General features: G+C 70.0%; 47 protein-coding genes, 1 tRNA gene and 2 pseudogenes (2 of these 50 running past the window's edge). 27 read left to right on the forward strand and 23 right to left on the reverse strand.

Features of this window, described 5'->3' with window-relative positions; genetic code table 11:
• The 4 genes in view from RV983_RS18585 to RV983_RS18600 are tightly spaced (at most 57 nt apart) and all read right to left on the reverse strand, a layout consistent with a single transcriptional unit that may run on beyond the window.
• Positions 1–1,205, reverse strand: partial view of an FtsW/RodA/SpoVE family cell cycle protein gene (locus RV983_RS18585; RefSeq protein ID WP_475986882.1) — the 5' portion only. 184 nt of this gene lie to the left of the window's left edge; only the first 1,205 of its 1,389 coding nucleotides appear in the window; it begins with the start codon at positions 1,203–1,205; its stop codon lies off the left edge, out of view.
• A gap of 28 nt (positions 1,206–1,233) precedes the next feature.
• Positions 1,234–2,817, reverse strand: a complete 1,584-nt coding sequence (locus RV983_RS18590) for a PP2C family protein-serine/threonine phosphatase (RefSeq protein WP_475990369.1) — start codon at positions 2,815–2,817, stop codon at positions 1,234–1,236.
• Between the two features lie 57 nt (positions 2,818–2,874).
• A complete protein-coding gene (locus RV983_RS18595; RefSeq protein WP_475986883.1) occupies positions 2,875–3,396 on the reverse strand; it encodes an FHA domain-containing protein FhaB/FipA in 522 nt (173 codons plus the stop codon).
• A 10-nt stretch (positions 3,397–3,406) separates the two neighbouring features.
• Positions 3,407–4,264 (reverse strand): FhaA domain-containing protein, encoded by an 858-nt coding sequence (locus RV983_RS18600; RefSeq protein WP_475986884.1) that lies wholly within the window; start codon positions 4,262–4,264, stop codon positions 3,407–3,409.
• Between the two features lie 363 nt (positions 4,265–4,627).
• Here RV983_RS18600 and RV983_RS18605 point away from each other — a divergent pair.
• A tRNA-Leu gene (locus tag RV983_RS18605) sits at positions 4,628–4,711 on the forward strand.
• 139 nt (positions 4,712–4,850) lie between these two features.
• On the opposite strand, the gene RV983_RS18610 is transcribed toward RV983_RS18605, so the two are convergent.
• The 6 genes and pseudogenes from RV983_RS18610 to RV983_RS18635 form a co-directional block, all read right to left on the reverse strand.
• A complete protein-coding gene (locus tag RV983_RS18610; RefSeq protein WP_475986885.1) occupies positions 4,851–6,131 on the reverse strand; it encodes a hypothetical protein in 1,281 nt (426 codons plus the stop codon).
• 148 nt (positions 6,132–6,279) lie between these two features.
• Positions 6,280–9,879, reverse strand: a complete 3,600-nt coding sequence (dnaE, locus tag RV983_RS18615) for a DNA polymerase III subunit alpha (protein ID WP_475990370.1) — start codon at positions 9,877–9,879, stop codon at positions 6,280–6,282.
• 476 nt (positions 9,880–10,355) lie between these two features.
• Positions 10,356–12,773: a PA14 domain-containing protein gene (locus RV983_RS18620; RefSeq protein WP_475986886.1), complete on the reverse strand. Its 2,418-nt coding sequence runs from the start codon at positions 12,771–12,773 to the stop codon at positions 10,356–10,358.
• Positions 12,774–13,279: 506 nt separating this feature from the next.
• Complete coding sequence (locus RV983_RS18625) at positions 13,280–13,840, reverse strand: SUKH-4 family immunity protein (protein WP_475986887.1); 561 nt, start codon at positions 13,838–13,840, stop codon at positions 13,280–13,282.
• A gap of 200 nt (positions 13,841–14,040) precedes the next feature.
• Positions 14,041–14,514 (reverse strand): annotated as a pseudogene (locus tag RV983_RS18630) (transposase); the annotation flags it as partial.
• 41 nt (positions 14,515–14,555) lie between these two features.
• Positions 14,556–16,310, reverse strand: coding sequence for a hypothetical protein (locus RV983_RS18635; RefSeq protein WP_475986888.1), 1,755 nt, complete (start codon positions 16,308–16,310; stop codon positions 14,556–14,558).
• 595 nt (positions 16,311–16,905) lie between these two features.
• Here RV983_RS18635 and RV983_RS18640 point away from each other — a divergent pair.
• The 5 genes and pseudogenes from RV983_RS18640 to RV983_RS18660 all read left to right on the forward strand — a co-directional run bounded on the left by RV983_RS18640 (position 16,906) and on the right by RV983_RS18660 (position 24,758).
• On the forward strand, positions 16,906–19,368 hold the full coding sequence (locus RV983_RS18640; protein WP_475986889.1) for a PA14 domain-containing protein: 2,463 nt from the start codon (positions 16,906–16,908) through the stop codon (positions 19,366–19,368).
• A 119-nt stretch (positions 19,369–19,487) separates the two neighbouring features.
• Positions 19,488–20,078: a TetR/AcrR family transcriptional regulator gene (locus RV983_RS18645; protein WP_475986890.1), complete on the forward strand. Its 591-nt coding sequence runs from the start codon at positions 19,488–19,490 to the stop codon at positions 20,076–20,078.
• 252 nt (positions 20,079–20,330) lie between these two features.
• Positions 20,331–20,528, forward strand: a pseudogene (locus RV983_RS18650) (IS1634 family transposase); the annotation flags it as partial.
• A gap of 117 nt (positions 20,529–20,645) precedes the next feature.
• The gene (locus tag RV983_RS18655) at positions 20,646–21,239 is read left to right on the forward strand and encodes an aldo/keto reductase (protein WP_475986891.1); all 594 of its coding nucleotides are present in this window, start codon (positions 20,646–20,648) and stop codon (positions 21,237–21,239) included.
• Positions 21,240–21,971: 732 nt separating this feature from the next.
• Positions 21,972–24,758: a helix-turn-helix transcriptional regulator gene (locus tag RV983_RS18660; RefSeq protein WP_475986892.1), complete on the forward strand. Its 2,787-nt coding sequence runs from the start codon at positions 21,972–21,974 to the stop codon at positions 24,756–24,758.
• A 33-nt stretch (positions 24,759–24,791) separates the two neighbouring features.
• Here RV983_RS18660 and RV983_RS18665 read toward each other — a convergent pair whose 3' ends face one another.
• Positions 24,792–25,619, reverse strand: coding sequence for an SDR family NAD(P)-dependent oxidoreductase (locus RV983_RS18665; RefSeq protein WP_475986893.1), 828 nt, complete (start codon positions 25,617–25,619; stop codon positions 24,792–24,794).
• 621 nt (positions 25,620–26,240) lie between these two features.
• Here RV983_RS18665 and RV983_RS18670 point away from each other — a divergent pair.
• The 5 genes from RV983_RS18670 (at position 26,241) to RV983_RS18690 (ending at position 32,907) form a co-directional block, all read left to right on the forward strand.
• A complete protein-coding gene (locus RV983_RS18670) occupies positions 26,241–27,062 on the forward strand; it encodes an alpha/beta hydrolase (RefSeq protein WP_475986894.1) in 822 nt (273 codons plus the stop codon).
• A 243-nt stretch (positions 27,063–27,305) separates the two neighbouring features.
• Positions 27,306–28,157, forward strand: a complete 852-nt coding sequence (locus RV983_RS18675) for an alpha/beta fold hydrolase (protein WP_475986895.1) — start codon at positions 27,306–27,308, stop codon at positions 28,155–28,157.
• 135 nt (positions 28,158–28,292) lie between these two features.
• On the forward strand, positions 28,293–29,048 hold the full coding sequence (locus tag RV983_RS18680) for an IclR family transcriptional regulator (RefSeq protein ID WP_475986896.1): 756 nt from the start codon (positions 28,293–28,295) through the stop codon (positions 29,046–29,048).
• A gap of 1,151 nt (positions 29,049–30,199) precedes the next feature.
• Positions 30,200–31,288, forward strand: coding sequence for a PP2C family protein-serine/threonine phosphatase (locus RV983_RS18685; RefSeq protein ID WP_475986897.1), 1,089 nt, complete (start codon positions 30,200–30,202; stop codon positions 31,286–31,288).
• A 62-nt stretch (positions 31,289–31,350) separates the two neighbouring features.
• Positions 31,351–32,907: a SpoIIE family protein phosphatase gene (locus RV983_RS18690; protein ID WP_475986898.1), complete on the forward strand. Its 1,557-nt coding sequence runs from the start codon at positions 31,351–31,353 to the stop codon at positions 32,905–32,907.
• A 198-nt stretch (positions 32,908–33,105) separates the two neighbouring features.
• On the opposite strand, the gene RV983_RS18695 is transcribed toward RV983_RS18690, so the two are convergent.
• The gene (locus RV983_RS18695; protein ID WP_475986899.1) at positions 33,106–33,687 is read right to left on the reverse strand and encodes a TetR/AcrR family transcriptional regulator; all 582 of its coding nucleotides are present in this window, start codon (positions 33,685–33,687) and stop codon (positions 33,106–33,108) included.
• Positions 33,688–33,826: 139 nt separating this feature from the next.
• Here RV983_RS18695 and RV983_RS18700 point away from each other — a divergent pair, with 139 nt between their 5' ends.
• From RV983_RS18700 to RV983_RS18735, 8 genes are all read left to right on the forward strand, one after another.
• Positions 33,827–34,675 carry an alpha/beta fold hydrolase gene (locus tag RV983_RS18700; RefSeq protein ID WP_475986900.1) on the forward strand — a complete coding sequence of 283 codons (849 nt, stop codon included), beginning with the start codon at positions 33,827–33,829 and terminating at the stop codon, positions 34,673–34,675.
• Between the two features lie 673 nt (positions 34,676–35,348).
• Positions 35,349–36,746, forward strand: coding sequence for a carboxylesterase/lipase family protein (locus RV983_RS18705; protein ID WP_475986901.1), 1,398 nt, complete (start codon positions 35,349–35,351; stop codon positions 36,744–36,746).
• Between the two features lie 122 nt (positions 36,747–36,868).
• Positions 36,869–37,327 carry an acyl-CoA thioesterase gene (locus tag RV983_RS18710; protein WP_475986902.1) on the forward strand — a complete coding sequence of 153 codons (459 nt, stop codon included), beginning with the start codon at positions 36,869–36,871 and terminating at the stop codon, positions 37,325–37,327.
• Between the two features lie 397 nt (positions 37,328–37,724).
• Positions 37,725–38,102, forward strand: a complete 378-nt coding sequence (locus RV983_RS18715) for a hypothetical protein (RefSeq protein ID WP_475986903.1) — start codon at positions 37,725–37,727, stop codon at positions 38,100–38,102.
• Positions 38,103–38,110: 8 nt separating this feature from the next.
• Positions 38,111–38,245 (forward strand): hypothetical protein, encoded by a 135-nt coding sequence (locus RV983_RS18720; RefSeq protein WP_475986904.1) that lies wholly within the window; start codon positions 38,111–38,113, stop codon positions 38,243–38,245.
• A 29-nt stretch (positions 38,246–38,274) separates the two neighbouring features.
• Positions 38,275–38,517, forward strand: a complete 243-nt coding sequence (locus RV983_RS18725; RefSeq protein WP_475986905.1) for a helix-turn-helix domain-containing protein — start codon at positions 38,275–38,277, stop codon at positions 38,515–38,517.
• 89 nt (positions 38,518–38,606) lie between these two features.
• Positions 38,607–39,275 (forward strand): TetR/AcrR family transcriptional regulator, encoded by a 669-nt coding sequence (locus tag RV983_RS18730; RefSeq protein WP_475986906.1) that lies wholly within the window; start codon positions 38,607–38,609, stop codon positions 39,273–39,275.
• 131 nt (positions 39,276–39,406) lie between these two features.
• Positions 39,407–39,982 carry a TerD family protein gene (locus RV983_RS18735; protein WP_475986907.1) on the forward strand — a complete coding sequence of 192 codons (576 nt, stop codon included), beginning with the start codon at positions 39,407–39,409 and terminating at the stop codon, positions 39,980–39,982.
• Between the two features lie 130 nt (positions 39,983–40,112).
• Here RV983_RS18735 and RV983_RS18740 read toward each other — a convergent pair whose 3' ends face one another.
• On the reverse strand, positions 40,113–40,730 hold the full coding sequence (locus tag RV983_RS18740; RefSeq protein ID WP_475990371.1) for an FMN-dependent NADH-azoreductase: 618 nt from the start codon (positions 40,728–40,730) through the stop codon (positions 40,113–40,115).
• Between the two features lie 129 nt (positions 40,731–40,859).
• Between RV983_RS18740 and RV983_RS18745 the strand changes: the two genes are divergently transcribed.
• Complete coding sequence (locus RV983_RS18745; protein ID WP_475986908.1) at positions 40,860–41,246, forward strand: winged helix-turn-helix transcriptional regulator; 387 nt, start codon at positions 40,860–40,862, stop codon at positions 41,244–41,246.
• A gap of 38 nt (positions 41,247–41,284) precedes the next feature.
• Here the strand turns inward: RV983_RS18745 and RV983_RS18750 are convergent, their stop codons facing one another.
• Complete coding sequence (locus RV983_RS18750) at positions 41,285–43,774, reverse strand: ATP-binding SpoIIE family protein phosphatase (RefSeq protein WP_475986909.1); 2,490 nt, start codon at positions 43,772–43,774, stop codon at positions 41,285–41,287.
• A gap of 119 nt (positions 43,775–43,893) precedes the next feature.
• On the opposite strand from RV983_RS18750, the gene RV983_RS18755 reads away from it, so the two are divergent.
• The 3 genes from RV983_RS18755 (at position 43,894) to RV983_RS18765 (ending at position 46,804) form a co-directional block, all read left to right on the forward strand.
• Positions 43,894–45,366: a DUF2252 domain-containing protein gene (locus RV983_RS18755; RefSeq protein ID WP_475986910.1), complete on the forward strand. Its 1,473-nt coding sequence runs from the start codon at positions 43,894–43,896 to the stop codon at positions 45,364–45,366.
• Between the two features lie 243 nt (positions 45,367–45,609).
• On the forward strand, positions 45,610–46,422 hold the full coding sequence (locus tag RV983_RS18760; protein WP_475986911.1) for a hypothetical protein: 813 nt from the start codon (positions 45,610–45,612) through the stop codon (positions 46,420–46,422).
• 49 nt (positions 46,423–46,471) lie between these two features.
• Entirely contained in the window at positions 46,472–46,804 is a 333-nt protein-coding gene (locus RV983_RS18765; protein ID WP_475986912.1) for a rhodanese-like domain-containing protein, read from the forward strand.
• 33 nt (positions 46,805–46,837) lie between these two features.
• Here the strand turns inward: RV983_RS18765 and RV983_RS18770 are convergent, their stop codons facing one another.
• The 5 genes from RV983_RS18770 to paaA are packed head-to-tail and all read right to left on the reverse strand — an operon-like array spanning position 46,838 to position 50,422.
• Entirely contained in the window at positions 46,838–47,917 is a 1,080-nt protein-coding gene (locus RV983_RS18770) for a 2Fe-2S iron-sulfur cluster-binding protein (protein WP_475986913.1), read from the reverse strand.
• The gene (gene paaD / locus RV983_RS18775; protein WP_475986914.1) at positions 47,918–48,421 is read right to left on the reverse strand and encodes a 1,2-phenylacetyl-CoA epoxidase subunit PaaD; all 504 of its coding nucleotides are present in this window, start codon (positions 48,419–48,421) and stop codon (positions 47,918–47,920) included. It lies immediately after the preceding gene.
• The gene (gene paaC / locus RV983_RS18780) at positions 48,415–49,131 is read right to left on the reverse strand and encodes a 1,2-phenylacetyl-CoA epoxidase subunit PaaC (RefSeq protein WP_475986915.1); all 717 of its coding nucleotides are present in this window, start codon (positions 49,129–49,131) and stop codon (positions 48,415–48,417) included. The genes paaD and paaC overlap by 7 nt, the downstream gene beginning before the upstream one ends.
• Positions 49,128–49,421 (reverse strand): 1,2-phenylacetyl-CoA epoxidase subunit PaaB, encoded by a 294-nt coding sequence (gene paaB / locus RV983_RS18785; RefSeq protein WP_475986916.1) that lies wholly within the window; start codon positions 49,419–49,421, stop codon positions 49,128–49,130. The genes paaC and paaB overlap by 4 nt, the downstream gene beginning before the upstream one ends.
• Positions 49,418–50,422, reverse strand: a complete 1,005-nt coding sequence (gene paaA / locus RV983_RS18790; protein WP_475986917.1) for a 1,2-phenylacetyl-CoA epoxidase subunit PaaA — start codon at positions 50,420–50,422, stop codon at positions 49,418–49,420. Before paaA ends, paaB begins: the two co-directional genes overlap by 4 nt.
• 262 nt (positions 50,423–50,684) lie before the next feature.
• Here paaA and RV983_RS18795 point away from each other — a divergent pair, with 262 nt between their 5' ends.
• Positions 50,685–51,377 carry a DUF5819 family protein gene (locus tag RV983_RS18795; protein ID WP_475986918.1) on the forward strand — a complete coding sequence of 231 codons (693 nt, stop codon included), beginning with the start codon at positions 50,685–50,687 and terminating at the stop codon, positions 51,375–51,377.
• Positions 51,377–52,729, forward strand: a complete 1,353-nt coding sequence (locus tag RV983_RS18800; protein WP_475990372.1) for an HTTM domain-containing protein — start codon at positions 51,377–51,379, stop codon at positions 52,727–52,729. Before RV983_RS18795 ends, RV983_RS18800 begins: the two co-directional genes overlap by 1 nt.
• Here RV983_RS18800 and RV983_RS18805 read toward each other — a convergent pair.
• From RV983_RS18805 to RV983_RS18815, 3 genes are all read right to left on the reverse strand, one after another.
• Entirely contained in the window at positions 52,710–53,507 is a 798-nt protein-coding gene (locus RV983_RS18805) for a TrmH family RNA methyltransferase (protein ID WP_475986919.1), read from the reverse strand. The two genes, RV983_RS18800 and RV983_RS18805, sit on opposite strands and share 20 nt — an antisense overlap.
• Positions 53,508–53,529: 22 nt before the next feature.
• Positions 53,530–54,447 carry a pyridoxamine 5'-phosphate oxidase family protein gene (locus RV983_RS18810; RefSeq protein WP_475986920.1) on the reverse strand — a complete coding sequence of 306 codons (918 nt, stop codon included), beginning with the start codon at positions 54,445–54,447 and terminating at the stop codon, positions 53,530–53,532.
• 64 nt (positions 54,448–54,511) lie between these two features.
• Positions 54,512–54,973 carry a VOC family protein gene (locus tag RV983_RS18815; protein WP_475986921.1) on the reverse strand — a complete coding sequence of 154 codons (462 nt, stop codon included), beginning with the start codon at positions 54,971–54,973 and terminating at the stop codon, positions 54,512–54,514.
• A gap of 121 nt (positions 54,974–55,094) precedes the next feature.
• Between RV983_RS18815 and RV983_RS18820 the strand changes: the two genes are divergently transcribed.
• Positions 55,095–55,658, forward strand: coding sequence for a CGNR zinc finger domain-containing protein (locus RV983_RS18820; protein WP_475986922.1), 564 nt, complete (start codon positions 55,095–55,097; stop codon positions 55,656–55,658).
• Positions 55,659–55,697: 39 nt separating this feature from the next.
• On the opposite strand, the gene paaN is transcribed toward RV983_RS18820, so the two are convergent.
• Positions 55,698–57,374 (reverse strand): phenylacetic acid degradation protein PaaN, encoded by a 1,677-nt coding sequence (paaN, locus tag RV983_RS18825; protein ID WP_475986923.1) that lies wholly within the window; start codon positions 57,372–57,374, stop codon positions 55,698–55,700.
• 134 nt (positions 57,375–57,508) lie between these two features.
• Between paaN and RV983_RS18830 the strand changes: the two genes are divergently transcribed.
• A protein-coding gene (locus RV983_RS18830) for a 3-hydroxyacyl-CoA dehydrogenase (protein WP_475986924.1) crosses the window boundary here: on the forward strand, positions 57,509–57,671 show its 5' portion. 1,373 nt of this gene lie beyond the right edge of the window; 163 of the gene's 1,536 nt are visible here — the first part of the coding sequence; its start codon is at positions 57,509–57,511; the stop codon falls past the right edge of the window.

Consider the following 57,671-nt stretch of genomic DNA (forward strand, 5'->3'; position numbering starts at 1 on the left):
ACACCACCGGCCACGACGAACACCTGGAGCGCGAAGGCGCCGGACAGGCCGATCGCCAGCAGCTTGCCGAAGGGGTCGCGGGCGGCCAGCGCGGTGCGGGCGCCGCGCTCCACCAGGAGTGCGTAGAGCAGCAGTATGGCCATCAGTCCGGCCAGGCCCAGTTCCTCGCCGACGGTGGCGAAGATGTAGTCGCTCTTGGCGGCGAAGCCGATGAGCCGGGAGTACCCCTGGCCGAGGCCGGAGCCGAAGAGGCCGCCGGAGCCGAAGGCCCACATGGCCTGGGCGGGCTGGCTGGGCCCCTGTCCGGCCTCGATGGTGCGGAACGGGTTGAGCCAGTCCTCGACACGGCCGTGGACGTGCGGCTCGAAGCTGCCGACGACCACCGCGCCGCCCACGGACAGCAGCAGGCCGAACACGATCCAGCTGGTGCGCTCCGTGGCGACGTAGAGCATGATCACGAAGAGGCCGAAGAAGAGCAGCGAGGTGCCCAGGTCGGTCTCGAAGACCAGGATGAGGATGCTGAGGGCCCAGATCACCAGAATCGGGCCGAGGTCGCGGCCGCGGGGCAGGTACATGCCCATGAAGCGGCGGCTGGCGAGCGCGAGCGCGTCCCGCTTGACCATCAGGTAGCCGGCGAAGAAGATCGCGATGATGATCTTGACGAACTCGCCGGGCTGGATCGACATCCCGGCGATGGTGATCCAGATCCGGGCGCCGTAGACGGGCTTGAAGAAGACGGGGAGGATCAGCAGGACGAGCGCGACCACCATCGAGATGTAGGTGTAGCGCTGCAGGATGCGGTGGTCCTTGAGGAAGATCAGCACGCCCAGGAAGAACGCGACTCCCAGGGTCGACCACATCAGCTGCGTGGGCGCGGAGGATCCGCCGGGCAGCGAGGGCTCCTGGTCCAGGCGCCAGATGAAGACCAGACCCAGGCCGTTGAGCAGGGTGGCGATCGGCAGCATCAGGGGGTCCGCGTACGGCGCGAACTTGCGCACCACAAGGTGCGCGACACCGGCGATGGCGCCCAGGCCGAGGCCGTAGGCGAGCATGCCCGCCGGCAGGGAGCCGTTCTTCGCCAGGCCCACGTTCGCGTACGCGAAGACCGGGATCAGCACCGCGAAGGCGAGAAGTGCGAGCTCTGTGTTGCGACGGCTCGGCGCGCCGACGGATGTGATGGTCGTGGTGTTCGTGACAACGCTCATGCTGGACTGACGGCCCTCCTGCAGACTGCTAGCTGCCCGTGGGGCACTGCTGGGCCAGCGCCTGGTCCTCGGCGGTGAGGGAGGGGCTGGTCGACGGACTGGTGGTCGCGCCCGCGGACGGGCTGCTGGGGGGCGTGGTCGCGGTTCCGCCGGCGGTCGGGGAGCCCGTGGGGGTGCCCGTCGGGTTGCCCGTGGCCTTGCCGGAGGCGGTGCCCGCGCCCTTCTGCTGGTCCTTCTTGGCCTTGTCGGCGGCGTCGGCGCGGGCCTTGTCCAGGGATTCCTTGGTCTGGCAGACCTTGGCCTGGTGCTCCAGGTCGTCCGCGGTCTTGCGGGCGTCGGCCAGGTCGCCGGCGGCGATGGTGGCCGTCACGTACTTCCGCTGGTTCTGCGGTAGGTACTTGAGTTCGATGCCAGGGCGGTCCTCATGGACCTTCGACAGGTTGACCCAGGCCAGCTTCTGCTCGATGCCCTGGTAGATCGCCGCGTGGTCGCCCTTGACCCCGACGTAGAACTGCGTCTGCGTCCAACGGTACGCGCCGTACAGGCCACCGCCGACGACGCCGATGACGACCAGCAGCACGAGGGACCGCTTGAGCCACCGGCGCGACTTCACCGGCTTGTCGAGTTCCTCACCCTCGAAGGCGCCGAAGCTGCCCATGGACGCGCCGGCCGCGGGGTCGGCGCTGCCGGGCGGGCCGAAGGCGCCCTCGGGGGCCGGCGGGCGGCCGAGCTCGGAGGCGCGGCCGGCCGGGGTCTGGAGGTGGCGCGGGTCGGACACCGGGAGGTGGTGACGGCTGTCGGCGACGGCGCCCACGACGACGGGCGTGTCGTGCAGCTGCACGGCCAGGGTGTCCCCGTCGTCGATGTCCAGGACGTCGGCGACGATGCAGGTGATGTTGTCGGGGCCGCCGCCGCGCAGGGCGAGCTGGATCAGCTCCTGCACGGTCTCGGCGGGCGCCTGGTACCCGGCGAGGGTGTCCTCCAGCGTCTGGTGGCTGACGACGCCGGACAGACCGTCCGAGCAGATCAGGTACCGGTCGCCGGCCCGGACCTCGCGGACGGACAGGTCGGGCTCGACCTGGCCGCGGCCGTCGAGCGCGCGCATCAGCAGCGAGCGCTGCGGGTGCGTGCCGGCCTCCTCCTCGGTGATCCGGCCCTCGTCGACCAGCCGCTGCACCCAGGTGTGGTCCTGGGTGATCTGGGTCAGCACGCCGTCGCGCAGCAGATACGCGCGCGAGTCGCCGACGTGCACGAGACCGAGGCGCTGACCGGTCCAGAGCAGGGCCGTGAGCGTGGTGCCCATGCCCTCCAGCTGGGGGTCCTCCTCGACCATGACGCGCAGCTGGTCGTTGGCCCGCTGCACGGCGGTGGCGAGCGAGGTGAGGATGTCCGAGCCGGGGACGTCGTCGTCGAGCGTGACGAGGGTGGAGATCACCTCGGACGAGGCGACCTCACCGGCGGCCTGGCCGCCCATGCCGTCGGCAATGGCGAGCAGCCGCGGGCCGGCGTAGCCGGAGTCCTCGTTGCCCTCCCGGATCATTCCCTTGTGCGAGCCGGCGGCGAAGCGCAGCGACAGAGTCATGCGCACCTCGCCCGTCGGCTCCGGGTACATCCGCACGCTGCCCACCCTCTCGCTCGCGCTCGCTGGCTGTGCTCGCCCATTGTGCGACTACTTCCGCAGCTCGATGACGGTCTTGCCGATGCGGATCGGGGCACCGAGGGGAATCGGAGTCGGCGTGGTCAGCCGGTTCCGTTCCATGAAGGTCCCGTTGGTGGATCCCAGGTCCTCGACGATCCAGTTGCCGTCCCGGTCCGGGTAGATCCTGGCATGACGGCTGGACGCGTAGTCGTCGTCGAGCACGATCGTGGAGTCGTGGGCCCGGCCGAGCGTGATGGTCTGGCCCTGGAGGGCGACCGTGGTGCCCGCCAGCGAGCCCTCGGCGACCACGAGCTTGGTCGGTGCCCCGCGACGGGCCCGGTTGTTCTGCGGCTGCTGCCGCTGGGCCGCCGCCTGTGGCTGTTGTTGCCGCTGCTGCGGCGGTCGCGCCTGGTCACCGCGGCGCCCGGCGGCGCGCTGGGTCACCCGCGTTCCGAACAGGTCGCTTCGGATGACCTGTACGGCCACGATGACGAACAGCCACAGTACGGCGAGGAAACCCAACCGCATGACCGTCAGGGTCAGCTCTGACATTGCCCCCGCTTCACCCTTCGGCTTGCCGGTACACGATGGTGGTACTGCCCACGACGATCCGTGAACCGTCGCGGAGCGTAGCGCGCTGGGTGTGCTGCCCGTCCACCACGATGCCGTTCGTGGACCCGAGGTCCACAACCGTCGAGGGCGTTCCGACCCTGATCTCGCAGTGCCGGCGGGACACACCGGGATCGTCGACCCGCACGTCGGCCTCGGTGCTGCGCCCGAGGACGAGGGTGGGCCGGGAGATCTGGTGGCGGCTGCCGTTGATCTCGATCCAGCGGCGTACATTCACGCCTGCGCCGGCGCCGGGGGCCGTACCGGTGCCCGGGAGCCGGGTCACGGGTGCGGCCGCGCCGGGTGGCGGTGCGGCGGGCATCGGGGGCGCCCCGCCGGGGCGCTGCGGGGCCTGCGGCGGATAGCCGTAGCCGCCGCGGCCCTGGGGCGCGTTCCGCTCCTGTGGCGGGGACTGCTGGAGCTGCTGCTGAGACTCGCTGGAGGCCAGCGTGCGACTCCGCACCCGGTACAGACCGGTGTCGAGGTCGTCGGCCTTCTCCAGATGGACCTTGATCTGGCCCATGAACGTGTAGCGCTGCTGCTTGGCGTAGTCGCGCACCATGCCGGCCAGCTCGTCGCCGAGCTGGATGGCGTACGGGCTCAGCCGCTCGTAGTCCAAGGTGCTGAGCTCGACGATGAAGTCGTTGGGGACCACCGTGCGGTCCCGGTTCCAGATGGTGGCGTTGTTGTCGCACTCGCGCTGCAGCGCGCCCGCGATCTCCACGGGCTGGACCTCGGACTTGAACACCTTGGCGAAGGTGCCGTTCACGAAGCCCTCGAGACGTTGCTCGAACTTCTTGAGTACTCCCACGATGCACCTCCTTCCTCAAGGCCCTGCGGTTGTCGCGGGCTCACGCCGCGATCCTTCCCCTTCGATCCTTCCGGTACTGCTTACTGATCGTATCCACGCACCGGGAAAACCGGTGGTTCCCCGATCGGCCCCGCGGGACCGGTGTCAACGCTCACAGGGACCACTGCCGCTTCCCCACAGGGATGGTAGAGGCGCCTCAAGCCAGTGTCCCGCAACAGCGGACGGTTCCCGCCCCGTGGGGGTGCCCGGAAACGGATGTGAATCCATCCTGAACTGCGTGCTAGTGTTCTGGATGTCGGAAGGCGCTGACGCACCGAACGGGAAGCCCCGCAGAGTGTGACAGAATCTAACGGCAGCACCCATGCGCGGGTGGCGGAATAGGCAGACGCGCTGGATTCAGGTTCCAGTGCCCGAAAGGGCGTGGGGGTTCAACTCCCCCCTCGCGCACAGAGAAGTACCGACAAACGGGCTTCCGGCAGTGACGAAAGTCGCTACCGGGGCCCGTTTCTCGCGTTGATCAAGGGATCCGCAGGCCGGCACGGCCGATCGTTGCGTCCCTCACACGTCGGAGCCCCCTCGTCGGCCGTCACAGGTCGACGAAGGGGCTTCGCTGTGGGGAGATTTCTCGGTTGTGATGCGTGTCACTCGGATAGCGGGCGTCAGGTGGCCGATCGGGGTCCAGGTGCCCAGGGGCTTGGTCTTGCGTCTGCGGTTGGTGCGCCTGACGGATCGTTCTCCGCTGAGGGCCAGGCCGCCCGGCCATCTTGTGATCTTGCGTCTGTTGGCGTGGGCCGCGGATGGGCCGGGACCGTGAGGATTCGATGGCCTCGGCGAGCGGGCTCTTGGCGAAGCCGTTGAAGCCTTCGACGCTGTCGCGGAGGCGGAAGCAGATCTTCCGCCATTGTTCATCGCCGTAGTCCAGGGCCTGCCAGTGCTTGGCGCCTTCTTCCGGGGCCAGCGTGATGGCGTGCTGGCGGCAGACCTTGACGGGGCCGGTCGGGCTGGGCTCGGGGTCGACGAGCGGGAGCTGGACGCCGCGGCCGAGAGAGCGGGGCTTGAGAGGGCACTGGACTTTGCCTGCCTCGGCAGGGCACATCATGCGCTGGTGGCCTTCGGCGTCCTGTCGTTCCTTGGGCATCAGGCGGTAGGGCTTGCGGGCTGCGATGCGCGCGATCCAGGTCTCACGGTCGATACGCCGGGCGTGCAGGTCGCTGGTGGCGTTGATGAGGGGCTGGGGCATGGAGGGGCGGTACCAGGTGCCTTCGACGAGGATCGCTCCCTGGGTTCCGTCTTGGACCCCGAGTTGGTCGATGCGGTAGTCGTGGACAGGTTTGTAGCCCAGGGCCCGGACGGGCAGCTGCCAGTCGCCTGGTTCGGAGTCGTTGTAGGCGCGGTCGCCGGACGCGTAGCCCCGCTCCCGTAGCCGGGAGATCGTTTTCAGCCCGTTGTATCCGGGACGCTCTCCGGGCTTGTCCAGGCAGAGCCCGAGAACGAGTGCGGGGGGAACTTCGGGGTCGGGTGTGCCGTCGTCCAGGAGCGGCTTGTCGTGCCGGGTGTCGCGGGTGACGGCGAGGTGGGCGTCGAAGCCGAAGAGGTACAGCTTCCTCAGGGAGGGCTTCTTCTGGGGGGCGGACGCTGGCTTCCGCGCCCTCTGGGAGGGCTCTGCGTCGTCAGCGATGGGCGCGGCATCGGGGTCGCGGTGGTCGCCCTCGCGTACGTACCAGCCGGCGTCGGGATCGGTGGACAGTTCTGGACCGTTGGTGCGGCGGCCGCGGGCGTAGGTGCGCACGGGCGCGGCGTCCACAGCTATGCCGCCGCTCAGCTCGGTGAGCAGGCCTCGCAGCGGTCCTACGGATGCGTCGAGCACGAACTCGGTGGAGAGGGCCAGCCGGAGAGTTGCCTGTTTCGGCGGGCGTCCATGGCGGCTTCCAGGATGGCTCGCGCTCCGGGCGTTCCCTGCCGGTAGGAAGCCAAGAGCGCGTACCTCAGGCCGGCCTCTCCACTTGTCGGAGTCCCTATGCGACCCCGAGCCAGGCCTCCTGGCCGAAGGTCGCCTTCACATCGGAGGCGACAGCATCGGCGCTGATGGTGGCGGGGAGTCCGTACACGGTGGTCTTGTGGACGCCGCGTACGTGGATGTGGACGGGGGTGTCGCCGGGGTGGGCGGCGATGATGCGCTTGAGCTTGCCGATGGTCTCGTCGGTGATTTTGTGGGAGCGGAAGAACAGGCGGACGGGCGGGCGTCCGCCGTGCTCGGCTGCTGACACGTCGAGTACCTCCAGCTCCCGGCCGAAAATATTGAGCGTGCCGTCACGGTCCTCGATCTTGCCCCGGACGGAGATGACGGCGTCCTCCACCAGGGCGTTCTGTACGAGCAGGTACGACTGGGGGAAGAAGAGGACCTCGATCGAGCCGTCTCGGTCGGCGAGTTCGACGATGGCCCAGGCGTTGCCTTGCTTGGTCTGCTTGCGGGTGATGCCCGCAATCAGGCCGGCGAGTTGGACGTCTCCGCCGTTGCGGCCTGAGCTGAGCAGTTCGGCGATGGTGGTCTCGCGGCTGCGGCTCAGGATGTGCTCGGCGCCGTCCAGGGGGTGAGCGGAGACGTAGAGGCCGAGCATCTCGCGTTCGGTGGACAGGAGCTGCTTGCGGGGCCATTCGCCGGCGTCGATCTGCATCCGGACCGAGAAGGCGCGCTCGCCGGACTGGGACGCCAGGTCGGCGAAGAGGTCGTCCTGGCCGAACGCCGCGGCTTTCTTGAGCGGGACCATGGCGTCGATGGCGTCTTCATGGACGGAGCACAGGCCCTTCCGGCTGTGGCCGAAACTGTCGAATGCTCCGCCCTTGATGAGGGATTCGATGGCGCGCTTGTTCAGGGCCGGCAGGTCGACCTTGTCGAGGAAGTCCTCGAAGTCCGCGTACTTCCCGAGGGTTCGGCGGGCGTCGACGATGGCGTCGATGACGGCTGTGCCGACGTTGCGGACCGACTTCAGGCCGAAGCGGACGTGGTCGCCGACGGCGGTGAATTCGGAGACTGACTCGTTGACGTCCGGTGGGAGGACGGTGACGCCGAGTTTGCGGGCGTCGGCGAGGTAGACGGCCGCCTTGTCCTTGTCGTCTCCGACGGAGGTGAGCAGCGCGGCTGTGTACTCGGCGGGGAAGTTGGCCTTGAGGTAGGCGGTCCAGATGGCGACGAGGCCGTAGCCGGCGGTGTGGGACTTGTTGAAGGCGTACCCGGAGAAGGGGAGCATGACGTCCCACAGCGCTTTGATGGCGGGTTCGCTGTAGCTGTTGTCCTTCATGCCGCCGTGGAATTTCTCCCACTCCGCGGCCAGCACCTCGGGCTTCTTCTTGCCCATGGCGCGGCGCAGGAGGTCGGCGCCGCCGAGGGTGTAGCCGGCGAGTTGCCGGGCGATGGCCATGATCTGCTCCTGGTACACCAGGAGGTGGAAGGTGTTGCCCAGGATCGGGTCCAGGGCTTCCCTCAGTTCCGGGTGGATGGGCTCGATCTCTTGCCGGCCGGTCTTGCGGTGGGCGTAGTTGGTGTGGGCGTTGGCCGCCATGGGTCCGGGGCGGTAGAGGGCGAGGGCGGCTGCGATGTCCTCGAACCGGCTGGGCTCCATGAGCTTGAGCAGGGCGCGCATGCCGCCGCCGTCGAGCTGGAAGACGCCGAACGTGTCGCCGCGGGCCAGCAGCTCGTAGGTGGTGGCGTCGTCCAGGGGGATGGTCTCGGTTGACAGCTCGATGCCGCGGTTCTCCCGGACGTTGGTGATGGCCTGGTCGATCACGCCGAGGTTTCGCAGTCCCAGGAAGTCCATCTTGACCAGGCCCATCTCTTCGCAGGATGGGTAGTCGAAGCCGGTGATCTTGGCGCCGTCGTCGGCCCGCATGTGCAGCGGGATGCGGTCGGTGAGCCTGGTCTTGGACAGGATCACCGCGGCGGCGTGGACGCCGGTGTTGCGGATCAGTCCCTCGACGCCCATGGCGGTGTCGATGACCCGCTTCACGTCGGGCTCGGCCTCGTACATCTGCCGGACCTCGCCGGCCTCGCCGTAGCGGGCATGCTCCGGGTCGAAGATGCCGGACAGCGGGATGGACTTGCCCATGATGTCCGGCGGCAGGGCCTTGGTGATCCGCTCGCCGTGTGCGTAGGGGTAGCCCAAAATCCGCGACGAGTCCTTGATGGCGTTCTTGGCTTTGATGTAGCCGAAGGTCGTCACCATGGCCGTGTAGTCGTCGCCGTACTTCTCTGTGACGTAGCGGATCATCTGGTCGCGCCGGCGGTCGTCGAAGTCGAGGTCGACATCCGGCGGGTTGATGCGCTCGGGGTTGAGGAAGCGTTCGAACAGGAGCTGGTGTTCCAGGGGGCACAGCTCGGTGATGCGCGTGGCGTAGGCGACGATCGAGCCGGTCGCCGATCCACGGCCGGGGCCGACGGGGATTTTGTTGTCCCTGGCGTAGCGGCAGATGTCGGCGACGACGAGGAAGTAGGAGGAGAAGCCCATCGGGCCGATGACCTTCATCTCGGTCTCGAACCGTTCCAGGACTTCGCCTGGGATGGGGTCGCCGTAGCGCTTGGCCAGGCCCTTGAGGGTCTCCTTGCGGAGCCACGACTCCTGTGTCTCCCCTTCGGGCACGTCGGGGAACTGCGGCATCTCGTCTTCGTAGGCGAAGACCTCTTCGTACGACTGGACGCGCTCCGCGATGAGGAGCGTGTTGTCACAGGCTTCCGGTAGATCCGCGAACAGGTCGTACATCTCGTCGGCGGTCTTGAGGTAGTAGCCGTCGCCGCTGAACTTCAGGCGGTTGGTGTCGGCCTTGTTCTTGCCGGTGCCGATGCACAGCAGGCTGTCGTGGGCGTCGGCCTGGTCGGCGGTGATGTAGTGGCCGTCGTTGGTCGCGAGCAGCGGGATGTCGAGGTCTGTGGCCAGGCGCAGGAGGTCGGAGCGGACGTCGCTTTCGATGGGGATGCCGTGGTCCATCAGCTCCAGGAAGTAGTTCTCCTTGCCGAGGATGTCCTGGTAGCTGCCGGCGGCCTCGCGCGCCTTGTCGTACTGGCCCAGGCGGATGCGGGTCTGGATCTCGCCGGAGGGGCAGCCGGTCGTGCCGATGAGGCCGTCGGCGTGTCCGGCGATCAGCTCCCGGTCCATGCGCGGGGTGCCCTTGGGGAACTGCCCGGTGTAGGACGCCTCGGTCGCGAGGGCGAACAGGTTCCGCAGGCCGTGGGCGTTGCGGGCCCACATCGTCATATGGGTGTACTTGCCGCCTCCGGAGACGTCCTTGCCGAACTCTCCGTCCTCGGACTTCGCGCGCTGGCCGCCGGGCCCCCAGAACTCCGGCCGACGGCTGTGACGGGAGGAAGGCGCGACATACGCCTCGATGCCGATGATCGGCTTGACGGAGGTGCCGGTGGCCGACTTGTAGAAATCGTAGGCCCCGAAGATGTTGCCGTGGTCAGACATGGCGACGGCAGGCATACCCAAACGCTCGACCTCGACGAGCATCGGCTTGATCTTCTGCGCACCGTCGAGGAGCGAGTAGGTGGTGTGATTGTGCAGGTGAACGAACTGCCGTGCCGCCAAGGGAGCACCTCCGGGGGGCCGCTTGAGGAAGCGCATCACGCTAGTACCCGCCACTGACACTGCAGCTCATTTGGCGGACGTGGCAGAGACAGCCGGGCCGGGAGGCGAGACGCCGGCTTCCAAGGACGCAACCGCGGCCCGGTGTGTGGATGGACGGAAAGACGATGGAGTCTTGGCAGAACGAGTACCGGGAGCATCCGGTCCGCCTCGTCATCGTCTGTCGGGTCGACGGTGAAGAGTGGACGCTGGCGTGGCCCCTGCCGAACGAGCCGACCGGAATTCTTGGACTCGCCCTCTCAGCCTGCGCGGCCCCGCGGTAGCCGCGCGGGCAATGTCCTGCCGGGGTGTTGCGAGCGGGGCCGCACTTCCAGGATCTGAACGCTACTGCCGGGGCATCCTGGCCAGGTGGAATGCCACGCGATCGTCTATCCGCCGACGGAAAACGGCCCGCCAAAAGAACCGGCGGGCCGTCACGAGATATCGAGGTTAGTGGGGGGAACGGCCTCTGAGTCTCACAGGGTGGCCCCGCGGGCCCCTGCACCGTGGGTCACGGCAGCGGTTGTTCCGTCGGCGAGGACGCCGGTGATCCGGAAATACCTTGTATCGCCACGGATCGTCTGCACGTAGGCCTGGTAGAGGGGACCCTTGGAGCTCGCGAGGGTCGCGACTCGATTGTAGGTGCGGGTGGACGGGTCCCAGATGTCCACGTGGTATTCGATGATGCTGGAGCAGAGGGTCTGGTCGTCGCATGTCCACTTCACGTATCCGAGGCCGCCTACCGTGTCGGGGTTGACGATAGTGAGCGGGCCGGTGTCCTCGCCGCGTGCGTCGTCAGGCCTGTTGTCGGGTTCGGTGACGGTGACGGTGGGGGCGGCGGTCAAGGCAATGTGGTTGTCCCACGGGTCGACCGCAGCAACGACGAAGGTCACCGTTTCGCCGTTCGGGACTCCTGCGCACAGTAGGGCGGTTGGCACATCCCTGTCGGGAAACGCCCTGGCATCGAGGCACCCCGTGCTGTCGTAGTAGGTGCTGCCGTCGGGCCGCTGGACGACGCGGGCGGCGACGTAGTGCAGGCCGCTCTCAGCGGGGGCGTCCCAGCTCAGTACGACGCCGTCGGCCCGCGGGGTTGCGGTCAGGCCAGTGAGGGCGGGCGGGGGAACGCTGTCGGGGGTCACCGTGACCGGCGCCGACATGGGGGACATGTTGCCCGCGGCGTCGGTGATCATGGCGGCGTAGGTGTAGGTGGTGCCGTCGTACACCGGCAGTTCGTCGATGTAGTCGTTGATCGACGGTGAGGCCGCCGTCACCGTGGCTATGAGTTCGGGGTTGTCGCCGAGCGTGGCGCCTGTTGAGCGGTAGAGCTTGAGGGCGCCGCCGTAGTGCAGTTCATACCCGGCCGTGTTGGGAGGCTCGATCCAGACGATGTCGAGGGAACTGGCAGTGCCCTCCTTGTGGTAGATGGACAGGACGGGTGCCGTCGGGATGATGGTGTCGGTCGGGGTGACCGTCAGAACGGGAGTCCGCGCGGACACGTTTCCCAAGCGGTCGGTGGCTTCAATGACGTATTGGCGGCGCAGGCCGTCGTTCTTCACGTCCGAGTCGGTCCACGTGGTCTTCTTCGTCAGCTCCACGGAGGACCAACCGGTGTCCCCGACCTGCCGGTACACGCGATAGGGAAGGTAAGTGAGATCCATCTCCTTGTTGGGCGCCCAAGTGACGGTGGCGGAGTCGGTGTCCTCGTCGTAGACCACCTTCGCCCCAGTGGGCGCGAGCGGGGCGACCTGGTCCCGGACTGTTGCACTGGGCCCGTAGGCGAACTTGACGGCGGCGGTGCCGGTCCAGTTGACGTAGTCGACGCGGAGGACGTGGGTTCCGCGGGGGATGGTGAGCTCGACGGTCTTGGAGACGGTGGTGGTCCCGTTCTTCCACAGGTCGATCTTGCGTACGCCGTCGAGGTAGACGCGGATGCCGTCCTGGCCGGAGGCGGTGAACGCGAAGGGGCCGCCGGAGCCGAAGTCGCGGGTGATCTGCCAGCGCACTCCGAAATTGTCCTTGCCGACGCCGGACACCCCGGGCGAGTTGCTGCCCCACTTCTCGTTGATCGCGGTGTCGGTATCTGTGCGCTTCGGGGTACCGCTGAAGGCAGTGTTAGCGAAGTACTGACGCAGGAAGGCCGGATTGCCGGTGACCGAGACGTCGGCCGTTCCTGCAGAGACGTTGCCCGACTTATCGACCGCGCGGACCTCATAGGTGTGCGTGGTCGTGCCGGCGGTGGTGTCGGTGAAGGTCGTGCCGGTGACCGTGGCAATGGGGGCGCCGAAGGAGGTCTGGTCGGCAGTGCGGCGATAGACGCGGTAACTCGCCACGTCCATATCCTTGTTCGCCGACCAGCGCAGGACGTTCCGCTTGGCGCCGGCGTCCCGGGCGATCGCCAGCCCGGACGGCGTAAGCGGGGCGACCTGATCCACGGCGGCCCCGGTACGCGGGGTGTAGGCGAACTTGACGGCGGCGGAGCCGGTGTAGTTGGCGTAGTCGATTCGGAGGGTGTGCGTACCCTCGGGAATGGTCAGGTTGACCGTCTTGGAGACCGTGGAAGTCCCGTTCTTCCACAGGTCGATCTTGCGTATCCCGTCGAGGTAGACGCGGATGCCGTCCTGGCCGGAGGCGGTGAACGCGAAGGGGCCGCCGGAGCCGAAGTCGCGGTTCACGCTCCACCGGACACCGAAGTTGTCCTTGCCGACGCCGGATACACCGGGTGAGTGGGTGCCCCAGTTCTCACTGATCGCGGCATCGCAGTCAGTGCGCTTCGCCTTGCCCGAGAAGGTGGTGTTCGCGAAGAACTGCCGGGAGTAGGTGTTCGTCGCGCAAGACGCTGTTGACGCCGCCGCCGGCGAGGCGGCGCCCACGCCGAGACCAGCCGTCAGCGTCACGACTACGGCAGTCGCGGCGGTCAGACGGGATCTTCCGACACTGCTCACTGGTTCCCCTTTTGGACACATTGCTGCCCACAGGCAGTTGTACGAGATATGGGACTCATGAGAGCAGCCTGCGGTTGTACGGCCAAGCGGCTTCTAGTCGCTTTCCATGACGGGGCCTCAGGTGATTGCATCATTTGTGACGCTTTCGGGCACGTGCTGCGGCGCGATAGCGTTGCCTGAATCGGATTAGATAAATGGAACATGCCCTCTCGGTGTCTTCGTAATGAATGCACAACGGTCCGCCTTTACATGTCACACGGCGTAGTCCGCGACGGCGGCATCTCTGTGATGAGGGTCTGGCCGCGTTCCCCCTCCCGACGAAGCGCACCCGGAGTACGGCGCTATCCATGACGGCTCCGACGCCGTGATCACAGGCCTTACGTGAAGATCATTTCAGTGGTGGGCCCGGCATCCCTGCCCGCTCCGGACCTACGGACCCTGGCTCTGCCGGACGGAGGTCAGTAGAGCCAGCGGTCCAGGAGCCCCGGCCAGAGAAACCCGTCGTAGCCCCTGAATGCCTCAGGGTCGATCTCCTTCAGCTCATCGGCCAGCCGGTTCAGCTCGGCGAGGGCCTGGTCTTCCTCTTCTTCGGAGAGGTACTCCTCGGGGCTGTCCGGCTCGCTGAGAAGCTCTGAGACGGTGACGCGGCTGCCGTAACAGTGAAGGACGTCGAGCCACACGTCGACACTGGAATTGGCGAACCATGCCTCCCTGTCTGGCATGACGAAGTAGACCGCCCCGGTCTCCGGCTCGACGCCGAACGATGACCGCTCGGCCGGATCATCGGGGTCCGACTGCTCGGTGAGACGGTAGAGCGGGCCCCGGGACGTGAGCAGGACTGGATCAGCCTCGCTCTGCATCGCGACTCGTTCGATAAGGCGCGGAGCTACCGGGATGCCGACCTCGACGAGCTGTGTCTTCATGAAGTCCGGGATCTGCCAGCCGACCACCACGTCCCGGCTGGCTCGCGCGACATGGCCAAGACCGGCCCATTCGGTCAGCTGGTCGTACGTCGCCATCGAACGATCCTCTTCCGTCGGCTGCGGCCCTGACCCTATCGAGCCGGCCTCAAGTCAGAGCACGGCCGCACTTGCGGGACAGCCCTTAGTGGGGCTTGGTCAGGTTCGTATGGGTGTGGGTATGTTGCGCTGGCAGGTGGGGCAGGCGCCGGTCCAGGTCGCGAGGAGTGTCTGTAGCTCGCGGACGACCTGGTAGAGGCTCAGGCCGGCGCCGCGTCTTTTGCGGCCTGGGCCAGTCGTTGCAGGGTGCAGAAGGCATGCGCGACGGAGACGAGGGTGACGTGGTGGTGCCAGCCGTTCCAGGTCCGGCCCTCGAGATGGGCAAGTCCCAGGGCCTGCTTCATCTCCCGGTAGTCGTGCTCGATGCGCCAGCGGAGCTTGGCGAGCCGGACCAGCGTGGCCAGAGGCATGCCCGAGGGTAGGTCGGACAGCCAGAACTGCACCGGCTCGCTCTCACCGGCGGGCCATTCGGCCAACAGCCAGCACACGGGCAGTTCCGGGCCGTCGGTGGCCTGCCGGACCTCGCGTCCGGCAGGCCTCACCCGCAGGGCCACGAAGCGGGAGTACATCCGCTTGCGGCCCGAGCGGCCGGTGCCGGGCCGGAAGCCCTCCCGCCACTGCACCAGCCTGGCCGCCTTCCGGCCCGCCGCGATGACCAGCTCCTTCACCGGCCGCTCGGGCCGCAAGCTCCCTTACGCGAGGGTCGCCGCGCGTCTCAACGGTTGACGGTGAAGTACTGCCAGGCGCCCCATGTGTCGAGGTTGCCGGTGTCCTTGCTGCTGTGGACGTATTCGGCCCGCATCCGGAACCTGTTGTTGACCGCCTTGGTCAGACCCAGCGTCGCGGAGGCGGTGCTCTTCGTGCTGAGCGTGTGGCATGAGGTGGTGCTCTGGCTGTGCCAGGCCCCTCCGTAGTACCGCTGGGTCTGGAATCGCACGCACTGGCCGGCCTTGCCGGGGGTGACCGTGACGTTCAGCTTCGCCTTGGCGGTGTGGTGGTACAAGCGGTACGTGATGCTGCCGTTGTGGGTGCTCCCGTAGTAGCCGCTCAGGGAATCGGACACCTTCGCGTGGACCGACGCGGTCCGGGTCGCCGTGGTCGGGGCGTAGCGGTAGTCACCGGCAAAGGACGCCGTGAAGGTGGTCTTGCGGGTGATCTTGTAGCTGGCGGCCAGGTTGCCGTGGCTGTCCGCCGTGCCGGTTTTGATGAGTGTCTTCTTGCCGCCGTAGGGCTGGGCGTAGAGGGCGAGGGTGCGGCTGTTGTAGGTCGTGCCCAGGTGGGAGGTGATCTTCGAGGTCGCGCCGTAGGCGTACGACGAGGCGTTGGTCGTGACGGTGAGCGCGGTGGCGGCGCGTGAGACCTGGACGCTCGTGGAGGCGGTCGACGTCTGGTGAGTGGGGTCACCCGGGTAGATCACGGTGTAGGTGTTGGTGCCTCCGACCTGCGGGACGTCGGCGATGTCGAAGGTGCCGTCCGCGGAGAGCGGCACATCGGGCAGCGCCACGCCGTCGGGGTGGGCCTGATCGCTCTTGGTGACGTGAACGATCTCGCCGGCCGGGTAGGCGCCTGCCGACAGCTGTCCGGTGATGAGCAGTCGGGTTCCTCGGCCGCTTTTCGCCGGGCCGGTGAGGTCGAGGGTGGTGGGGCTCGCCGGCGGGAGCTGCCACGGCACCGAGAACTGGTAGCCACCCGCCGGCGAACGGTTCCCGGCCGCGTCGACCGCGATGACGCTGAAGCTGTGGATGCCCCAGCTCAGTGCCACCGTCACGCTGCCCTTGCCGTCGGCGTCGACTGGGACGCGGGGGGCGCCGATGCCGGGCTCGCTGTCGAGGGCGTACTCGAAGTGGTCCAGGCCGCTCGCCTGGCAGTCCGGAGTGCCTGCCTCGGCGCATCCGGTGGGCAGGGGGTCGACGGGTGCGCTGAAGAAGAACGTCGTGGGCTGCCCGTCGGCCTTCGTGGGTGTTCCGGGGCTCCCCACCGGAGGGAAGTCGGGGTTGGTGACGACCGGGGTGAGGGGCACACCTCCGTCCACCCTGAAGTAGCAGGGCTCGGTCGGGTTCGAGTACGCCGTCCCGTCGTACGTCGACGCGTGCCAGCCGTACGTGTGTCCGTCCGCCAACGGCAGGGGTACGTAAACGGATTGGGAGGACATCGGCAGCGCGGCGACGGATCCGTCGGCCGCCTGTGATCCGTCCACGTCCCAGGCGTGGACGACTCCCTGGTAGGACACCCCGTTCACGGCGGGCCGCGGTACGCCGATGGTGATGCTTATGCCCGGGGGGAGCGTGGGAGTGCCCTTCCAGACGGGGCTGTCGTCGCTGCCGCAGACGGTGCCGGACGGCACCGTGGGCGTCGGCAGCCCTGCATCGATCGGGGTTTCGTCGGCGGCCGCTGCCGCCGGAAGCGCTGCCACGAATGCGCCGGCCAGCACGAGCGCGAGCCAGCCGCGCCGGTGCGGGGTTCGATTCACGGATGTTATCCCCTCCGGGCGTTGCTGCCCGTACGACAGTGTCGAGTCCCTGCGCCCGAACGGGGAACGGCGCCGAGGGCACGGCGAATGCCCGAGTGGCATGCGTCTCCCCGCGCACGCTTCCTTGCCGTCCCGGCAGCCGCGGTACTGGACCGCGAGTACCGGACGCTAACACCGCGTCGAATGAACTCGACGTTCCTTGATCAACTGTTTACTGCGTGCCAGACAGAACAGATGAAGCGGGCCTCCCCGGTGAAGGCCGACAGGGCAAGAAGATCACCGTGACGGTCACCGCGCACCGCGCCGGCCGGACCAAAGGTTCGGCCACCACAGCGCTCGTCACCGTGCGCTGAGCGGCGTGGGGGCGGGAAGGCCCCCTACGGACCCACTTTGGCGGGCAGATGAACAGCGTGGGGCATCTACCGGACCGGCGGTCCACTATGCCTTGCCGGTGCCGGCGAATGACGCAGCACCTGTCGCCCGGCTGTCGAAAGTGACTGAAAACCGCTTGGCCGTACAACCACAGGCGGCTTTCGTGGATCTCATGTCCCGTACGACTGTCTGCGGGGCAGTCAGGTGTGAAAAAGGGGACTCAGTGAGCAGTGTCGGCAGATCTCGTCTGGCCGTCGGGACCGCGGTGGTGGTCGCGCTGACAGGCGGTCTCGTCGCGGGCGCCACCTCGTCGGCATCGGCGGCGACGTCGTGCGCGACGAACGCCTACACCCGGCAGTTCTTCGCGAACACCGGCTTCTCGGGCGCGGCGAAGCGCACGGACTGCGACACCGCGATCAGTGAGAACTGGGGCAGCAACTCGCCCGGCGTTTCCGGCGTCGGCAAGGACAACTTCGGTGTCCGATGGAGCGTGAAGCGCGACTTCGGCTCCGGCGGTCCCTTCGCGTTCACCGCGTCCGGCCAGGACGGCATCCGCGTCTACCTCGACGGCGTACGCAAGATCGACCTGTGGAAGAACGGCATCACCACCGTCTCCAAGACGGTCAACCTGACGATTCCCAAGGGCACACATACCCTCCGGGTCGACTACGTCAACTGGTCCGGCACCGCCGCCGTCAGGTTCGCCTACGCCCCGCGCAACGGGGCCGCCGTGGACCGGGTCGCGCCGCTCACGCCGACCGGGCTGTCGATCGCCCGGGATGCCGGCACGAAGCGGAACGTCCTGCGCTGGTCGGCGAACAAGGAGATGGACGTGGCCGGTTACCGCGTCTACCGCCGTACGCCCGACCAGGCCTCCTTCGGCAGCCCCATCGCCACGGTCACCGGCACGGGCTTCACCGACACCACCGCCGGGACGACCACCCATCTCTACGAGGTCCGCGCGGTCGACACGTCGGGCAACACCTCCGCGGGAACGGCCGACGTCTCGGTCACCGGCAACCCGACGTACTTGCGCCAGTACTTCGCCAACACCAGCCTCACCGGTACCCCGAAGTACACCGACACGGACACCGCGATCAGTGAGAACTGGGGCAGCAACCCGCCGGGCGTGTCCGGTATCGGCAAGGACAACTTCGGAGTGCGCTGGCAGATCACCCGCGACTTCGGCTCCGGCGGCCCCTTCACGTTCACCGCGTCCGGCCAGGACGGCATCCGCGTCTACCTCGACGGCGTACGCAAGATCGACCTGTGGAAGAACGGGACCTCCACCGTCTCCAAGACCGTCGACCTCACCATCCCCAGCGGAACCCACGTCCTGCGGGTCGACTACGTCAACTGGACCGGCACCGCCGCCGTCAAGTTCGCCTACGCGCCCCTGACATCGGCGTCCCTCGACCACGTCGCCCCGCTCGCCCCCACCGGGGCGAAGGTCGTCTACAACAAGAGCAGCGACGCCGCCACCCTCACCTGGGCACCCAGCAAGGAGATGGACCGGGCCTACTACTGGGTCTACCGGCAGACCGCGGCGGGTGACTGGGGCGGTCCCAGGGTGGTGATCGACAAGACGACCTGGACCGACACCGGACTGCCTCGCGACGGCAAGCCGGTCAACTACCTGGTCCGCGTCACCGATCGCGCCGGGAACCTGTCCGATGGCACATCCGTCCTGACGGTCACCCCGGTCGACGTCGTCGCGCCCACGGCGCCCGTCATCGCCCCGCCCGGTATTGCGGACACCCCCGACTCGGTGAAGATCAACTGGGACAAGCGGACCGTGGAGGAGATGAAGAACGGCGGCACCCTCCGCATCTACCGATCCACCGGCGACACCCTTGGCGACAAGCCGGCACTCATCGCCACGACGTCGGTGAAGTCGTCACCGTCGTCGGTTTACCAGTACGTGGACGAAGTGCCGGCGTACGACGGCACGGCCTACACCTACGCCGCCGTGCTGACCGATTCCTCGGGCAACGTGTCGCCGATGTCGCGGCCGGTCACGGCGACCCCCGACACCGTTCCCCCGCCCGCGCTCACCGGCCTGACCGTGACTCCGCGCGCGGACGGCGTCGTACTGAAGTGGGACACCCCTGCGGAGAGCGGCCTGCGCTACGTCGCCGGTCGCATGGTCCAGCGGCCCGATGGCAGCACTTACTACGACAGCACCGGATGCCATGACCTCGGGCCGGCGTACGGCAGCATGGACGTGCCGAACGCGCTGCTGTGCGCAGGACCCCCGGACGGTGAAACGGTGACCTTCTTCGTCGCGGCGGTGGACCGGTGGAACAACCAGACCGCCTTGGCCGCCGCCTCCACCATCACCGTCACCGAACCCGACAACAGGCCCGAGGACGCCCGGGGCGAGGAAACCGGCCCACTCACCATCGTCAATCCCGACACCGCGACCGAGTTCGGGTACGTGCAGTGGACATGCGACGACGAGACGCTTTGTGCCGACATCGTCGAGTACCACGTGGACCGGTGGGACCCGTCCGCTCGGACCTACCAGGCATTCCGTACCGTCCCGAGTTCCAGGGACCCCCTCTACAAGACCTTCGTGCCGCGGCTCCAGGGTGATACGACGTACTTCCGGATCACTGGAGTCCTCGGCGACGGCACCATCGCCGCCGTGACGTACGGCGCGGGATCCTATGGCTACTCGCTGTGAGGCCCAAGAGCCGTTCCCGCCACTGAGCGCCAGGCTCTCGCTCGCCCTGGTGGATACGTCGAGCTGACCGGGGCATCCACTGCCGGGTGCATGGAAGGAACGTTCTATATGATGCCCTCATGACGGAGACGACGGGCGGGCCTGCCACGACCGGCCGCAAGTCGGCGGCGCGCGAGCGGCTGCTGACCACGGCGAGCAGGCTTTTCTACACCGAAGGGATTCGCGCGGTCGGCGTCGACCGGGTGATGGCGGAGGCCGACGTCGCGCGCGGCACCTTCTACCGGCACTTCGAGGGCAAGGACGACTTGGTGCGCGGCTACCTGGACGCCACCGATCACGGCATCCGGGCCCGGGTGGCCGTGGCGGCCGAGAGGACGGGGGGAGGCGCGGCGCTGCTCGATGTCGTCGCGCACAGCATCGGCGAGGAGATCTGCGGTCCGGGGTTTCGGGGCTGCCCCTTCATCAACGCGGCCGCGGAGTACCCGGATCGAAAATGTCCGATCCACCAAGTGGTGCTGAGGCACCGCGAGTGGTTCCACCAGGTCCTGGAGGACACTCTCGCGACCATGGGCGTCGCGGACCCCGGGCAGTCCGCCGACCTGGTGGTCGCACTTCGTGACGGAGCGATGGTCGCGGGCTACCTCGGCGACTCCCAGTCCGCGGCGCGCACCCTGGTCCAAGGGGTTGGCCTGGTCGTCGCCTCGGGCTGACGAAAGGGCGGGCCGGGCCGGTGTCAGGACGCTGTCGTCAGCGCCGCCACCCTCGCCCAGCGAGAGGCCCAAGAGCTGATCGCCGCCGCCGACCCCGCAGAGTTCATGGCCCGCGAGCATCGGTCGGCTCTGTCCACCGAGGTCGTGCTCGACGCGTCCGTGGGGCCGCTGCGAGGCCTGGCCGCCGGGCTGGTCGGCGGCAACAGCGGAGGATGCCACGCCATCGCCCTGTTGGCAGGGGGCAGCCCGTCCATCACCGAGACCACCACCGGCGCGACCTGGCCGACTATCCGCCGCGAACTCGACCGGCTCCACCTCGGCACCTTCACCGGCCCCACCGGCCTGTTCCAGCAGGTCACCACCCTCACCAAGCCCCAGACCGACCTCCTGGCCAAGCTCGCCATCCCCGCCCCGAAGCAGATCATCACGCTCGAACCCACACCCCGCTGAACAGCACGAACACCAGCGCCCAGAGAAACGCCTCTCAGGTGCCCTCACCCATGTCCATGCAGGTCAGACCTCAAATTCGTGACTCTAGGCCGCTGAATTACGCGGAACGTAGGTCCGGTGGAGGAGACGTTTGGTGCCCTGGGCGAGTTGGTGGCCCTGGGGAAGATACGGTACCTGGGCATCTGCGAGGCGGCGCCCGAGACCGTTCGACGGGCCCATGCTGCGGCTCCGCTCTCGGCCGTCCAGACCGAGTACTCCCTGTTCAGCAGGCACATCGAGGAGAACGGGGTCCTCAGCACCGCGCGTGAGCTGGGTATCGGGTTCGTGGCGTCCTCTCCCCTGGGCCGTGGGTTCCTCACCGGGGCCGTCCGCTCGAGGGAGGACATCGCGGAGACCGATCTCAGGGCCGGCTTCCCCCGCTTTCAGGGTGAGGCGCTCCGCAGCAACCTCGGTGTCCTGCGGGCGGTCGAGGAGTTCGCCGAGGAGCACGGCACCACGCCGGCCGAGGCGTCTTTGGCCTGGGTGCTGGCCGCCGGCGAAGACATCGTCGCCATCCCTGGCACTCGCCATCGCTCCCATCTCCACGAGAACGTCCGGGCTGCCGCACAGGAGTGGAACGCCGACCTGCGCGACGCCCTCACGGGATTGGTGCCCACGCACAGTGTGGTGGGCGACCGTCGGTCACCTGCGGACACGGCCATCGAGGTGTGACTTGGGGGCTCCTCCCGTTACTCCGTGACGTTCGCAATGAACGTGTGGATCTCGGCGGCGAGGTCGCGCATGTCCTCGACCGCTGCGTGCACCGTGGTGATCTCGAAGCGCCGTTGCTCAGAAGCCCTGGGGCACTGGCAGCGGTCGACGCCCGAGCCGCAGTGGCACTGGGACGACGCGAGGGGGCCCGCCGAAGGATTTCTCGCATGCTCCCCGGGCGCCGTCCGGTATACCCGTCGGGACGGTGGAGGCGGATGCGCGGACCGGCGCGTAAAGGGCATAAGCCCAATACGCAGGCCGACGGTACAGACTATTTATTCCCCGAGAATGAATGGCCTGTGGTCGCCGGAATGGATGTGCGCCGCCGGCGGGTCGGCTAGGCGTTATTCCGCTCCCCGCGTCGCGCGCGTTCAGGTATGTCGCGCATGGCCGCCCCGGTTGCTGGACGGGGCGCCAAGGAGCCGCCCACCTGCGCGGGGACCCTCGCGAAGGAACTGCGTTCGGACGGAACGCTACCCCCCGCAGGCGCTCGCCGGATTCTGACTTTCACTCAGTGAAAGAATTTTCTCCGTGTTTTCCGGGCGTGTCCAAGGGTTTACTTGAATTGCGGCTCGGCAAGGTGATTCCGGAGGTTCGCGCGGTAGCATGATCCTGCCCTTGTCGATGAATGCAAGGAATGTCCGCCCGAGTGGAATCCGGGCGGACGTGGACGGTTGACGGGAGCGTGGACGCGTGGGCTACGGCGACCCCTTTGACGACGGAGCCGTTGGCGCTCTGGTGGGGCGTGCCAAGGAACTGGATCGCATACGCGGCTTCCTTGGCGCCACCGACCGTGGCGGGGCGCTCCTGCTGTCGGGGCAGGCCGGAGTGGGTAAAACGGTTCTGCTCAACGCCGTGGCGGAGGCGGCGTCCGCGACCGGGACGCGGGTCCTGCGTGCGGCCGGCGTCGAGTTCGAAGCCGACGTGAGCTACTCCGGCCTGAACCAACTCCTCTTCCCCCTCTCCGAGATGCTCGGTGATCTGGACAGCACCCATCAGGAGGCCCTGCGTGTCGCGTTGGGCTTCGGCAGCGGAGCGTCGCCGAACCGGCTCGTCGTGTCCAGCGCCACGCTCATGCTCCTTCGCCAGGTGGCCGCCCCCGCCCCCCTGCTGCTCGTCATCGACGACCTGCAGTGGGTGGACCGCGCCAGCGCCGGCGTGTTCGGCTTCGTCGCCCGCAGGCTCGGCGGCAGCCGGATCGGCTTCCTCGGCGCCGTGCGCCAAGAGAGCGAGACCTTCTTCAATCGCGGCGGACTACCCGAGTACGAGGTGCCGCCGCTGGACGAAACGTCGTCGCGGGCGCTGCTCGACGCGCGATTCCCGAACCTTGCCGAACGAGTGCGGCGTCGGCTGCTGTCCGCGGCCGAAGGCAACCCGTTGGCTCTGCTCGAATTGCCCACGGTACTGAGCGGGCAGCAGCGCATGGCGCTGGAGAACCTTCCCGCGGTCCTGCCGCTGAGCCAGCGGCTCCAGGCGCTGTTCGTCTCCCGGGTCTCCGGCCTTCCGGCTGCCGCCCGCCGTCTGCTGCTGTTTGCCACGATGGACGGGACCGGCGATCTCGGAGTCCTGCACGCGGCGGCGCGGCAGGACGGTGACGACGCCGACCTCGAAGATCTCGCCCCGGCCGAGCAGGACCAGTTGGTCACCGTCGACGAGGGCACCCGGCGGCTGGTCTTCCGCCACCCCCTGATCCGCTCGGCCGTCGTCGACGCCTGCTCCAGCGCCGAGCGCCGCGCGGCGCACCGGGCCCTGGCCCAGGCGCTGGCGCATCAGCCCGAGCGCCGTGCCTGGCATCTCGGAGAAGCGTCCGTCGAGCCGGACGAGCAGGTCGCCATCCTGCTGGAGCAGGCCGCCCACCGCAGCACGGCGCGCGGCGACGCCCTGGGGGCGGTTGCGGCACTGATACGGGCGGCCGATCTGAGTCCCCACGGGTCGGACCGGGCTCGCCGCCTGGCCGAGGCCGCGTACATCGGCGCCGACGCGACGGGGGAGCTGCGCGGCGTCTCGGAGCTGCTCGAAGACGCCCGCCGCGCCGACCCGGACCTGGCCGGGTCCCTGCGCTCCGCCGCTGCCGCCGTCTATCTGGTCATCAACGGCGACGGGGACATCGACACGGCTCACCGCCTGCTGGTGGGCGCCATCGAGTCCGGCACCCACCAGTACGACGCCGAGGACAACGCCGTCGTCGACGCCGTGCACCTGCTGCTGCTCCTGTGTTTCTTCAGCGGCCGTGCGGAGTTGTGGGGCCCCTTCTACGCCGCACTCTCCCGGTTGCGCCCGGAGCCGCCCGCACTGCTGTCCGTGGCAGGCAGGACCTTCTCCGACCCGGCGCGTTCGGGGGCGGCCGCGCTGGACCAGCTGGAGGGCATCCTCGCCGAGCTTCCCGAAGAGACCGACCCCGGCCGCATCGTCCGGGTCGGCACCGCGGCGCTCTACCTCGACCGGTTGCCGGCCCTCCGCGAGCCCTCGTGGAAGGTCGTCCGCCAGGGACGGGACGGCGGCCCGGTGCGCCGGCACCTCGGCGCCTTGATGCACTTGTGCCTGAACGACTACCTGACCGGCAGGTGGGACGAGTGCGTCGAACTGGCCGAGGAAGGAATCCAGCTCTGCGAGGACTCCGGATACCCGTTCTTCACCTGGTACTTCTGGTACTGCCGGGCCGTCGTCGCCGCCCCCCGCGGGGAGGACGCGACCGTCGGCCTCCTCACCGGCCGCATCACCCAATGGGCCGCACCGCGGGGCGTCGGGACGGCACTGCACTACGCCGGGCACATACGCACCGTGGCCGATCTCGGACGCGGCGACTTCACCAGCGCCTATCGGCACGCGACGGCGATCAGCCCGGCGGGCACCTTCGCCTCCCACGTGCCGCACGCCCTGTGGGTGATGATGGATCTCGTCGAAGCCGCGGTCCGCACCGACCGGCCCGCGGAAGCGGCCGCTCATGTGCGTGCCATCCGGGACAACGACATCGCCGCGCTCTCCCCGCGGCTCGCGCTGCTCGCCGGCGCTTCGGCCGCTCTGTGCGCCACGGACGACGAGGAGTCGGTACGTCTGTTCGTCGAGGCATTGGCCCTGCCGGAAGTCGAGCAATGGCCGTTCGATCTGGCCCGGGTGCGGCTGGCCCACGGCGAACGGCTCCGACGAGCCAGGGCGAACGCGGAGGCCAGAGGACAGTTGGCGCTGGCCCACGACGCCTTCGCCGAGCTTCGCGCCGGCCCCTGGATGGATCGTGCGGCCAAGCAGTTGCGGGCCGCCGGGTGGGTTGCGGCGAGGAGCGAAGCGGGTAAGAAGGTGCTCACGTCACAGGAGCGGGAGATCGCGGACCTGGCGGCATCGGGGCTGAGCAACAAGCAGATCGCCGAACGGCTCTATCTCTCGCACCGGACGGTCGGAGCGCACCTCTACCAGATCTTTCCCAAGCTCGGCATCACCTCCCGGGCAGCGCTCCGCGACGCGCTGGGGGCCCTGGAGGAGTGAGACCCGCGCCGACCCCAGGCACCCCGCTTCTGCCTAACCGCCGTAGCCGGTCCCCGGCAGCCGGTCACCGGGCGCACCGGCGGTGACCCGCGGCGGGCGGGCGCCCTTGGGGCTGTCCACCACGGCTGCGACGGCCTGCGCCGTGCGGGCGAGACGCGCCGCGGTGACGTTTTGATCGGCCAGGTGCGCGTCGACTCGCTCGACCAGACCGGGATACCGGCCCTCGTACGCTTGCGCCGCGTCGAGGTCGTCCGGGCGGACCAGCCGCAGCCGCCCGCCGGTTGCCGGCACGATCAGACCGGCCACGACGGCCGTGGCCTCCACCCCGAAGCCGGCCAGCTCTTTCGCGTAGCTTGCCGCGAGATGGGCGATCACCGCGACGCCTTCGGAGTGCAGGGCGAGGTAGGGGGCCTCGTCCGCGGGGCCGCCGCCGGCCGCCACCCAGACCAGCAGGCCGTCCTGGCGCGCGCGCATCTGCGGCAGTACAGCACGGTTCACCCGCTGGGTGGACAGCACGTTCGCGTCGTAGATCTGCGCCAACTGGTACGGGGTGAAGGACTCGATGGGCCCCCGGGGCACAGGTCCCATGGTGTGGACCACGCAGTCGATCCGCCCGGCTTCCGCCGTGATGGCGGTGACCGCGGCGCTGACCGAGCGCTGATCGGCGACGTCGAGGGCGATCGGACGCGGCCGAGCGCTGTGATGGCCTGCGGCCCAGTCCGGTTCGGCGGCGATCGGTGCGTGGCCTGAGGCCGCGTCCATTCCGGCGTAGGTGAGGTGACCGGCCTCGGCCAAGGCCTGGGCAGTCGCCGCCCCGAGGCTGCAGGACGCTCCGGTGACAAGGATGATCTTCGACATCATGCTCCTCGGCGCATGGTGGGAGCGGTGAGGCGGCGGTACTCCTGGCCAACGATGGGCCATGACAGATCCTGGACCGGTGCGTGACCGCACGGGCACCTGCTCAGTATCGGTACCGGTGGGACCGGCCCGCATAAGTCATCCGACAGTGGAGACGACTGGGGACCACGGCCGGTCCCGTTCCAACCGGCGGCGCAATCCTGTCGTCCGGGCTCCGGGACGCGACTCCTGGACCGTTCGCCTGAGGAATCCGGGCTTTGTGCGGTCCGTGGCGCCCGCGCCGGCCGCCCGGCGACCGGGCGGACACCTGGTGCGCGGTCGAAACGACTGCCCGGCACGGCTCGGTGACCGGTTTCCGGCAGGCGTTCGACGGATGTGGGTCCGGTGCCTCCGACGGCAGCCTGGGGAGCGCTGCGGGAGGCCGGCGCGCGCTGCCGGCTTGGCGCGGTCCGGATTCGTGCTCGACGCACGCGGACACGGGCTCGGCCTGTGCCCGATGCGTGCTCGTACACCCGGAACCTGTCCTGACGGTGCGCCCTGTGCCTTTCGCGGCACCGCTTGCGTGCGGACATCGACTGGACTAGCTTAAATGAACAGAACGTTCTATTCGGTTTGGAGGTCCGCATGAGTGAGCCCTATGGCAATGAGGCAGACACGATCGTGCTCATCCACGGCCTGTGGGTGAACTCGCTCAGCTGGGAGGGGTGGAAGCACCACTACGAAGCCCGGGGGTACAGAGTCATAGCCCCCGCTTGGCCCGGGCTCGACCGCGAGGTGGAGGAGCTGCGGCGGGACCCCTCGGGCATCGCGGGAATCGGCCTGCGCGAGGTGGTCGACCACTACGAGAAGATCATCCGCGACCTGCCTCATCCGCCCATCCTCATGGGCCACTCCTTCGGCGGCACCGTCGTGCAGATCCTGCTCGACCGGGGCCTGGGCAGCGTGGGCGTCGTCATCGACTCCGCAGCCGTCAAGGGCGTGCTTCCGCTGCCGTTGTCGACCCTCAAGTCGGCCTGGCCGGTGCTGGGAAACCCGGCCAACAAGAACAAGGCGGTTCCGCTGACGGCGCGGCAGTTCCACTACGCCATCACCAACACGCTCAGCGAGAGCGAGTCCGACGCCCACTACGAGCGCTACGCCGTCCCCGGCTCGGCCAGGGTCCTCTTCCAGGGGGCGTTCGCCAACTTCAACCCCCGGGCCGCCACCCGGGTCGACTTCCGCAACAGCCGCAGGGCCCCGCTGCTGTTCATCGCGGGAGAGGTCGACCACATCGTCCCGCCCAAGGTGAACAAGGCCAACTGGCGCCTGTATCGCAAGTCGTCCGCGGTCACCGACTACCAGGAGTTCCCCGGGCGCTCGCACTTCATCATCGGCCAGGACGGCTGGCAGGAAGTCGCGGACTACGCAGTGATCTGGGCCGAGGAGCACCTCCCCGCCCGCGTGTGAGCACAGACCGCGTGTGACCACAGACCGCGGCTGACCGCGGGACCTGCTGACCGCGGGACCTGCTGACCGCCGGCCCTGATCCGCCGACCTCTGACCACGTGAACGCGCCGTCCGTCACAGACGGTCCGGCGCGACACCCCGCCACTCACGGGGGCTCCCCCGGGGACGCGATCGGCGCGTGCCCCACCCGCGCGGGCGTGTGTGCCCGCCCAACAACCCCATCGCACAAGGAGAAAGAAACCCATGCCTCGCCGTCGTACGTTCCGTATCGCCGTTCTCGGCGCGACCGCTGTCGCCCTCGCCGGCGGCGTGACCGCGTTCGCTTCCGCCTCGCCCGCCCACCACACCCCGGCCGGCCCCAAGCCGACCATCGTCCTGGCCAACGGCGCATGGTCCGACGCCGCCAGCTGGAAGGGCGTCATCGAGCGCCTGCAGCGCGACGGCTACCCGGTCGTCGCGCCGCCCACCGGTCTGCGCGGTGTGACCGCCGACTCCTCCTACCTGGCCTCGTACCTCAAGACCATCCAGGGCCCCGTTGTCCTGGTCGGCCAGTCCTACGGCGGCATGGTCATCACCAACGCCGCCACCGGAAACAAGAACGTCAAGGCGCTCGTCTACATCTCCGCCTTCGCGCCGGACAAGGACGAGTCCGTCCAGGGCCTGACCAAGAAGTTCCCCGGTTCCCAGATCAGCAACGACCCCAACGCCGAGATCCCCACCGCACTCTTCCCCGTCCCCTTCCCCAAGGCTGACAGCAGCATCGGGGTCGACCTCTACGCCAAGGCCGACCAGTACCGCAACCTCTTCTTCAGCAACCGCGTCAGCAGCAAGACCGCCGCCGAACTCGCCGCCACCCAGAGCCCCGCCGCCCCCGAGGCACTCGGAGAAGGCTCCGGCGACCCCGCCTGGAAGACCATCCAGTCCTGGTACCTCGTCTCCAAGGACGACCACGTGATCCCGCCCGCGACCGAACGCTTCATGGCCGAGCGCGCCCACGCCCACACCGTCGAGGCCAACACCCCGCACGCCGCGCAGGTCACCAACCCCGGCATCGTCACCGACCTCATCAAGAAGGCCGCCGGAACCGTCCACTGACAGCAAGCGGGCCGCGGCATCGCGCGGCGGCCCGACGCCCCCCGCACGACGGCCCAGGCCGTCGTGCGGGGAGGGGGCGGTGGCCGGGCGCCCGGCGAACGGCGCGGAGGCCGTCCCGCACACGAAGGAAGGGGCATGGACATGTCCGATGAGCACGGCATGTCGGTGACCGACAAGGTCCTTGCGTTGCTCGGGGCCTTCTCCCACGAAAACCCCGCGCTCACCCTCACCGAGTTGTCCAGGCGAACGGGCCTGTCGCTGCCGACGGTTCATCGTCGTGCAGCCGAACTCGTCGCCTGGGGAGCCCTGGAGCGTGGGCCCGACCGGCGCTACCGGGTGGGTCTGCGGCTGTGGGAGGTGGCCACCCTCGCGCCTCGTGGCTTCCCGTTGCGCCACGCGGCCCTGCCGGCCCTGCAGGACCTGTACGACGTCACGAAGGAGCAGCACATCCATCTCTCCGTGCGGGACCACCTGGACGTCGTCGTCCTGGAGCGTCTGACCGCGCCGGGCGCCCCGCAGGCCGACAGCCGTGTGGGAGGCCGCTTCGGCGCATTCGCCACGGGAGCGGGACTCGTCCTGCTCGCTCACGCGCCCGACGACGTCCAAGAGGAGTATCTGAGCACCCCGCCGCGTCGCTACACCAGTAACACGGTCACCTCTCCCGCCCGGCTCCGCTCTCTGCTGGCTGACGTCCGCAGGGAGGGGTACGCCAGCAGCGACAGAATGGTGGGGCTGGACGTCCACTGCGTCGGAGCGCCGATCCACGGTGCGGGCGGCTCGGTCGTGGCGGCCATTTCGATCGCCTTCAGGGCAGGCAGCCAATCCCCCCAGACGCTCGCTCCCGCCGTTCGCGCGGCGGCCCGAAGAGTTTCCCGCGCCTTGCGCGAGTGAACACCTCCCGGGCCGGTCGACGGCCCGCTGCGGACCTCCTCGTCAGCCGTCAGGTCGAAAGACCCGCCGCCAGGTCATGGAGTGCGCAATTGACTTATCGAACTGTCCGTCGGCGTGCGGATGAGAATGACGGGACGCGGAGGGCGCGGGGAACCTTGGCGCGCCTTCGACGCCATGCCCCGCCTCCGCGACCGGATTCACCGACGCATTCACCGGGCTCCAGAAGTCCGCCGACGCGAACGCGTAGACCTGGAATTGTCTGACGGCAGCCTGGGCGTGCAGTCCCCCGTTGTCGGGTCATTGCGCCATCACGCCAGTGGCGTAGGGGACTTCGCCTTCAACGTCATGGCGTTGACGCCCTCACCGCAGCCGCCTGGGGACGGTTTACCGAGCCGGCGTTCGGCCTGTACGGCGCCGAAGGCCGCTGCGCACACGAGCCCTTGTGGCCCTTCCCGGCGTCGTCAGCGGCCGACTGACCCGCGTCGCAGGTGAAACCGCCATGGCCGCACCGGCCCTCAGGGCCGCGCGACCCAACCCGTTATCCCAACCTGCAGAGGACCTCGGCGACATGCGATCGCCTTTCAAGCTCCTTGCGGTGAAGCGTGGTTGGATATCCCACTGCGCGCCTGCTGTGCCGGTCCGGATGTATGGGGCAACGACTCGCTTGACGTGTCGAGCCGCACGTCGCACAGTTGGAATCGCATCCCGATAAAACACTTCACCATACGGAACAGTGAAGGATGGCGGAGCTGTGATCCCTGTGATCCAAACAGAGCCCCGCATGCACCGAAGACATCACAGCACCGAGTTGCACTCTCGAATGTGCTCCCGCCTCTCCGGGACGCAGACCGGTGACCCCTTTGCGGCGCTGCGAGACTTAGTGAGCGGCGATGCAAAGGGGTGCTGACCCCTCACGTCTTTCCCGCTGACCGGGCAATCACCGGTTCCACGGCCGGCGGGCTCTTTGGGCCTCAACTCACCCTTCCACGCCGCGATGGCACGAAAGCCGCGCCATGTTGATACGACACCTTCCTTCCAGGAAAATCGGGCCGCTCCCCAGACTCGTGATGCCGCACTTCCCGCGCACTGCGTCCGGCCCCGGAAGCCCCAAGCGGCCGAAGAACCACGGCCGCGGCACCGGGTCCTCGGGCTTGCGCGGCCAGGCTGTGCCTCCGCTCCTGCTGATCGCGGCCATCACCCTGGGCGCGTCGTTCGCCCCCCTGGCGGTTCACTTGTCCCCGCTGCTCGTGGCGGCCCCCACGTGCACGGGAACGTTCGCACGAACACGCTTCACGAGCGTCGTCGCGCTCCTGGCAGCCGCGGCGGTGTTTCTCGTGGACCGCCACGACGGCCTGCTCCACTCACCGCTGCTGCCCATTCACATCGGCGCGGTCCTCATCGTCTCCGCGTTCGTCATCGCCTCCCGGGCGGTGCATGACCGCGACTTGCGTGAATTGACCCAAGTACGGGCCGTCTCCGAAGCAGCCCAACGAGTACTGCTGCGGCCGATCCCGGCGGAGCTCGGCCCCCTCCACGTCGCCTCGATGTACCGCGCCGCGGCGGCACACGCACTGGTGGGCGGCGATCTGTACGCAGCCGCCCGCACCGGCCAGGCCACACGCCTCCTTATCGGAGACGTCCGCGGAAAGGGCCTTCCGGCCATCGGTGACGCCTCCGCCGTCCTCGGCGCTTTCCGGGAGTCAGCCGAGCGGTACCGCACACTCCCGGAGCTTGCGGCCTCCCTGGAACGCAGCGTTCGCAGGCACCTGAGCGAGCTGACCCCTGTCGACCCCGACAGCAGCGAGCGATTCATCACCGCCCTGCTGATCGAACTCCCTGACGACGAAGAGATCGTCAGGGTGGTCAGCTGCGGGCACCCGCCGCCTCTGCTGCGGCAGGGCAGCCAGGTCACCCTGCTGCCCGTCACCTGCCCCGCCCCGCCGCTGGGGCTCGCGGCAGAGAATCCCCACGCCTTCTGCCTCGACACTGTTGCCTTCGGCCCCGGAGACACGCTGCTCCTCTACACCGACGGCCTGGCAGAGGCCCGCGACCCCGCCGGCGACTTCTTCCCCGTCCTCGATCGTGCCGAGAGATGGACCTGGGACTGCCCCAGCCGCCTCGTCCAGCACGTCGGCGTCGATGTGGACCGGCATGCGGGCGGGAAGCTCCACGACGACCTGGCCCTTGTCGCCGTCCATCATCCAATGCACCCCGTCCACTGCGAACAGGCGTCACCGTGAACGTCCACAGTCCGAAGGCCCGCACGCCCGCGCAGAGAATCCCGAACCCTGCGCCGCACATCATGCGCATCGTCTCGCAGGCACTGCGCACGACAGCAGAGAGGACGGTGACGAGGATGGCGGCGCCCGGACTCCTCCTGTTCCGGCACCCGAGTGCACTGCTCGCCGTCTATCTGGCCGCGGCCTGCGTACTGCAACTGAAGGCCTCCGCAGTGGGCCTGGTCCCCTGGTCGGACTACTCGGTGCTGGCGCCCCTGATGGCGGCAGCCCTGCTGCCCATCAGACAGACCCTGGTCGTGGGAGCTGCCACGCTGGCAGCCAGTGTGGCCATCTACGGTTTCGCGATCCCAGGGGTGTCGGAGGGCGGCCGGGTGGTTGTCATCACCGCGGCCCTCCTGTCTCTGAGCATGAGCGTGGTCATCTGCCGAGTCCGGAGCCGCCAGAAGGCGAGGTGCGCCTTCGCCGTACCTGCCCCGAGCGGTGAGGAGAGGGGCCGCATCGCCTCCGCAGCACGTCAGGACACCGGCGATCTGTGCGCGTTCCTGCTGGTCGGGGGACCACCGCCCCGGCGCCTGCCGCAACCGGCAGCCGTGGAACTCGCATACGGCCGGTCCGACGACGGAAGGCCGCAGGCCCATTGGCTGGACGCGATCCCCCTGCCCGGAGCCCGGGTGGCGCTGGTCGCCGGCAGCGTGACCGAGGACGGAGAACCGGCCCCCACCCTGGTGCCCGAACTCCGCGCCGCGGTACGGACGCTGGCGGACATCGACATGCGTCCGGACGAGACGCTCACCCACCTCCAGGACGTCCTTCACCGGCTGCAACCGGACGACGGTGCCCACGACGTCACGGCAAGCTGCCTGTACACCGTCTACGACCCCGTCACCGCAGACTGCACCCTCGCCTGCGCCGGCCACCCCGCCCCCATCGTCGTCAGCCCCGAAGGTGTGACCATCGCCGTCGACCTTCCCTCCGGAACACCGCTCGGACGCGCACGGGCACATGTGGCGACCGCGGAGATCCGGCTCAGCGAAGGCAGCGTGCTCCTGCTGCACACGCCCTCCGCGAAGCCAACCGGGTCCGAGGCCAGGACCGATGGATCCACCGTGCCCGAACGACGCATCGAGCCGCAGTCCTCGCTCGCAGCCACTTGCCACACCGCCCTGAAGGCCCTTGCGACAGAGGGTGGCCCCCGTCAACTGCGTGTGCTCGCTGCACGGACCCGCAGACTCGACACCACCACCGTGGCCACGTGGGACCTCACCGCCGATCCAGCGGCCGTCTCCGCCGCGCGCCGATATGTCACCGCCCAGCTGACGGCATGGGGCCTGGACGAGGCCACCCCCACCACCGTCCTGATCGTCAGCGAACTGGTCACCAACGCCATCCGCCATGCCCAGCCACCGCTGCATCTCCGCCTGATCCGCTGCGACACCCGTCTCACCTGCGAAGTCACCGACGGCAGCACCACCACCCCGCACCTACGCCGCGCCCGCACCCTCGACGAGAGCGGCAGGGGACTGTTCATCGTCGGCCAACTCACCTGCCGCTGGGGCACCCGCCACCATCCACAGGGCAAGACCATCTGGGCCGAGCACACCCCGCAGAACGAGGCATAGAAACGACATGGGAAGTGACACCCCGCGCGTCGCCGTGCCGCCACCGCCAGTGTGGGTACCGGAACCGCCGGCGTGCGGGGCGCGCGAGCGCTCCAGCAGTGCCGGAGATACAGCGGGACTTGGGTGGCTTCCGGGCTCCGTTCCGGCGTCGGGCGGCGTCATGGATGCCGTCCGAGGCCGGATCGCGCAGGGGCGGGTTCAGCGGTCGTCGGCGAGGGCCCGCATGAGGGTTTCCAAGGTGGCATCGAGGACGGCCCGGGCGTCCGCGCCCGGGGGGAGCGCACGGGCCACAGTGACCGCGCCGACGATGGAGGCGATCATGGTCCAGGCCTGCTTGGTCTGTTCCCCGGGCGTGCCGTGCATGGCGGGAGCCAGGGTGGCGACCAGGTCGGCCATGTGGCGGCCGTAGGTCTCGTGGACGGAATCGCCCGCCCGTGCGACGTCGGCGCTCAGGGACGGCATCACGCAGCCGCCGGCGGGATCGGTGCGGTGCAGGTCGCTGAGGTAGAGGCGGAGTACGTCGGCGAGCCGGCGGCGTCGTTCGGCGGGGTCGGGGTCGGCGATGCCGGCGAACTGAAGGCCCAGTTCGGCGGCGACGACCTCTTCGAGCAGTCCTTCCTTGCCCGCGAAGTTGGAGTAGATGGCCCCTGAGGTGACGTTGGCCGCGGCGGCCAGTGTGTCGACCCCGACGGCGTGGAAGCCCTTCTCCTTCAGCGTGCCGGAGGCTTCCCGCAGGATGGCCGCCTTGGCGTGCGCCTTGTGGTCTTTGGAGTACCTCATACCCCGGTTCCCTTCCGCTCCTGCCGTGTGGGTCTTGAACTCCTACAGGTATAGAGTAGCGGTCGTTATATAACGAGCGCTATTCTATGGATGCCGGGCAGCCCTCTGCCGGCACCGATGACGAGGGAAGGACTCCACCATGTCCGCAGCAACCGCAACTTCTGCTCCGACCAGGACCGTTGACGTCGCAGGGACCCCGTTCGCCTACCGCGAGGTGGGCACGGGCGAAGGCGTTCCGCTGGTCCTCCTGCACCACGTGACCGCGGTGCTGGACGACTGGGACCCCGCCGTCGTCGACGGCCTGGCAGCCGAGCGGCGCGTCATCCTGGTCGACCTGCGCGGGGTCGGCCGCTCCGGCGGGACCACCCCCGACACCTTCGAGGCGATGGCCGACGACACCGTCGCCTTCCTGGACGCCCTCGGCCTGGAGGCAGTCGACCTGCTCGGCTACTCCCTGGGCGGCATCGTCGCCCAGGTCGTCGTCCAGCAGTACCCCGACCGCGTCCGCCGGATCATCCTGGCCGCCACGGCGCCCGCCGGCGCCCAGGGTCCGGCTGCCACCGGCGCCACGCTCCAGGCAGCAATCCAGAAGGCGACCGAGCAGGGCAAGCACCCCAAGCACTTCCTGTTCTTCGAGCCGTCGCAGGCCGGCCAGGCAGCCGCGGACTCCTTCCTCGCCCGCCTGGACCAGCGCACCGCCGACGACCGCGACACCCAGATCTCCAACGAGGCCATCGGCGCCCAGCTCGCCGCGCTCACCACGTGGGAGCAGGACACCTCGCCGGCCGGCCTGGCAGCCGTGAAGCAGCCCGCACTCGTCGTCAACGGCGACAACGACACGATGTGGCCCACAGCGGCCGGCACCCTCCGCCTCGCCCAGCTGCTCCCCGACGCGAAGCTCGCCGTCTACCCCGACTCCGGCCACGGCGGCATCTTCCAGTACCACGGGATGTTCGTGCAGCAGGCTCTGGACTTCCTCCGCAACTGACACCGACACACCGGGGCAGTCCTCAACCCCTGTCCTGAACCGCCGTCCAGGCGGCCGCGCTTCGCGTCCGCCGCTGGGCGCGACCGCAGCCCCCGACTCGGGTGAGCAGCACCTGCCGGCACCTGGACGGCAAGCTCCCAGGAGTGACGGGGGCTCCGCGCCTCTCATCGGCCAAGTCGGCCGCCGGCAAGACCCCGGACCCCGCCCGGCTCGGACCACGGGCGCGGCCTGGGTGCTGGGAGGGTCCTCGGCTCCGGCTCGGTCTTTGCGCACGGTGCTCGCAGCGGACCCGTCAGCGGCTCCTGTTGTGGAAAACGTCCCGGTCAGTCTTCCAAGTGGCGGCTTTCCAGGGCTGTTGGTTGCACTCAAGCCCCCCGTCCCCTGTACGAAACATCGTTGAATCCGGTCTCTCCATTGAACGATCCGGGCGCGCCGATCGGCGAACGGCAGCCGTCGTTTCGGATGGGCAATTCGGATGGGCAATTTGGATGGGCAATCGGAACGAGGGGCTGCGGTGGAAAGGCCAACACGAACGCGGAGACCGTGTACGCCGGCTCCGCGACTCGGGATGCTGAGCCGAACTTTCATTCAATGAAAGGTTTTTGCTGCCCGCCGGCCCGGAGGTAGCATCCGGACGTTCGTATTCCAATGGAGAGCGGAGCCGGGCTTCAGCATGGAAAACATCATCGTGCAAACGATCCAGGGCGCCGTGCGAGGCGTAACGGACAAGGGTGTCAGCGTGTTCAGGGGCATTCCGTACGCCGCGCCTCTCGACGGCCCCGGGCGTTTCCAGGCACCGCAGCAGCCGCAGCCGTGGGACGGTGTCCTCGACGGTTCCGCTTTCAGCGCCTCGCCCCCGCAGGCCCAGATGCCTCCTTTGCCGGCGCTGTGGCAGCCGGGTGACGATGCCGACTGCCTCACCGTGAATGTCTGGACGCCCGATCCCGGGGCAGCCGGTCTCCCGGTGATGGTCTGGCTTTATGGGGGAGCGTTCATTTTCGGCTCCGCGAGCCAGCCCGAGTTCGATGGCGCGAACCTGGCCCGCTCGGGCGTCGTGCTGGTGACCTTGAACTACCGCACGGGCTTCGAGGGCTTGGGCTGGCTGCCGGACGCGCCGCAGAACCGGGCACTGCTCGACCAGCTCGCGGCCCTGCGCTGGGTGCAGGAGAACATAGCGCGCTTCGGCGGGGCCCCGGGCAACGTGACGATCTTCGGGCAGTCGGCGGGAGGCAGCGCCGTGGCGGCGCTGACGGCCGCCGAGGCCGGCCGCGGGCTGTTCGGCCGGGCCATTGGGCAGAGCGTCACAGCGGCTTTCCTGCCTGAAGAACGGGCGCGCGACACGGCGGAGCGGATCGCGGCGGCGCTCGGTGTCCCGCTTACTTCCGAGGCCTTCGCGGGCGTGGCGTCCGAGGCGATCCACGCCGTGCAGTCCAGGGAGGGCGAGGTCACTCCCTACGGACTGGTGGTGGATGGGGATGTGGTGCGTGACCAGCCCTGGCGCGGCCTGCGTGCGGAGGTCGACCTCATGACCGGGTTCGCCCGTGACGAGTACCGGTTCTTCGCCATGGCGATGAACGAAAACCTGTCCGCCATTGACGTCGCTGGTGTCGCGGCGGCGCACGACGTTCCTCTCGACGGCTACCGAGCCGCGTACCCCGGCGTCTCCGATGCCGATCTGTACATCCTCATCCAGTCCGACGCGTTCTTCCGCATGCCATCGATGTGGTGCGCTCAAGAGCACTCCGGTCGCAGTTGGTGTTATGAGGTGACCTGGCCGACCCCGGTGTTCGGCGGGGCGCTCGGCGCTTGCCACCTGCTCGACGTACCGCTGGCATTCGGCAACTTCCACGGCCCGATGGCGGCCATGCTCTTCGGCGACTCACTCCCGCCGGAGGCTGTCGGCCTGGCAGAGGAGTTCCGCAGGTCGTTGACGGCCTTCGCCGCCACTGGCGACCCCGGCTGGCCGCAGTACCGGAAGAGTGAGGCGCTCACGCAGATCTGGGACGTGCCCGTCTCAGTGGCAGCCGACCCCGTGTCGGCGTCCCGACAGATCTGGGCGGACAAAATGTAATGCCCCGGGGAGCCTGTCAGCGGGTGTGCGTCTTCCGGGCCGGCATCGAATATTTCGGCGGGGTGAGGGTTGATCGCAAGGCGGTTATCCACAGCAGAAACCGACACACGAAGGACTTCGTCATGGTTGACGCCAGTGCATCATCTCTCGTATCCGATTCCTTCGACTACGGCGTCCTGGTGCCTCTGGATGTCTACTTCGACGATCTCGACGCGTACGGGATGCTGCACAATTCCCGTTACACCGTGATGGTCGAACGCGCCTGGAACACATACGCGTTGAGTCTGGGATTCGGGGCATCCGACGAGGCCGTGCCGACCCTCTACGTCGTGAAGGCGGTCTCCATCGTCTTCGACCTTCCTTTGACCGGCAACGGGGCAATCGCCGTCCACCTCTGGACCGGGCAGGTGGGAAGCACATCGGCAACGACCGGCTTCCGCGTGTGCAGCCGCGATGGCAGCAACACGTATGCACACGGGACGCGGACCATCGTGAAGGTGAGTGGGGAGACGATGCGGCCCACCGAATGGTCTGAGGGCCATCGAGCGGGGTTCGAGCGAATCCAGGGCCCTGAAGCCTGACTGCACCGATGTCCTGCTCAGCCGGCTGCGGCGGCCACCTCGACTCCCCGACCCGGGCGGGCTCCTGGCTGCGGCGCGGCGGTGGGCATGGGCCCCGACCACCCCGGACCGGTTCTTCACCGCCGAGGTGTCCGGGGTGGGCATGGGCCCCGACCACCCCGGACCGGTTCTTCACCGCCGAGGTGTCCGGCGAGATCCCGGCCGTAGCGCCAGTGTGCTTCGTCGGTGCCCCACGGACAGATGAAGCGGGTCTCGCCGGTGGCGAAAGTCACCGAGGGGGCCCGCTTGTCGCGTTGGCCGTTTGACGGGCCGTCCGGTCTGTCGTCGACCGTGGTCGATCTCGAAATGAGTGGAGTCACCCGGCCGGTTCCGGCCCTGTCCGGCTCGCGTCCCACGGGTGGGGCCCGGGGCGCCCCCTCCTACCGGTCCGCCCCCGTCCCCCTCGGCCGGGGCCCGCGCCGAGGCGACCCACCACCGCCAGCGCGGGCGCCGGGCGCTGGAGGCGCTGCTGGCCGGCCGGGTGGGCCCGCCGGACGTCGCGGAGGCCGCGCGGGCACTGGACCTCCCGGAGACCGGCCGCTTCGTGGTCGCCGTCGTGCGCAACACCTCGCGCCGCCCCCGGCCGGGCCCGGCGCGCAGCGGCACACCCACCGGGGTCTGGGTGCGCCGCACCTTCCCGCTGGGCGGCGAGGTGCTCCTGGCCGAACTGGGCGATCTGCCGATCGGCGACTTCGCGTCGGCCTCGGCGTGCCGGACGGGGCGCGGGCCGGCCTGAGTCCCCAGGTGGTGCGGCTCGCCGACGCCGCGCACGCCCGGGACCTCGCCGAACCGGCCCTGCGCACCTGCACCCGCGACGGGGAGGTGGTGCTCCGGGAGGAGTGGATCCCGGACGCCCTCGTCGCCTCGGACCGGCTGTGAGCCGGTGAGCCGGTGAGCCGGCGGGCCGGGTGCGCGGACCGCTGCGGGACCTGCCGGACGAGGAACGCGATTCCCTGCTGGGCACGTTCGCGGCCTGGATGGACTGCGAGGGATCACCGCGCACCGCCGCGGAGCGCATGGACTGCCACCGCAACACCGTGCTCAACCGGCTGCGCCGCCTCGAACTGCTCACGGGGCGGCGGCTCGCCCACCCCCGGGACCTGGTGGACCTGACGCTGGCGCTGGACGTCCTCCGCACCGACGCCGCCTGAGCGGCACTTGGCGGGTGATAGGTTCTCACTTCGCTGTGCGGGTATAGCACGGATAGCCCGGCGGCGTGACGGACGGAAGGCGGCGGATCATGGCGGACCCGAGGACGACGACCCCGCGGGAGCGGTACCGCAGCCAGGTCCGCGCGGAGATCAAGGAACGTGCCTGGGAGCAGATCGCCGCCGCGGGGGCCTCGGCGCTCTCCCTCAACGCGATCGCCAAGCAGATGGGTATGAGCGGCCCGGCCCTCTATCGCTATTTCGCCGGCCGCGACGACCTGATCACCGAGCTCATCCGGGACGCCTACCGCAGCCTCGCCGACGCCTTCGCGGCCGCCGCGCGGGCGGAGCCGGGGCTGTCCGGCCCGGCGCACGCCCTGCGCCGCTGGGCCCTGGAGGACCCGCAGCGCTACTTCCTCGTGTACGGCACACCCGTGCCGGGCTACCAGGCGCCCGACGATGTCACCGGGATCGCCCGGGAGATCATGGCGACGCTGCTCGACGCCTGCGCCCAATCACCCGCCGCGGCGCCCGCGGCCTCCCCCGGCCCGGCCCGCTCCGCCCTGGACGAGCACCTGGCCGCGCACCGGGAGTGGGCCGGCGGGCACTCCGCCCCGGAGGCGGGGCTGCGCCGTGCTCTGGCGGTATGGACGCGGCTGCACGGCGTGCTCTCCCTGGAGCTCGCCGGCCACTTCGCCGGGATGGGCTTCGATCCCGCGGTGCTCTTCGCGGCGGAACTGGAGAGCGTACGGGCGCTGTGACGAGCCCGGCTGCGGCACTCAGGTGAAGCAGCGCCGCGCCGGGAACCCGCGGGGGAAGCGGCCCGTTGAAGGCGATGGGCAAAGGAATCGTCAAGGGGCGCGGCCCGCGCCGGATTGAGCAGGGAGATCCCATGGGTGTCAGCCTTTCCAAGGGCGGCAATGTCTCGCTGACCAAGGAGGCCCCGGGACTGACCGCAGTCACCGTCGGTCTCGGCTGGGACGCGCGCACGACCACCGGCACCGACTTCGACCTCGACGCGAGCGCGCTGCTGGTCAACGCCGACAACAAGGTCGTCTCGGACAAGCACTTCATCTTCTTCAACAACCTCAAGAGCCCCGAGGGCTCGGTGGAGCACACCGGCGACAACATCACGGGTGAGGGCGAGGGCGACGACGAGCAGGTCAAGGTCAACCTGGCGACGGTCCCCGCCGAGGTCGAGAAGATCGTCTTCCCGGTGTCGATCTACGACGCCGAGAGCCGTCAGCAGTCCTTCGGCCAGGTCCGCAACGCGTTCATCCGCGTGGTCAACCAGGCCGACAACAACGAGCTCGCCCGCTACGACCTCTCGGAGGACGCCTCCACCGAGACCGCGATGGTCTTCGGCGAGCTGTACCGCAACGGCGCGGAGTGGAAGTTCCGTGCCGTCGGCCAGGGGTACGCCTCCGGTCTTCGCGGCATCGCGCAGGACTTCGGCGTCAACCTCTGACGCCCCGCGCCCTCGCGGGCGCACGTACGGAAGTGTTGTCGAAGGGCCGCGTGGCAGATGCCACGCGGCCCTTCGGCGTGTGGGGGGTACCGCGGCTCGGGGGTGTCGCGGTCGGTCGGGGCGGAGCGGGTCAGGCGGCGATGCGCGAGGCGAGCTCCTTGGCCTTGGCCCCGGCCTGCTCGTGGGCGGTGGCTCTGGATGCGTCGGAGAGGTCGACCAGGCCGGCCATCGCGGGCACGACATGGGCCAGGGTCAGCTCCGGAACGATGAAGTGCAGTTCCTTGATGCCGAGGCCGGTGGTGAGCACCTTCTCCAGGTAGTTGGTGACGAACTCGAAGTCGGCGCGCGGGGTGCCCGGGCCGTAACCGCCGCCGCGGCTGGCGACGACCACCACCGGGGTGTCGGCCGCGGAGGGGTGCTCACCCGCGGTGCGGCCCAGGATGATCACCTGGTCCAGCCATGCCTTGAGGGTCGACGGGATTGTGTAGTTGTACATCGGCGCGCTGATCAGCACGGCGTCCGCGCGCTCCAGCTCGTCGGCGAGCTCGCCCCGGACCGGGTTTTCGGACCCCGCGCTGTAGGCGGCGGCGTCGATGTGCGGCACGGGTTCGGCGGAAAGGTCCCGGTAGATCACCTCGCCGCCCGGGTGCTGGGCCTCCCACTCCTTGCGGAAAGTGGCGGTGACATCACGGGAGGCGGAGCCCTCGGCGGGCCAGATGGACGAGTCGATGTGCAGCAGCGTGGGCATGGGGGTGCTCACTTCCTTTGACTTCCCTTCGAACGAAAGATTCGCAGCTATGACTTAGTGCGTAGCTATTGCTTCCACAGGAGCTTACTTTTTTGCAGCCCCTAGTGGCGAGGGCGGTATCGTGGGGGCATGGCACAGGGGATCGAGCAGGCGGACCATCCGCCCGAGCAGTGCGCACGCGTGGACAGCGGCCTGACGCGCGTGTTCGGGCTCCTCGGGAAGCGCTGGACCGGCCTGATCGTGGCCGTTCTCACCCAGCGGCCGGCCTACTTCGCCGAGCTGCGCCGGGCCATCCCCGGCATCAGCGAGCGCATGCTCTCCGACCGGCTCACGGAGCTGGCCGAGGCCGGGCTACTGGTCCGCGAGGTGGATTCCGGGCCTCCGCTGCGGGTCAGCTACCGGCTGACCGAGGCGGGCGAGGCCCTCGGCCCGGCCCTGGGCGAACTCGGCCGCTGGGCCGAGAACCACCTGCCCGGTGAGTCCCCCTGCAGCGAGCTCGGATCCGGCGCCTGCTGATCGCCGCCGCCCAGGATCCGGGCAGGTCGGCGGCCCGCTCAGGAGGGCAGCGGCAACTCGAACCAGACGACCTTGCCGACGGCCTTGCGGCTGGTGCCCCAGCGGCGTGAGAGGTTGCTCACCAGGGCCAGCCCGCGGCCCTCTTCGTCGTCGGCGTCCGCACGGCGCAGCTGCGGCAGGTTGTGGTCGTCGTCGCTCACCTCGACCAGCAGCTTGCCGACCCGCATCAACCGCAACGACACCTCGTGCGACGCGGCCCGCAGCGCATTGGTCACCAGCTCGCTGACCAGCAGCTCCGTCAGCTCACCGAGCCCCTCAAGGCCCCACTCCGCCAGCTGCGCACGGGTGAGCGCCCGCGCCCTGCCGACGTCGGACGGGTCCATCGACAGCTGCCACTCGGCGACGTCCTGCGACGGAACGCCCTGGAAGTTGGCGACCAGCAGCGCCACATCGTCGCGCCGGTCGTCGGAGTGGACGCGGCTGAGGATCTGCTCGCAGACGTCCTCCGGGGTCTGCTGCGGCTCGATGACGTTGGCGCAGAGCGCCGCCAGGCCGGCGTCTATGCCCTGCCCGCGCACCTCCACCAGGCCGTCCGTGCACAGGACCAGCCAACTGCCGTCCGGGACCGGGATCTCCACCGTCTCGAAGGGCACGCCGCCCACCCCGATCGGGGCGCCCTTGGGGATCTGCAGCAGCTCGCTGCGGCCGTCGTGCCGGGACAGCACCGGCGGGATGTGACCGGCGTTGGCCAGGGTCAGGGTGCGGTGGATCGGGTCGTAGACCGCGTACACGCAGGTCGCCAGGTGCTCGGCGCCGAGACGGTGGGCGAGGTTGTCCAGGTGGCGCAGCAGCTGGGCGGGCGGCAGGTCGAGCGCGGCCATCGTGATCACCGAGGTCCGGAACTGGCCCATCACCGCGGCCGACAGCAGGCCGTGCCCCATCACATCGCCCACGATCAGCGCGACCCGGCCGCCGGGCAGCTGGATGGCGTCGAACCAGTCGCCGCCCACCTGGGCCTGGCGGTCACCGGGCATGTAGCGGTGGGCGATCCGCACACCGGGCAGGCGCGGCGGGCGGGTCGGCATCATGCTGCGCTGGAGCGTGGCCGCGGCCCGCGACTCCATCCGGTGCAGCCGGGCGTTGTCCAGGTGGACGGCGCCGCGCGCGGCCACCTCGGAGGCCGTCGCGGCGTCCTTGGCGTCGAAGGGACGCCGGCCCGGGTGCCGCAGGAAGCACATCCGGCCCAGCACCGTGCCGCGCGCCGTCAGCGGCACCACGATCATCGAGCGATCCGGCAGCAGCGGCCCGAGCCCCGGTACGCCCAGGTCCAGGGCGATGTCGCGGGCGATCGCGGGGTCGATCACCGGCACGACCAGCGGTTCCCCGAGGCGCGGGGTGCTGTCGGCGGGCAGCGGGATCAACTCGCCCTCCGGCAGGGCGGCCGCCCACGAGCCGGGGGTCGCCGCGGTGTGCGCGACCGCCACCCGGCGGGCGACGATCGTGTCCCCGGCCCGGTCGTCCTTGGGCAGCTCGGTGTCGGAGAACAACTGGTCCACGACGAGCACCGCCGCGAAATCGGCGAACCGCGGCACCGTCACCGAGCACAGCTCCCGCGCCGTCGTCTCCAGGTCGAGGGTGGAACCGACCTTGGCACCCGTCTCGCGCATCAGCGCCAGCTGCTCGTCCAGCACATGTCCGGGGGTGAGCGCCGGGGCGAGCGCCGGCGGCGTCCCGTCGGTGCGCGGGCCCGGGAGCAGTTCGCGGTACGCCGGGCGGGTCGTCCGGGCCGTGCGGCCGGTGCCGGGGTTGGCGGGCGCCGCCCGCACCGCGCCGGCCTCGTACTCCTCCGGCAGGACGGGCAGCGGCAGGGTGCCGTCCACCTCCACCGCCGGATATCCCAGGGGAACGATCTGCTGCATGATCCGCTCCAGCCGGCCCGCGCTGACCCGGGGCAGCACCGAACCGAGCCGGCCGGCCAGATGGCCGGCGTGCCCGGGATCGGGGACCGGGGCGAGGCGGGCGGTGACGCGGACGCCACCGCGCAGCGCCGAGCTGTCGGCGGTGTACGGCAGGAGGCGGTCGCCGAGCGCCAGGCGGGGCCCGGTGTCGCGCAACGGCCGGGCGTTGGCGGCGATCAGCAGCAGGCTGCGGCCGGCCGGCTCCATGATCCGGTACGACCACCACATCACGTCCTTGACGGCGCCGTCGCGGTCGGTGGCGGGCAGGCTGCCCGCCCACGCGGGCTCCGTGAGGTCGTCCAGCAGCTCCAGGACGTCCTGCCCGGTGGCCATGGACCGGCCGGGCCGTGCCGCTGGTCCGGACGGCCCTGCGGCGCTCGGGGCGTGGGGCAGCAGACCGGTCGACGGGCGGCCGAAAACGCCTTCCCAGCGGTGCCCGAAGAGTTCCTCGGCGCCGCGGTTCCAGTACGAGATGTCCCCGTCGGGGTCGACACACACGACGGCGAGGCGCAGCAGGGCGGAAACACCCGTGGCCGCGAGCGCGGTGGCGGTGGCAGGGAGCCTGGTCATCTCATCCAACGTCGGGTACCTGCGGTTCGGCTGCGGTTCGGCGCGGAAGGCTGAAGGAGCAATCGGGGGCGGTTCGTTCGTGTTCAGGCAAGCATGAAACAACGGACGCGGTCCGGTAAATGGCTAGATTGCCCCCAGGAGTGACCAACCGGGCATGGCCCGAAGGGGTGGAGACACGCGTGGAGCAGGTGCAGCAGGCGGAGCACAGAATTCCGCACATCCCGGGATTCGCGCGGTGGCCGCACGACGGCGCCCCCAAGCAGGAGGGCCGGGCCCTGCGCCGGAGGGTGCCGCGGGAGTCGCACGCCGAACTCGCACCCGAGGACGGCCGGGACGGGGCCGTGGAATCGGTGCTCGCCTCCGGCGAGGGGCGCATCCCCGGCCTCGTGCCGCTGCGGGTCGGGCGGATGGCCGCGAGTCCCTTCGCGTTCCTGCGCGGCTCTGCCGGACTGATGGCCGGCGATCTGGCCGGCACCCCGGTCACCGGCATCGGCACCCAGATCTGCGGCGACGCCCACGCCGCCAACTTCGGCCTGTACGGCGATCACCGCGGTCGCCTGGTCATGGACATCAACGACTTCGACGAGACCGTGCACGGCCCCTGGGAATGGGACGTCAAACGGCTCGCCGTCTCCCTCGTGCTCGCCGGACGCGAGGCCGGCGCGGACGAGGACATCTGCCGCGGCGCCGCCTTCGACGCGGTGGGTGCGTACCGGCGCACCATGCGGCTGCTGGCGAAACTGCCGGTGATGGAGGGCTGGCACGCCATCGCCGACGAGGAACTGGTCACCCACGCCGATGCCCGCGACCTGGCCGGCACACTGAGCCGGGTGGGCGAGAAGGCGCGGCGCAACACCAGCGCCAAGTTCGCCGCCCGGGCCACCGAGCCCGACGGGGGCGGCGGACGGCGCTTCGTCGACGCGCCTCCCGTGCTGCGGCGGGTGCCCGACGCGGAGGCGGCGGCCGTCGCGGGCGCCCTGTCCCTGGAGGGCTATCTGGCCACGGTCGGCGAGGACCGGCGGCCGCTGCTGTCCCGGTACGCGGTGCACGACGTGGCGTTCCGGGTGGTCGGGACGGGGAGCGTGGGCACCCGCTCGTACGTGGTGCTGCTCCTGGACCACCACGGGGAGCCGCTGGTGCTTCAGGTGAAGGAGGCGCGGCCCTCGGTACTCGTGCCGCACCTGGCGCGGGCCGGCTTCGACAAGCCCGTGGCCGGGCACGAGGGACGGCGTGTGGTGCTGGGGCAGAAGCGGATGCAGGTCGTCAGCGACAGCCTGCTGGGGTGGGCGGACGTGGAAGGGCGGCCCTACCAGGTGCGGCAGTTCCGCAACCGCAAGGGCAGCGTCGACCCCGCGTCGCTGCAAGCGGGGCTGATCGACGACTACGCGCGGATGACCGGGGCGCTGCTGGCCCGGGCGCACGCGCACAACGCCGACCCGCGGCTGATCGCTGCGTACTGCGGCAAGGGCGAGCAGCTGGACGAGGCGGTGGCGTCGTTCGCGGTCGCGTACGCGGACCGGACGGAGGCGGACCACGCGGAGCTGCTGGCGGCGGTACGGGCGGGGCGGATCGCGGCGGAGACCGGAGTTTGAGGCGGTGGTGCGGGGGCGCTCGTGGGCGGGAGGGGCTGACCAGGGTGGTCCGGGGGCGGTCGGGGGCGGTTCAGGGCGGTCCAGGGGCACGGTCTCCGGGGATATCGATGGGGGCGGCCGAGTGCGCTCATGTGCGCGGGGCGCGCGCCGGGGCGCACAGGAGCGCACTGTCGGGGCACGCGGGGCGTGAGTAGGCTCACGGACCTTGTGACCGCCACCCGTTCGGCCTCGTAGGCTGGACCGGTGAAGAAAACCTCCGGCACTGAAACGACCGCCGACGCCTCCTCCGATCCGCAGGACCGGCTGGCGCAGGCCGTGCGGGCCGCTGAGCGCGCACTGATCGAGTTCGAGATCGCGGTGGAGACCTTCCGGGTGGAGGTCGAGAACTTCTCCCGGCTGCATCACCAGAAGCTCGGGCCCATGTACGCCCGGCTCGACGAGCTCGACGCGCTGATCGCCGAGGCCGTCGCGGCCAGGAGCGGCGACCGGGACGACATTCGCCGCGCCTGGGAGGCCCGGGCCCTGGTGATGCCCATGCCGGGGGTCGAGGAACTGTTCGGGGGCCTGCTCGGCTCCGACGGCGTCCGCCCCAGCGAGGACCCCAGCCCGCCGCGCCGGGTCCGGCCCGGCAAGGAGGCGCAGCGCCTCTACCGCGAGCTGGCCCGCAAGGCGCACCCGGACCTGGCGCAGGACGAGGCGGAGCAGGAGCGCCGCAGCGAGTTCATCGCCCGGGTCAACGAGGCGTACGCGTACGCCGACGAGGAGCGTCTGCGCGAGCTGGCGGCCGAGTGGGAGGCCGGTCCGGTGCCGGAGGAGCAGCAGCCCAGCGAGGGCGAGGTCCTCTACGCCCGGCTGGAGTGGCTGGCGCAGCGCAAGGAGCAGCTCGCCGCCTCGGCGGCGGAGCTGGAGGAAAGCGCGATCGCGCAGATGATGAAGCTCTCCCCGGACGATCCGGACAGCCTGCTGAACGAGATCGCCGAGAGCCTGCTCAACCAGGTCGCCAACCGCGAGGCACGGCTCGCGGAGCTCGTCCGGGCCGGGAAGAGCCCCGAGTAGCGTCCGGGGTACGGTCGGACCGCACGCCCTATCCGAAGGAGTCTTTCCCATGTTCAACGCCCAGCTGCCCGCGGTGGACCCCGTCCACGTGCCGGCCGACGGCTACCTGCTGGACGTCCGGGAGCACGACGAGTGGAACGCCGGGCACGCCGAGCGCGCGGTGCACATCCCCATGGGTGAGGTCGTGGCCCGCCTCGCGGAGCTGCCGGAGGACCGCCGTGTGCACGTGGTGTGCCGGGTCGGCGGCCGTTCGGCGCAGGTCGCGCAGTACCTGCTCGCGCAGGGGATCGACGCGGTGAACGTCGACGGCGGCATGCTCGGCTGGGAGGCCGCGGGCCGTCCGCTGGTGGCGGACGGCGGCGACCAGGCCTACGTGCTCTGAGCCTGCGGCCGGATGGTCGGCCCGGGCGCTCGGTCAGGCGTCGAAGTCCACCTCCACGGAGGAGGTGACCGGGTGCGACTGGCAGGCCAGTACGTATCCCGCCTCGATCTCCTCGGGCTCCAGGGCGAAGTTGCGGTCCATCCGCACCTCGCCCGAGACCAGCCGGGACCGGCAGGTCCCGCACACCCCGCCCTTGCAGGCGTACGGCGCGTCCGCCCGGTTGCGGAGCACCGTCTCCAGCACCGACTCACCGCCCTGCGAGGGCCAGCTGCCCGCCCGCCCGTCGAGGGTCGCCCGTATGGTGGCGCCCTCGGGGACTCCGGCGATTGCGGCGGCCACCGGTGCGGCGTCCACGTGGAAGATCTCCTCGTGGATGCGGCCGCGGGCCACCCCCAGGCCGCGCAGCGCCCGCTCGGTGCCCTGCACCAGCCCGTAGGGCCCGCACAGGAACCAGCCGTCGATCCGCTCGACCGGCAGCAGGGACGGCAGCAGACCGGTCAGCCGCTCCTCGTCGAGCCGGCCGGACGGCAGACCCGCCTGCTGCTCCTCGCGGGAGAGCACCGTGACCAGCTGGAAGCGGTCCGGGTAACGGTCCTTCAGGTCGGCGACCTCTTCGAGGAACATCGTGGACGCCGCGGTCCGGTCGCTGCGTATCAGGCAGAACCGGGCATCCCGCTGACGGGCCAGCAGCGTGGAGGCGATCGACAGCACGGGGGTGATCCCGCTGCCGCCCACGACCGCCGCGAAGTGCCCTGGGCGCGGGTGGAGGACGAAGCGCCCGGCCGGGCTCATCGCCTCCAGGACATCGCCCACCGCGAGTTCCTTGTGGGCGAAGGTCGAGAACTCGCCCTCCTCCACGAGCCGCACGCCCACCCGCAGGGTGCGTGGTGCGGCCCCGTGCGGCGCCGGGTCGCACAGTGAGTACGTCCGCCGTATCTCGCCGCCGTCGGTCGTGCGACGCAGGGCGATGTGCTGGCCGGGGGTGTAGCGGTAGATCTCGCCGAGTTCCTCGGGCACTTCGAGGGTGACGGCCACCGCGTCGTCCGTGAGCCGGTCGACCTCGGCCACCCGCAGCGGGTGGAAGGCGCCATGCGCCCCGGGGACGGGTGCCATCTACAGCTCCTTGAAGTGGTCGAACGGCTCGCGACAGCTCTCGCAGCGGCGCAGCGCCTTGCACGAGGTGGAGGAGAAGCGGTTGAGCAGGACGGTGTCGAGGGAGCCGCAGTGCGGGCAGCGCACCGCGAGCTCCAGCGGTATCGGCCCGCCGCCGGACGCGGCCGTCCGCGGGGGAGCGATGCCGTATGCGGCGAGCTTGCGGCGGCCCTCGTCGGTGATCGCTTCGGTCGACCAGGGCGGTGAGAGCACGGTGCGGACCGACACCTCGGTCATGCCGCGCTCACGCAGCACCTGCGTCACGTCCGCGGCCATGGTGTCCAGGGCGGGGCAGGCGGTGTAGGTGGGCGTCAGCTCGACCTCGACGCTGCCGGGGCCGGTGAGGTGCACATCCCGGAGGATGCCGAGGTCCTGGAGGGTGAGGACGGGCAGCTCGGGATCGGGGACGGCGCCCACGGCAGCGCGCAGCTCCGCCTCCAGTGCGCTGAGCCCGGCGGTCACCATGTCGCCCCCGGGTGCGCGCGGTGGAGGTGCTGCATCTCCGCGAGCATCCGCCCGAACGATTCGGTGTGGACGCCCTGCCGGCCGGCCCCGGCGGACCAGGGCGTCACGCTGGGGCCCTCGGGGAGGGTCAGCGTGGCCCGCCCGAGGACGTCGGAGAGGGCGGCGAGCCAGGGTTCGCGCAGTTCCGGGAGGGCCACCGGCAAGCCTTCGACGGGCTGGAACATCTCGCCGGTGTAGCGCCACAGGGAGTCCAAGGCACGCTGCATCCGTGCGTGGCTCTCCTCCGTGCCGTCGCCGAGGCGCAGTGTCCACTGGACGGCGTGGTCGCGGTGGTACGCGACCTCCTTGACGGCCTTGCCGGCGAGCGCGGCCAGGCCGGTCACCTCGGGCCCGCCCTTGGCGTGGGCCAGTTCGCCGTACATCAGCTCCTGGTGGAGGGAGAAGTAGAGCTGGCGGGCGATGGTATGGGCGAAGTCGCCGTTGGGCTGCTCGACGAGCTGGAGGTTGCGGAACTCCCGCTCCTCGCGCAGGTAGGCGAGTTCGTCCTCGTCGCCGGCGAGGGAGAGCAGGACGCGGGCCTGGCCGAGCAGGTCGAGGCCGATGTTGGCGAGGGCGACCTCCTCCTCCAGGACCGGGGCATAGCCCGCCCACTCCCCCAGGCGCTGGGCGAGCACCAGCGCGTCGTCCCCCAGTACGAGTGCGGCCTTCACAGGTGCTCCACTCCCTCGGGGATCTCGTAGAAGGTCGGGTGCCGGTAGGGCTTGTCCGCGGACGGGGCGAAGAAGGGGTCCTTCTCGTCGGGCGAGGAGGCGGTGATCTCGGTGGACGGGACCACCCAGATGGACACGCCCTCGCTGCGCCGGGTGTACAGATCGCGGGCCTGCCGCAGCGCCATGGTGGCGTCCGGGGCGTGCAGGCTGCCGGCGTGGGTGTGGCTCAGTCCGCGTCGGCTGCGGACGAAGACCTCCCACAGCGGCCACTCCTGGGCGCTGGTCGTCATCGCTCTCCCCCTTCGTGCCCGGCCGTACGACGGGCCGCTCGCTGCTTGGCCGCGTGGGCGACGGCTGCCTCGCGGACCCACGCGCCCTCTTCGTGGGCGGTACGCCGCTGGGTCAGGCGCTGTTCGTTGCACGGCCCGTTGCCGCGCAGGACTTCCTGGAACTCGGTCCAGTCGATGGCTCCGTAGTCATGGCAGCCGCGCTCCTCGTTCCACCGCAGGTCGGGATCGGGGAGCGTGAGGCCGAGGATCTCGGCCTGGGGGACGCAGATGTCCACGAAGCGCTGGCGCAGCTCGTCGTTGGAGTGCCGCTTGATCTTCCACGTCGTGGACTGGGCGGAGTGGGCGGACTCGCCGTCCGGCGGGCCGAACATCATCAGCGAGGGCCACCACCAGCGGTCGACGGCGTCCTGGGCCATGGCGTGCTGCTCGGCCGTGCCCTTGCTGAGGGCGAGCAGCAGCTCGTACCCCTGGCGCTGGTGGAAGGACTCCTCCTTGCAGATGCGGATCATGGCGCGGGCGTACGGGCCGTAGGAGCAGCGGCACAGCGGCACCTGGTTGGTGATCGCGGCGCCGTCCACGAGCCAGCCGATGGCGCCGACGTCGGCCCACGTGAGCGTGGGGTAGTTGAAGATCGAGGAGTAGCGCTGTCGGCCTGCGTGGAGCTTGTCGAGCAGCTCGTCGCGGCTGACACCGAGGGTCTCGGTCGCGCTGTAGAGGTAGAGGCCGTGCCCGGCCTCGTCCTGGACCTTGGCCATGAGGATGGCCTTGCGCCGCAGGGAGGGCGCGCGGGTGATCCAGTTGGCCTCCGGCTGCATGCCGATGATCTCGGAGTGTGCGTGCTGTGCCATCTGCCGGACCAGCGTGGCCCGGTAGGCGTCCGGCATCCAGTCGCGAGGCTCGATCCTCGCGTCAGCGGCGACCGCCGCGTCGAATGCGGCGAGGAGTCCGGATTCCGTTTCGGCGGTCTCCGTGCTCTCCTCGGCCGCGGCCGCTGTCGTCATGCGAGGCCCCTTCCTCCCGACCGACCGATCGTTCGGTTCAATGTTCGGGGGTGCCCGGGAGGGTGTCAAGGCCGGGCGGGGCCTGTGGAAAACTGCGTGCGCGGGGCGCCGGGGAGCCGTGGCTCGGTACCGAAGACCGGGATGGCTGTACCGCCGCCGTGTGGCATGAGTACCGTTCCGTGCTGAGTGAACCGAGCGGGACGCCGGACACACCGGATGCGCCGGGCATGTCGAAGCATGGGGAACAGGAGCGGGAACCACCATGGAGCCACCCGAAGGGCCCGGGGGAGCGACCGGGATATTCACGCTGTCGCGGCCCTCCCGGGTCGCCGTCGCGCTGGCGCTGGCAGCGGCGGTGGTCGGGGTCTGCGTGCACCTCCTCATGGTGTTCCTGCACGTCGCCCCGCAGAACACGCTCTCCAAGCAGCACGGCGACCTGGTCGGCGACTACGTCTACCCCGAGTTCGAGCAGAACTGGAAGCTCTTCGCGCCCAACCCGCTCCAGCAGAACATCCACGTCTGGGCGCGCGCCGGGGTCCGCAAGCCCGACGCCACGGAGGAGACCACCGGCTGGGTCGACCTCACGGCCATGGACATCGCCGCGATCCGGCACAACATCGCCCCGAGCCACACCGAGCAGAACGAGCTGCGCCGGGCCTGGACCTTCTACAGCACCACGCACGGCGACCAGAACAAGCCGATCGGCCTGCGCGGCGACCTCAGCCGGGAGTATCTGCAGCGGATCGTGGAGCGGCGGTTCGGCCCCCGGCTCAACGGCGGCGCCGTGGAACGGGTCCAGGTGCGCACCGGCACGACAGCGGTCGCGGCACCCGTCTGGAGCCCCGAGAACACCGACACACGCACCAGCTTCCAGGTGCTCCCGTGGTGGATCGCCACTCCGCAGGACCAGGCCCAGGCCCAGGCCGCCGCTGCGGGACAGGAGGACGCGTCGTGATCGAGCCCGTGAACACCCCGGAGCACTCCGACTCCTCCGTCTCCCCCTTGTCCTCCGCCACCTCGGCTCCTGCACCCGCCCCGGCCGTGGTTCCGTCGCCCTTCACGGGCCTGGCCACCGCGGCCGACCGCGGCCTGACGCGCGCCCTCGTCCGCGTCACCGGCACCGCCATCGGCCCGTACCAGAGCGCGGTCGTCCGGATCGGCATCTCGCTGACCTGGCTGCTCTTCCTGCTCCGCGAGTTCCCGCACCGCCACGAGCTCTACGGACCCGACGGCGTGTGGGGCTACGCCCAGGCGAGCCGGCTGATTGCGGACAACCACGCCTTCACCGTCCTGATGTGGAGCGACGGCAGGGTCTGGTTCGAGTTCGTCTACGCCGCCGCCATCGCCGCGAGCGCCATGCTGCTGCTGGGCTGGCGCACCCGGACCGCCTCGCTGCTGTTCATGGTCGGCGTGCTGTCACTGCAGAACCGCAGTGTGTTCATGGGGGACGGCGGCGACAACGTCGTCCACCTGATGGCGATCTACCTGGTCTTCACCCGCTGCGGCCAGGTGTGGTCGCTCGACGCCCGCCGTCGTGCGCGGAGCCGGGACGAGCGGGACGGTGACGGCACGGGGATCGCCCTGTGGGCCGCCCTGGGCCTGTTCCTCCTGATCGCCCAGCTGCTCGGCCGCACCGGTCTGACCTGGGTCGACGGGATGCTGCCGTGGCTCGGCTGGACGCCGTTCCTGTGGGGTGTGCTGCTGCTCCAGGCGGCGTGGTGGGGGGTGCGCCGCTATGCGCCCGGAGAGCCGCGCACGCTCCTCGACGTGTTCGCCAACATCACGCACAATGCGGCGATGCTGGTCGTCGTCGTCGAGGTGTGCCTGATCTACGCGACCGCCGGCTGGTACAAGATCCAGGGGTCGCGCTGGCAGGACGGCACCGCGCTGTACTACCCGCTTCACCTGGACGACTTCAGCCCCTGGCCGGAGCTGTCGCACGCCATGGCGAGCAGCGGCCTGATCGTCATGGTGATCACGTACGGGACGGTGATCGTCCAGGTCGCCTTCCCCTTCACCCTCTTCAACCGCCGGGTGAAGAACGCGCTGCTCGCGTTGATGATCGTCGAGCACGCCTCGATCGCCGTCGTCCTCGGTCTGCCGTTCTTCTCGATGGCGATGATCGCGGCCGACGCGGTCTTCCTGCCGACGGGCTTCCTGCGCTGGGCGGGCGACCGCGTGGCCCGGGTGGTGCGCCGCGGACCGGCCGGCCGCGGTGACGCCGGCGAGCGCCCCGTGGTGCCGGGACCCGGCTGGGAGCCGGCGCAGCCGGGCGCGGAGCCCGCGGCTACCGACCTGCCGGTGTGACGCCTGCGGTCTCGAAGGCCGTGTCCGGCAGCCAGTGGAACAGGGCCATGCCGACCGTGGTCGCGAGGTTGAAGCTGGAGACCTGGGGGCGCATCGGCACGGCCAGCAGCCGGCTGGCCCGCGCCCGCAGGTCCGGCGAGATCCCGTGCCGCTCCGAGCCGAAGGCCAGCAGCGCGTCGTCGGGAAGGGGCACGCGGCGGATGTCGTCGCCCTCGGGGTCCAGCACGTAGAGCGGGCCCGGGGGCAGCGCGTCGAGGGGCAGCCGCTCCACCGCGGTCGCGTAGTGCAGGCCCGCCCCGGCCCGGACGACATTCGGGTGCCAGGGGTCCAGGTCGTCGGGGCCGCCGACCGTGACGACGCCGGTGGCGCCGAAGCCGGCCGCGAGGCGGATGACGGCGCCGACGTTGCCGAGGTTGCGCGGGCCGTCGAGGACGACGACGGGAGCCCGGCGGGGCCGCTCGGACAGGATGCGCAGATTCGCCTCCCGGCCGGGGCGCGAGGCGAGGGCGGCGATGCCCGTCGGGTGGATCCGGGGCACCAGTTCGCGCAGGGCGGCGGCCGGGACCTCGACGGCCAGCGCGTCGACGGCCGGGGCGACGTCCTCGGCCAGATCGGCCGCCAGGGCCAGGACCGCGGCCTTGTCGGACGTGAGCACGGTGTGGATCCGGGCCCCGAAGCGCAGCGCGTGCTTCAGCGCGTGGAAGCCGTCCAGCAGGACGGCCCCCGGGGCGGCCTCCCGCCATTCCCGGGTGATCCGCCGGGTGTCGTCCGTGCTCATGGCCTCAGCCTAGGGGCAGCGCTCAGACGTCACGGACCGGCGGATTGGCCGGTGAGAACTCGGGGGCGCCCCAGCGCAGGGTGCTGAGGCCGGGCAGTTCGACCACCTCGGCGACGGTGAAGTCCACGCCGCGCCCGTCCTCGCCGTCGGGGTCGCGGTCCCATTCGACGCGCGCGGTGCCGGTCAGCATGAGGACGCCGCCGGTCCGCCAGTCGGGGAAGAGCAGACCGGTGGCGGGCCGGGTGGTGATGTTGCCCAGCGTCATGAACATCGAGTTGCCGCTGTAGTCCGGCCAGCGCAGCCGGTGGTCGTCCGTCACCTTCACGAAGCCGGGGTTGCCACCGCGATGGGAGGCGTCGGCGGCACCGTCGGGGCCCGCCGTCGCGACGAAGAAGGTGTCCGCGGCGCGGATCCGGTCCTGCTGGGCGGGGGTCAGCCTGGTGCCGTGCGTGGCCCTGCCGCCGGTGGCCGGGGGCAGCCCAGCGGCGTCCAGCTCCCGTCGCTGGATGTACTTGGGGCAGTTGGCGTACACCTGCTCGGCGCGGACCAGCAGGCCGTCGCCGTCCGGGCGGGCGTTGCCGTTGACCCGCATGCGGCGCCGGGTCTCCGGCTCGACGGCGATGAGCCCGACCCGGGCGGGACCGGACAGGGCCGCGGCCAGCGGGTCGTCGGGGTGCGGCCGGGCCGCGACGCTGAGCGTGTGCGTGTCGGGGGAGCGCACGAAGCCGGGCGGCCCGGTCAGCAGCGAGGCCCACAGCCGTCCCTGCGCGTCGGCGGCGCCGACGACGATCATCCGGCGCTGTTCCAGGAAGTCCGCGGCGACGGCCGGGACGTCGTCACGGATGCCGCGGCCCACATGGTCGGCGCGGACGAGGACGCCGGCGCGGGCCTGTACGGCCCGCTCGCCGGGGTGGTACGTGCTCACCGGGGCTGTCGCCATGGCGTGGAGTCCTTCCTGGGGTGGGCGGGCCGGATCGGGACGTATGCGTGCGCTCTCCGCGCGGTTAGAAGAATCCGCAGGTGGGGGCGGACGCGTGGGGTGCGGGGGCGGTGTCGGCGCCGGAGCCGGTGAAGATCTCCAGCCGGATGCCGTCCGGGTCGGAGAAGAAGATGCCGCCGGACGAGCCGCCCTCCCGGTGGGGGACCACGCCCTCGTGGGCGAAGGAGGCGCCGAGCCCGCGCAGTACGTCCTCGGCGGCGCGGACCTCGTCGACCGAGTCGACCTGGAAGGACAGGTGGTGAAGGCCCGGCCGGGAGGCGGCGAAGTCGCCCTCGCTCTGCTGCCACAGCGTCAGCACCAGGGTGCCTCCCAGGGACAGGAACGCCCAGCGGCGGTCCCCGTCCGACCCTTCGGCGGCCTCGAATCCGAAGACCTGCCGGTAGAACGCGACGGAGCGGTCGAGGTCCGTGACATTGAGGCCGACGTGGCCCGTGCGCAGGGTGGCGGGTGCGGCGGCTGTGGACATGGGGTGATGGCTCCCTCGGTCGTGGCGGCCCGACCTTCAGGCTAACCGTTGTTTACGAATGTAAGGGTTAGCCTGGGAGGAGTCAACCGGTATCAGACCCGGTAAGGGTTAGAGTGAGGCCATGTCGTCCGTGATCGATCCGCGCCCGCTGCTGGGTGAGCCCGTCTCGCTCGACCTCCTCAACACCCGGTGGATGGCCGGTGACGACGTACGGGACCTGCTGACCGGGCCTGGCGGCCTGACGGTCTGGCTGGAGGCGAACGGACTGGCGGGACGCTGTCCGGACGACGCGACGGCGCTGGAGTCCCTGCTCGCCGCCCGTGAGGCACTCGCGGTGGCGGTGCGTGATCCCGGGGCGCCGTCGCGGGAGGCGCTGGACGGGCTGAACGCCGTGCTCGCCCACGGCCGGGTCCGGCGTTTCGTCGGTCCCGACGGGCGTCCGGCGCAGGATGTCGAGACCGATCTCCCGGTCTGGCGTGCGCCGTGGATCGCCGTCGACGACTACCTGGGGCTGCTGGCCGCCGATCCGGCGCGGATCCGGGCCTGCGCCCACGACCGGTGCATCCTGCACTTCTTCGACACCTCGCAGAACCGCAGGCGCCGCTGGTGCTCCATGGCGGTGTGCGGTAACCGCGCGAAGGCGTCGCGGCACCACGCGCGCACAAAGGAGCCCCGTCCGGAGTGACAGGGCTCCTCCGGACGGGGCAGTGGTGGGGCTCGCGGATCAGGCGGGGCGGCGGACCTCGATGACCCGGAAGCGGTTCGCGACGAAGGCACCGTCGCACAGCGCGGCGTTGGCGGCCGGGTTGCCGCCCGAGCCGTGGAAGTCGGAGAAGGCGGCCGTCTGGTTGACGTACACCCCGCCGGTCAGGTTGAGGGAGAGCTGGGCGGCCTCCTCCAGGCAGACCTCCTCGGCCTTCCGCTCCACCTCGGGGGAGGTCGTGTACGCGCCGACGGTCATGGCGCCCTTCTCGCGGACGGTGCGCCGCAGGAGCTCCAGCGCGTCGTCCGTGGAGTCCATGGCCACGGCGAAGGACACCGGGCCGAAGCACTCCGACATGTAGGCGGCCTCGTCGTCCGGCTTGGCGCCGTCCAGCTTGACCATCAGCGGGGTGCGGACCACGGCGCCGGGGAACTCGGGGTTGGCGACCTCGCGCGAGGCGAGGGCGACCTCGCCGAGCGAGGCGGCGGCCTCCAGCCGGGCCTTCACGTCGGGGTTGACCAGGGCGCCGAGCAGAGCGTTGGCGCGGGCGTCGTCGCCGAGCAGACCGCTGACGGCCGCCGCGAGGTCGGCCGTCACCTCGTCGAAGCTCTTGTGCCCCGCGTCGGTCTGCACGCCGTCGCGGGGGATGAGCAGATTCTGCGGGGTGGTGCACATCTGGCCGCTGTAGAGCGACAGCGAGAAGGCCAGGTTGGACAGCAGGCCCTTGTAGTCGTCCGTGGAGTCGATCAGGACGGTGTTGACGCCGGCCTTCTCGGTGTAGACCTGCGCCTGGCGGGCGTTGGCCTCCAGCCAGTCACCGAAGGCGGTGGAGCCGGTGTAGTCGATGATGCGGATCTCCGGCCGCAGGGCGAGGGTCTTGGCGAGGCCCTCACCGGGGTGCTCGGCCGCCAGGCACACCAGGTTCGGGTCGAACCCGGTCTCGGCAAGCACCTCGCGCGCGATGCGCACGGTCAGCGCGAGCGGCAGCACGGCCCTCGGGTGCGGTTTGACCAGCACGGGGTTGCCGGTCGCCAGGGAGGCGAACAGGCCCGGGTAGCCGTTCCACGTCGGGAAGGTGTTGCAGCCGATCACGAGCGCGACGCCGCGCGGCACCGCCGTGAAGGCCTTGCGCAGGACCAGCGGGTCCCGCTTGCCCTGCGGCTTGGTCCACTCGGCCGCGCCGGGGATGCGCACCTGCTCGGCGTAGGCGTACGCGACGGCTTCCAGGCCGCGGTCCTGGGCGTGGGGGCCACCCGCCTGGAAGGCCATCATGAAGGCCTGGCCGGAGGTGTGCATGACCGCGTGGGCCATCTCCGTGGTGCGCGCGTTGATCCGCGCCAGGATCTCCAGGCAGACCAGGGCGCGCGTCTCGGGGCCCGCCTCGCGCCAGGCCGGCATGGCGGCCCGCATCGCGGGGAGCAGGACGTCCACATCGGGATGCGGGTACTCCGTGCCGAGCTCGATCCCGTACGGGGAGAGCTCGCCGCCGGTCCAGCCGTCGGTGCCGGGCTGCCCCAGGTCGAAGCGGGTGCCGTGGAGTGCGTCGAACGCGGCCTTGCCGGTCTCGGCGTCGGCGTATGCCTTGGGGTGCTCGGGGTACGGAGACCAGTACTCGCGAGTGCGGATGGCCTCGAGGGCCTTGTCGAGCGTCTCGCGATGCTTCTCGATCAGCGGGACAGCGGTGAGAACGGCAGCCATGGGGGCCAACTCCTCGTCGAGCTGGTGCTACGGGTGGGCAGGGTGCTGGCAACACGGCTAGATTAACCGAATGTTCGGTCGGGACAAGGGGGCCTGCCGAAGCTGTGGACAAGTGGCGAGGAGCAGAGGCGACGATGAGCGCTCTTGACCGATCCAGCACGATCGCGGTTGTCGGCACGGGCACCATGGGCCAGGGAATCGCCCAGGTGGCGCTGGTCGCGGGGCACGCGGTGCGGCTCTACGACGCCGGGCCGGGCCGCGCCGAGCAGGCCGAGCGGGCCATCGCGGACCGACTGG

It is taken from the genome of Streptomyces sp. RLA123 (assembly GCF_056270165.1).

What these genes read in the sequence shown, in the direction of transcription:
- RV983_RS18590 (WP_475990369.1), bottom strand. Translation starts at nt 2,817, where the DNA reads ATGTACCCGGAGCCGACGGGCGAGGTGCGCATGACTCTGTCGCTGCGC.
- RV983_RS18595 (WP_475986883.1), bottom strand. Translation starts at nt 3,396, where the DNA reads ATGTCAGAGCTGACCCTGACGGTCATGCGGTTGGGTTTCCTCGCCGTA.
- dnaE (WP_475990370.1), bottom strand. Translation starts at nt 9,879, where the DNA reads ATGCGCTTCCTCAAGCGGCCCCCCGGAGGTGCTCCCTTGGCGGCACGG.
- RV983_RS18625 (WP_475986887.1), bottom strand. Translation starts at nt 13,840, where the DNA reads ATGGCGACGTACGACCAGCTGACCGAATGGGCCGGTCTTGGCCATGTC.
- RV983_RS18645 (WP_475986890.1), top strand. Translation starts at nt 19,488, where the DNA reads ATGACGGAGACGACGGGCGGGCCTGCCACGACCGGCCGCAAGTCGGCG.
- RV983_RS18665 (WP_475986893.1), bottom strand. Translation starts at nt 25,619, where the DNA reads ATGATGTCGAAGATCATCCTTGTCACCGGAGCGTCCTGCAGCCTCGGG.
- RV983_RS18670 (WP_475986894.1), top strand. Translation starts at nt 26,241, where the DNA reads ATGAGTGAGCCCTATGGCAATGAGGCAGACACGATCGTGCTCATCCAC.
- RV983_RS18675 (WP_475986895.1), top strand. Translation starts at nt 27,306, where the DNA reads ATGCCTCGCCGTCGTACGTTCCGTATCGCCGTTCTCGGCGCGACCGCT.
- RV983_RS18680 (WP_475986896.1), top strand. Translation starts at nt 28,293, where the DNA reads ATGGACATGTCCGATGAGCACGGCATGTCGGTGACCGACAAGGTCCTT.
- RV983_RS18690 (WP_475986898.1), top strand. Translation starts at nt 31,351, where the DNA reads ATGCGCATCGTCTCGCAGGCACTGCGCACGACAGCAGAGAGGACGGTG.
- RV983_RS18695 (WP_475986899.1), bottom strand. Translation starts at nt 33,687, where the DNA reads ATGAGGTACTCCAAAGACCACAAGGCGCACGCCAAGGCGGCCATCCTG.
- RV983_RS18700 (WP_475986900.1), top strand. Translation starts at nt 33,827, where the DNA reads ATGTCCGCAGCAACCGCAACTTCTGCTCCGACCAGGACCGTTGACGTC.
- RV983_RS18705 (WP_475986901.1), top strand. Translation starts at nt 35,349, where the DNA reads ATGGAAAACATCATCGTGCAAACGATCCAGGGCGCCGTGCGAGGCGTA.
- RV983_RS18710 (WP_475986902.1), top strand. Translation starts at nt 36,869, where the DNA reads ATGGTTGACGCCAGTGCATCATCTCTCGTATCCGATTCCTTCGACTAC.
- RV983_RS18730 (WP_475986906.1), top strand. Translation starts at nt 38,607, where the DNA reads ATGGCGGACCCGAGGACGACGACCCCGCGGGAGCGGTACCGCAGCCAG.
- RV983_RS18735 (WP_475986907.1), top strand. Translation starts at nt 39,407, where the DNA reads ATGGGTGTCAGCCTTTCCAAGGGCGGCAATGTCTCGCTGACCAAGGAG.
- RV983_RS18740 (WP_475990371.1), bottom strand. Translation starts at nt 40,730, where the DNA reads ATGCCCACGCTGCTGCACATCGACTCGTCCATCTGGCCCGCCGAGGGC.
- RV983_RS18745 (WP_475986908.1), top strand. Translation starts at nt 40,860, where the DNA reads ATGGCACAGGGGATCGAGCAGGCGGACCATCCGCCCGAGCAGTGCGCA.
- RV983_RS18750 (WP_475986909.1), bottom strand. Translation starts at nt 43,774, where the DNA reads ATGACCAGGCTCCCTGCCACCGCCACCGCGCTCGCGGCCACGGGTGTT.
- RV983_RS18755 (WP_475986910.1), top strand. Translation starts at nt 43,894, where the DNA reads ATGGCTAGATTGCCCCCAGGAGTGACCAACCGGGCATGGCCCGAAGGG.
- RV983_RS18765 (WP_475986912.1), top strand. Translation starts at nt 46,472, where the DNA reads ATGTTCAACGCCCAGCTGCCCGCGGTGGACCCCGTCCACGTGCCGGCC.
- RV983_RS18770 (WP_475986913.1), bottom strand. Translation starts at nt 47,917, where the DNA reads ATGGCACCCGTCCCCGGGGCGCATGGCGCCTTCCACCCGCTGCGGGTG.
- paaD (WP_475986914.1), bottom strand. Translation starts at nt 48,421, where the DNA reads ATGGTGACCGCCGGGCTCAGCGCACTGGAGGCGGAGCTGCGCGCTGCC.
- paaB (WP_475986916.1), bottom strand. Translation starts at nt 49,421, where the DNA reads ATGACGACCAGCGCCCAGGAGTGGCCGCTGTGGGAGGTCTTCGTCCGC.
- paaA (WP_475986917.1), bottom strand. Translation starts at nt 50,422, where the DNA reads ATGACGACAGCGGCCGCGGCCGAGGAGAGCACGGAGACCGCCGAAACG.
- RV983_RS18795 (WP_475986918.1), top strand. Translation starts at nt 50,685, where the DNA reads ATGGAGCCACCCGAAGGGCCCGGGGGAGCGACCGGGATATTCACGCTG.
- RV983_RS18805 (WP_475986919.1), bottom strand. Translation starts at nt 53,507, where the DNA reads ATGAGCACGGACGACACCCGGCGGATCACCCGGGAATGGCGGGAGGCC.
- RV983_RS18810 (WP_475986920.1), bottom strand. Translation starts at nt 54,447, where the DNA reads ATGGCGACAGCCCCGGTGAGCACGTACCACCCCGGCGAGCGGGCCGTA.
- RV983_RS18815 (WP_475986921.1), bottom strand. Translation starts at nt 54,973, where the DNA reads ATGTCCACAGCCGCCGCACCCGCCACCCTGCGCACGGGCCACGTCGGC.
- RV983_RS18820 (WP_475986922.1), top strand. Translation starts at nt 55,095, where the DNA reads ATGTCGTCCGTGATCGATCCGCGCCCGCTGCTGGGTGAGCCCGTCTCG.
- paaN (WP_475986923.1), bottom strand. Translation starts at nt 57,374, where the DNA reads ATGGCTGCCGTTCTCACCGCTGTCCCGCTGATCGAGAAGCATCGCGAG.